We start from the raw sequence: 57,671 nt of genomic DNA, 5'->3' as shown, positions 1-57,671 counted from the left end.
TGAGAAAGAAGTTATTTTTTCCAACGCATCGTATGCACCTACTCCTATAACCTCTTCGGCTGAATTAGAAGGTTATTTTTTAGTTTACTAGGAACGGCATATAGATTCCTTTTTTAAGCGTTTTTCCTGACAAGGCAGCTGTATCTTTTTCAATTACTACATAATACTTTTCACCCTTCGTGAAGGTTCCGCTATTTTTTAAACGGATGTAATTTCCGTTTTCGATTACTGCTTGAATAAATGAAACCTTTCCACCGTTTTTGTCTACGATATAAACATTTTCATTATTAACGAATTTACTGTTAAGCGGCATGTTAAATTGTATTTTCCATTCTTTATTAGCTAATATGGTTTCTTTTTGGGCCCAAAGTGAATACTTTGCTTCATCAACGATGAGTTCATTGCTAATTTTTATATTCTTTTGCGTTCCATCCTGCAATGAATAATACAAGTATTGACCATTTATATAAAGATTCATGGAATACTCTTTATTTAATTCCGTTTGCCCACTTCCATCTGTTTGGATCTTCGTCAAACGAGCGCCATTGGAGAAATTGCTGAAATAAACTGTATCTTTCAGAGCAGTGATAAAATAAGCATGGCTATCTGATAGTTTTTTCTTGGCGCGCGATTCCACATTCATCTTATATAATTTATTATTATCATTTTTGTTATTGTAATAAACTTCTCCATTAGCTGTGTATGCTTCTGTCATTTCATGCATAAACGAAAAGTCTGTGCTTGTTGCTGCTGGAAGCCCTGCTTGTTCCCATTCGTGGTCTTTTGCCAATTGGTCAGCTGTTACAAGAAAATAATTATATTGAACCTGGCTTGGACGGTTTGGTGTCGGATCGTTCCATGTTGTATCAAGGTAGTACCATTGTCCACCTATATTTACAATATTCCAGGCGTGCCCAATCCCGCCAGCTGTACCGGTTATATATTGATTTTCAATTCCTAGTTCATTTAAAAGGCGGTAAGCAAGAAGTGCGTATCCTTGGCATACTGCTTTTTGTTCTTTTAAAATGGCGTATACTGTATGGGGACTAGCAACTGTATCATTGCTATATGCTGTATTTAAAACAACATAGTCATTAACCGCTTTTACTTTTTCCTCTTCTGTGAAGGCAGCCTGTTTTATTGTATCCGCAATCCTCTTTACCTCTTTGTCTACGTATAATTCCTGTTCCGCATTCGTCAAATAGGTCATATTAAATGTAATTGTTACATTATTGGTATACCCGTAAGAACTGTATCCGTATTTTGAAAGGGTACCATAAGCGTATTGATCACTTTCAAATATTTCCTGAAAGGCTGATGCTATTGTTTCTGTTAACATGCTTGTATTACCTGTATAGGAAATTGAAAAAGAGGTATTGTAACTTTTCATTTCTTCATAAAGAATTGTTTTTAATTCCTCTTTCGTTTGAGCTTTACCAGCTTGATCGGAAATAGAAGCCGTACGATAAATCTGTTCCTTTTCTACTTGGACATTTTCATTTTGCCAGCTGCCATAGTCCGATATTCTCATAGTTTCAGCAACTGCCGGTTCAATAAATAGAATACTACTTAATACAAACATGACAATGAACTTGAATAGTAGCATATTACTCATATCCTTTCATAAAACAAGCGATAAAAAAAGAGAGCTGATGAGCGCTCCCTCTTTCATTACTGAATGGCAAATGTCATAGAAACCGTTGTATTTAACGAATTTCCGAAAAGATCTTTAAGGTCTTCCGTCACTAATAAATGGTACGAACCTTTTGTATATCCACCAGCAGGTGCTTTAATCGTGATCGATCTTTTATCGGAAGAAACCGTCGGCGTAACGGCTATACGCGTTTCCCCATCTTTTACGATATAAATAGAGCCTTTAACCGTATCCGGATCCACTTGTTTGCTTAATTGAATGGTCCAGGCTTTTGTTGGAGCAACAGCTGCTTTTTTTATTGTTTTCCCCCACGAGCTGCTTGGGCTTGGAAAAATCGTGGCGTACGGAATGCTATACTGCTTAAAAAACTGATTATAGAAAACTTGGTATCCCGCTTCAGTTGGGTGAATATCGTTTGCGTTTAGCAAGTAAGCACGTTCATTTAGCTGGAAAATTGGCGCAACTTCCACAAAGTTGATTTGACGTGTTGTTGCAACAGACTTCAAACTGTTATTAAACAGATTAAAAGCTAATCTTAAATTGTCTTTTGTTACTCCTTCCGCATAATGAGGAAGTGGAAAATAATAACCAAATAAATAAATTTTCGCTTTTGGATTTAATGCCTGAATTTGAGAAACAGCTTGATCCACATTCGTTTTTACTTTTGTAATTAAGTTTATAGCTTCATTGCTAGAAAGAGTGCCTGGCTGCTTTGCTACTTGAATAAAATCATTAGCGCCTATAGAAATCGTCACCAGTTCGGCCTCTTTAATCGATTCTTGAACACTCGCCAGCTTCAGTTTATCCAATAATTGACCTGTCGTTTGACCGGAAGCAGCATAATTTTTATTAAAGGTATCAAGTACACCTTCTGAAGCAAGTTTTGTCCCGATCATGTCCGTATATCCATTACCAAATGTGCCATCGTGCATTTGGCCTACTGCAATTGAGTCCCCTAATGCCACATAATCCAATTTGTACTCAGCTGCTGATGCACTAGAGACAGGTCCTAGAGAAAGAGCCAGTCCTGCAGACAACAAAACAGATAATATTTTTTTCAAATCTCGTCTCCCTTTCTAATCTAAGTCTCCTATTACTATAACTTATTTTACCAATATTTTATAGAAAAAATAAAATAAAAACCGTTTCAGATTGGCTGAAACGGCTAAAAAAACTATTCGATAGAAATGACTTCTAAAGGTACAGATTCATCACCAGGGTTAGATAGAATAGGTGTATAGTCACTATTGAAACCAGTAACTTCCTGATATTGACTCACTACGCTTGAACTAAGGGCTGTGCTATTCTGAAAGGCTTTCGTAGACGGATCAGAATCATTTTTATATTTATACAGATTAGTAGCATAATCCACTAGAGAAACAAACTTTCCCCCTGAGCTGATAGAAACCAAAGCACCGGACTTTACAATAGAAGACTTCCCATAATAAAGCTGCGTAGCATAATCCACAAGTGACATATTGTAAACAGTTCCATTAGAAGAAACAGCTACTTTTTCTATGCTTATAGCCGCATAGCTATTACTAGGAATAGCAACCGTAATTGAAGCAACAGTCAATGCAAAGGCACTAGATGCTGCAAGCTTTCGGGATACTCTATTCATGATATACCCTCCTAAAATACTACTAGTAAGCCGCTTTACAAGCGGCTTACTAGTTTTAGTTTAAATTTAGTTTGCAGATTTCAATGAAGCAACTGCATTATTAATTTCAGCTTTTGTGTAGCCTTGAACTGCGATTGCTGCAAACTCGTTGTTTTCAGCTTGATACGTCAATTCAATGTTATCTTTGTTTGGTACAGCTAAAACAATTGTTGAAGAAGTTGTAGCTTTCAATTTCTGTTGTGCGTTAGAAAAAGGAATCGTTACATTGAAAACTGTGTTTGGCACCACGTCTTGATATTGAACACCCAAATCACTTGCAGTAACTGGTTCCGGGTTTTGTACCGGCGGCTGGTTTTCAGCAGGTGCATCTACTTGCACGTTAGCTGCAAATTCAGTTTGGCCAGTAATCGTAAGACCCGTTGCAGATTTAAGATCTTTAGAGATATTAAGAACGTTAGAACCATTTACTAGGTTATCGCCAGCAAGCGTAATGCGAACTTTTTCATAACCATTTGTAGTATTAGCGTCAGCATCTTCAAGAGTTGCTACTGAACCTTTTGGAAGTGCTTGACCATTCAACGTGTAGTTAGAAAGGTTCAATGCATTCGCAGTATTTCCAGTATATTGAACACCAGAAGTGAATTCGACGATAACTTGGTCTTTCTCTGTACCATTTGTATAGAAATCTACAGCCGGAGTTCCGTTAGCTTTTGTATCAACTTTAAAGTCAACTACTGCCGCTGGAGATTTTTCAACTGTAAAGTTTTGTGTCAATGTTGAAGCCGCGTTACCCACATCATCTGTTACGTTACGAACAACTAGCTGCCATGAAGTAGCATAATCGCTAGTGTCTACAAGAGTTTGCAACGTTTGAGACGCATTTACAACAAGAGAAGACTCTTTCTTATCTCCATATGCTGTAACAGTTCCAGGAACAGTAACTTTTTTGCCGTCTTTGTCTGTTCCAATAAACTCAACAACGATATTTGGAATATCTTTAGTTGCATTGTTTTGTTCTTGAAGAACAGAAGGAGTTGTTGGCTCTCCAGTAATGTTTGCACCTTTTACAGGCTCACTGAACGGCACCAACCATTGACCTTTGTAGTCTCCAGACGCAATTACAGATGGCTGACCAGTTAGCGTAGGGCTTACTGTATCAGGCGTTGTTAATGGTGAACCAGAGTATGACAAGTCAATTTCTTGTTTCACGTTTTTCTTATCATTTGCCGGATTATTGACTACATCTTTCTCAATTACAGCACGGAATTTGTGATTATAATAGTTGTCGTTTAGAGCACTGTTGTCTGCAAGCGCTGCTGCTGCAAAGATTTTCGTCCAGTCTTGTTTTAATTCATACAAGTATTCAACACCTGGAACAACTTCTGTAACAGTGATTACATCGGAAACCGATACACCCGCTGGTAGAAGTGTTTTAAGTGAAACCCAATCTTCTACGCCTTCACGAGGGTCATATACTTGGAAATCAACTTCTTCTAGTGGTTTATCGAAGTTTTCAACCATTGTATTGAATTGTAAACGCATTTGCTCTGGAGATTCAACTGTAATGTTTGCTGCAGGAATAACATTGTTTGCTGCTACAGTAAAGTCGAAAATCTGGTTTGTTGAAATGTTAGCCGGATCAGTCAAGCCAGCGAAATCTTTGATCCCAGAAAGCTGGATAGAGTGATCGCCTGGTTTGATGAAGCTGTTAGTTGTAACAGTTAATACGTTGCGCTTATCTGCACCTGTTACAGCATTATAATCACCTGTTGAAACAGATTTGATTCCAACTAGTCCACCATCGATTTTAACCTGTGAAGGATCAACGTTTGCAATTGATTCAGAGAATGTTACTTCAAGTTGGTTGTAAGCCACTTGTTGTACAGATGTTGCTTCAGGCTGACGCGCATCTGTCAAGATGAATGACTTTTCAATTGTTTGACCTTTTGAAGTTAACTGAGTTACATCTACTTCTTTGTTATCTGTCAAGTAGTCTGATTTCGCAAGCAATACTTGAATTGCTTTTGAGTTTCCTTCTACTGGAAGGTAACCAACGATTGCTTTATCTTCATTGTTTTGAGTCACTTCCACTTTGTTATAAAGCGGGCTTGTTGTATCAAGGAATGATGCAGGTGTTACGTTTTCATTAAAGTAAACTGTTACACGGTCCGCTTGGTTAGACTCTGCACCAGTGATTTCTACTTGGCTTGTTACTGAACCCGATACAGGAACAAATTTCACTGTCTGAGCAGCGATCAGCTTACCGATTTGGTCAGCCCACTCTGAATCTGGAGCAGTTTCAATTAGTTTTGCTGTAACAACAGAAGTCAATTCTTTTTGACTGAATTCTGAAGTTAAAAGAACAGTTGCAACACCGTCTTTTACAGTTACACGTGTGTTTGCAAGTGAACCGTGTGAAGCGTCGAATTGAAGAACGATGTCATCTGCATCAACGTCAACTTGACCTGTTTCGTTATCAATGATTTTAGCTGTGATAACTGTGTTATCCGCGCCATTTGCATCAAGAGACGCATCTTTAGAAGACAATTGAAGAGTGTAACCAGGAACTTGTCCTTCTCCTGGACCTTCAAGTTTTTCTAATTTATAAAGAAAGAGTGCAAGCTCACCACGAGTGATCGGGTCTGCTGTACCGAAAGATGTAGTTGTTTTACCGTTTGTAATGTTGTTGTCAACAAGCTTTTCAACTGCTTCAGCATAACGGGAAGACACATCGGTGAATTTTGATTGAGTCTCGCCTTTTGTTTTAAGACCGTATGCATTTGCAAGCATGATTGCCGCTTCACCACGAGTGATGCTGTCAGCAGCACCGAAGTTTGTAGTCGTTTTACCGTTGATGACGCCTGCATGTTTCAATGCATCAACATAAAGACGCGCACGGTCAGGTACATCTGTGAAAGAAGAAAGTGGTGCATTTTCAATCACTTCTGGATCCAATGTTGCACGTGCTACCATTACAGCAACGTCAACACGCTTGATGTTGTTTTGTGTGCCGTATTTTGTAGGCGTTTCACCGATTGTAATTTTTTGACCCACAAGGTAGTCAACTGCTTCTTTATAACGTTCAGGTACATCTGTAAAGTTTTCAGAAGCACCTTGTGTTGGAGCTGCTAATGCAGGTGTTACTGCAGTGGCAACAAGAGTAGCTGTTGCAGCTGTCGCAACAAATTTGCGATGAGACTTTGGTTGGTAAGCCATGTAATAAGTTCCTCCCGTTTTGTGTGGTTGTGGTTTTTTTATGAAATCAAACAGCTTGAAGCTGATTGTTCCGTATAATATCGCTTGGAGTTTTTTCCTGTTTTTCTCACAGAATGAAACGTTATGTATCGCAAGGAGAATTTAACAGGTTTGTAACTCAAGTAACATTCTATCAAACAAGAAAGTTTTTTCAAGCCGTTTTTCATTATTTCCATAATTTATTCAAAAAGTAATATTTGATAAACTTTTGTAAAAACAATGAAAATATATTGTCGAATAAACCCAAATTGTTTCATAGCTTATTCATTATATACCATATGCTAGGTAAAATTAAAGTTTTTTCCCCGAGAGGATTTGTCATTTTTGTTGCATATCTCCTGCAAAGCTAGGCAGGATATGGGCTGAGAGATTACAGCGATATTACATTTCTCTTGGGCTTTTGCATATGGTTTCTTCGTTATTATCGGCTCGTTTTTATTATTGTTTAGTTATATTTTGAAACATAGGAAAAAAGCTGTTCCGCTCGGCTCATGCCTTGCAAACGCAGTTTTTTTCCATAAATAAGCCCACGAGTTAATATTTACATATAGGGGACTTCCCCTCCCTGTAACCACGTCAAGCAGGCTATCCATTAATTACCCATCAACCCGGGCAAACTGCCGCTCAGCAGACCATCCAGCAGGTGCCAACGCCAATAAGCAAGTCTTCTGTTACTAAAATCGTTTCCAGCTTACCCGTAGATACCTTGATCACCCGATGTGTCTTTGGCGTAATAGTAATGGTGCTGCCCGCCGTTAAACCGCCCAACAGACGGCTAATAAACACTTCATATCCAAAGGCAGGGATATTTACAAAGAAATAACCTGAGCATTACGTAAAGATGACAATTGCCTAACAGTATATTACCTTCTGTTATGGAATAATTAACCTCCATTATACAAAATAATCCATTATTACCTGTTTATTGAGAAGTTTTATCCGTTATTTTGCTGGAATTCTGGTTTTTATCTCTACAAATCCAGTAAACATCACCATTTGTTTAGTTAATACGCTAACAAGAAAAAGCTTCCTTTTTTCTGTTTTTTTAGGTTTTCGCTAAACACTTCATAAATATTGTCTCTATATTATTGTTCCATTTTGTCCGCACAAAAAAACCTTTATCCGGCCTTCCGGATAAAGGTTTTTATAATTGATTAAAAATAGAAATCAGCTTTGGCTGAACAGCCAATTCTTCGTATTCGAGCGCCGTCTGATACGCAGCTTCAGCGACCCGGTCGCGCTCCGCCTGCTGCAGGTCGTCAAACGCGAGAAGGGCTTCTTTCAGCTCTTCCGGGTTGCCGGGCTCGAACAGCCAGCTGTTTTCACCCGGCTTTACGTAATCTAAAATGCCGCCGATCGCGCTGGCGATAATCGGCGTGCGGCACGCCATCGCCTCCAGGCCGACAAGGCCGAGGCTTTCACCTTTACGCGTGGTCGGAAACACAAAGGCTTCCACGGCATTGTACACATTGGCAAGGCCGGATTGCTTCATTAATGGGTAGTGGATGACCACATCCCCAATGCCAAGCTCGGCCACAAGCTCTTTAAAAGCCGCTTCGTCCTTACCGGAGCCGACTGCGATAAATTTCGTTCCGTGATCCGGCTTTTCATCTACATACCGCTTAATGGCATGCAAGTAGTGATCCCAGCCTTTGCCGACGTCCAAACGGCCGACATAGCCGATGTAGCGGTAAGACGGATCTAGTTCAAGCTCAGCCAATGCCTGTGCCCGCTCCTTCGGATGAAACACGTCTTTGTTCACGCCGCCGGACGGGAAAACAGCCACCGGTGTCTGCACGCCGTACTTTTCTTTTACAAGTGACTCATAATAGTGGGACGGCGTAATGATCAGCGCAGACTGCTCAAGCAGCTGCTTCACGTACGGCTGGTATTTTTCCTGGGACGGCACTTCCGGCACCACGTCGCTTCCGTGCACGTTCGTCACAATGCGGATCGACGGCTTTAACCGCTTTAAAAGCAGTAGCGGCAGCGCATTGTGCGACGCATAGTGCACGTAGATAGCATCATAGCGGCCGGACATACCCTGACGTACGAGGTTCGCATAATACGATGCGTAGCCAATAGCTTTTGCCGCTTTTGATGTCTTTTTTTCAAGCACAACCCGGTCAACTTCAAAGCCGCCGTTTTTCAGGATGCGCTCGGTGTTTTGCACGAACACGCCGTAGCTTGGAAACTGGGCATTCGGGTACATGTTCGCGGCCAGCAAAATACGCTTCATTTCCGGTACTCCCGCAGTTTTTGTTCCATATAATCAAGCAGTCCTTCCCGAAGGTCCGGACGCTGGAGGGCGAATTCAATCGTCGTTTCCACAAAGCCCTGCTTTTCACCGACATCATAGCGGTTACCATCAATTTCATAGCCGTATACAGACTGGATCGTATTCAGCTTTTCGATTGCGTCCGTCAGCTGGATTTCTCCGCCTGCACCGATTTCAAGCTCGCTCAAGTAATTGAAAATTTCCGGCGTAAACACGTAGCGGCCGATAATTGCCATATTAGACGGTGCTGTGCCCTGCTTCGGCTTTTCCACAAACTTGTTTACTTTGTAGCGGCGGCCGGCCTGTTCAGACGGGTCGATAATGCCGTAGCGGTGCGTCTCAGACGGCGGCACTTCCATCACGCCGATCACAGATGATCCGGTTTCTTCGTACTGCTCGATCATCTGCCCGAGGCACGGTTTGTCCGCCTGGACGATATCGTCCCCTAACAGCACGGCAAACGGCTCGTCACCGATAAACTTGCGTGCCGTCCAGACGGCATGGCCAAGGCCAAGCGGCGCTTTTTGGCGGATGTAGTGAATATCGACTTTGCCAGAGTCCTTTACTTCCTGCAGCAGCTCGAACTTTTGCTTTTCTTCCAGCGTGTGCTCGAGAAGCGGCGCGGAGTCGAAATGATCCTCGATGGCACGCTTGTCTTTGCCGGTTACGATAATAATATCTTCAATGCCGGATGCGATTGCTTCATCAACGATATATTGAATGGTCGGCTTGTCGACAATCGGCAGCATTTCTTTCGGCATCGCTTTAGTTGCCGGCAGGAAGCGGGTGCCGAGTCCCGCTGCCGGAATAATGGCTTTGCGTACTTTTTTCATGACGAACTCTCCCTTTAGTTTTTCGAATCGCCGAGCACGTACACGTCAAAGCCAGCCGATTCCCACGTCGCGCGGTCAATGCAGTTTTTCGTGTCGATGACGATTTTGTTTTTCATATTCGAAAGTGTTGTCGGGTAAATCTCTTTAAATTTATTATGGTTGGTCAGGATCAGGATCGCCGATGCATCCTGCAGTGCTTCTTCCTGCGACTGCACCTGCTCCGGAATGTTGTTTTCTTTAATATGCGGGTCATATGCGCTCAGCTCGATGCCGCGTTCGCGCAGTGCTTCAATCACATCCATTGACGGGCTTTCGCGCATATCATCAATGTTGCCTTTGAAGGCAAGGCCAAATACTGCCACTTTCGGATCTTTAATGCCTTTTGCGTCCAAAATACTCGCTGTCATTTGAGCTGTGTAGCCTGGCATGCCGTCATTTGTCTTACGCGCAAGGTGAATCATTTGAGCAGTTTCCGGCGCAAGCTCGACTAAGAACCACGGATCAACCGCGATGCAGTGGCCGCCGACACCCGGTCCCGGCTCATGCACGTTTACGCGCGGATGGTAGTTGGCCAGCTTAATCGCTTCCCAAATGTTAACGCCGAGCGTCTCTGCCAGTTTTGCCAGCTCGTTCGCAAAGGCAATGTTAATGTCACGGTATGTGTTTTCCATGACTTTTACAAGTTCTGCCGTTGTGGCATCGGTTTCGTGCATCTGCCCTTTTACAAACGATTTGTACAGCTCTTTTGTCTGGCGGGCTGATTCCGGCGTGTAGCCGCCGATGATCCGGTCGTTTGACACAAGCTCTTCAAACACGCGGCCAGGGATAACGCGTTCCGGTGAGTGAGAAACAAACAATTCTGTGCCGATCTCAAAGCCTGACTTCACAAGCTCCGGTATCATCACATCCTGCACTGTACGAGGCGGAACCGTTGATTCTAAAATCACCAGGTTGCCTTTTTCAAGGTATGGCACAACAGAAGCGGTCGCTTCACGTACATATTCCAGGTTCGCCGTTTTGTCCGGCATAATCGGAGATGGTACGGCAATGATAAAGACGTCTGCTTTGCGCGGCTTTGTAGAAGCCGAGAACAAACCTGCATCGATCGCTTTTTCCAGGCGCTCCTGCAAGCCGTTTTCTTCAATATGCAATTGCTTTTCGTTAATCATATTGACTGCTTTTTCATTTACATCTACGCCATAAACCGTATGGCCGTGGTTCGCAAACATAACCGCTGTCGGAAGCCCAATATAGCCTAGGCCGACAACACAGATTGATTTTTTCATGACTTATCTCCCTTTAGTTATTAACACGCGCACTAAAAAGCGCGGTAAATTCATTTGGCGTTTGATTCGTTTCGGATCAGATCCAAGACGGTACAGCCATTCAAGCCCGACTCTGCGGAATGCGGCAGGTGCGCGCTTGACCATTCCCGAGAACACGTCAAAGCTTCCGCCGACGCCTTGAAACACAAGAACATTCGGCAGGTTCGGCATATTGCGCTGAATCCACAGCTCCTGCTTCGGGCTGCCAAGAGCCACAAATAGCAGGCGCGCACCGCTTTCGCGAATGCGGCGCACTAGGGCTTCTTCATCTTTTTCGTAGCCGTTCGTGTATCCCGCAACGACAATTCCCGGGTTTGTTTTCTTTATATTTTCGATCGCTTTTGTGACGACTTCTTCCTTCGCTCCATAAAAATAAACCGGATGTCCTTCTTCTGCGGCAAAGCGAAGCAGGCGGGCCATCATGTCCACACCGGTTACACGCGATGAGATGCGTCCTCCCTTTAATTTAGACGCAAGGAGAATGCCGACGCCGTCCGCGATTTGAAACGTGGACGAATTGATCAGCTGCTTTACCTGATCATTTTGATTTGCGGCAATCACTTTTTCCGGATTGACCGCGATAATCGTCGACTGCTGCTGCTTCTCCATACGCTCGCGGAGGGATGCGATAATTTGGTCATATGTTAAAGGCGAGACATCCACGCCAAGATATGTTTCCTTCATTCTCTTACCAGCCTCTATTCCGTTTGCTTTCAATTTTCTTAGTATAGCAGATTTTCGGAAAGGGTGCATCCCGTTGAATGAACCGGTTTTTTGTCGAATAAAGGGCATCCCTTCTTTTTCTGGCAGGGAATTAGGACTTTTCGGTCGATTTTCGATTCAGCCCGCGCCGCTTCAAGAAACATTTTACTCTACACGTTACAAGTGATAGAATTTTACAAGATATATTCTCGAGGAGGAAGAACCTTTGAAAATTGTGATTTCCGGCTTCTACGGCCTTGGCAACACAGGCGATGAAGCGATTTTAAAGTCGATTGTCGATAATCTTCGTACAGAGCTCGACAATCCCGATATTACGGTGTTTTCTCTGTCACCTGACAAAACAGCGAAAGAGCATAACGTAAAGTCTTTTTACCGCGGCTGGCGTCATGACAACAAAGAAAAAGTCAAAGCGCTCCGTAAAGCCGATCTGCTCATTTCCGGCGGCGGCGGTCTGCTTCAGGATTCGTATCCGACGAAGTTTTTATTCGGCCCGCTTCCTTATTATTTGCTTATTGTCTTTTTGGCTAAACTCTGCGGGGCAAAAGTCATGTTTTTCTCCCAGGGTATTGGACCGGTTACTTCAACATGGGGCAAAATTTTAATGAAGGTATTCGCAAACATGGCGGACTTTGTAACGGTGCGCGACCGGTATTCAAAAGATTATCTTCATTCATTAGGCGTTAACCGCCCGGAATCTGTTGTGACGGCTGATATCGTATTTGCGTTTCAGTCGGAGGAAGAAGATATTGCGTACAACACTCTTCCATTAAAAGGCGATGAGAAAATTGTAGCCGTAACGGTGCGTCCTTGGTTTGACCATCCAGACTATATTGAAAAAATGGCTTATGTGCTTGATGAGCTGATTGAACGCCGCGGCGTTACACCAGTATTCGTGCCGATGGAAGGAAAATACGATGTGCCGGCTTCTGAAGATGTAATGTCTAAAATGAAGCATGCGGACAAAACGATGATGCTTGGTTCCCATTTTTCACCGGAGGAATTTTTAAACTTTATCCGCCGTTCGGATTTAACGTTCGGCCTGCGTTTGCACGCGCTTATTTTCGCTGCGCTGTCAAACGTGCCGCATCTTGGCCTCAGCTACGATAAAAAAGTGGAAAGCTTCCTGAAGCGCTCCGGCATGTGGGATTACTCATTCCGCCTTGGCGAAATCGACCAGGAAAAAATGCTCGAAAACGCGCTGTACCTGCTTGACCATAAAGAAGAGGCACAGGCGCTTATCGCGCCAAACGTAGTCGAGCTTCGCCGCGAAGCGTTACGGAATTTAGACTTGTTAAAAGAAAAGTTCGGATCTAAAAGGAGATCATAAACGTGAAAATTTTACTTGCTACTTCGTATGATTACCCGCACCTTGGCGGATTGTCGACGCATATGGCGACATTGAAAATCGGCCTTGAAGCACGCGGCCATGAGGTTGATACACTGTCTTTCAGCGATGTGCCGAAATGGAAGCGTGACTTTATCGCACGCGGCCCGTCATTTCTTTTAAATAAAGTGTCTCTTGGCGCCGGCTACGTGTGGACGTTAGAGCGCCGCCAGGCTTTTTTAGAAGAAATGCTGAAGCGCCCGGACTGCCCGAAGTATGATATTGTCAATGCGCAGGATGTATTCGCGACACGCGCTTCTATTCATGCAGGCTTGCCGACTGTTACAACCGTTCACGGCTACTTAACGTATGAAGGGATTTCCAAAGGCTCGGTCGCAGAGGGCTCGAAGCACGCGGACAAGCTGATGGAAGTTGAGCGCGAAGGCTACCGGAAAACACGCGCAGTCATTACGGTAGATACCCGTATTAAAAATTACGTAAAAAAAGAAGCCGGCATTGATGGAACGGCGATCCGCAACTTCATTAACGTCGATGACTTTAAGCCGGATTCCGAGAACAAAGCGGCTTACCGCCAGAAACACGGCGTGGATGCAACAGCGCCTGTTTTCTTCGTACCGCGCCGTTTAACAAAGAAAAACGGTGTTATTTATCCGATTCTTTCGTTCCCGCCGGTACTGGAGAAATACCCGAACGCTCAGCTTATTTTTGCCGGGACCGGTGAAGCGATGGACGAAATGAAGCGCCTGATCGCAGAGCGCGGCATTGAGAAAAACGTGCACTTGCTCGGTGCCGTCGATCACAGTGTCATTAAAGAATATTACGCATTGGCTGACGTGGTGCTTGTACCGAGCGTATTCTCGGCCGGTGTAGAAGAAGCCACTTCGATTTCGGCTCTTGAAGCGATGGGCTCCGGCTCACCGTTGATCGCCTGCGCGGTCGGCGGATTAAAAGAAATCGTGAACCACGGTGTCGATGGACTTCTCGTTGAAGAGAAAAACGTTGAAGAACTATCCGATGCCATGATTGAATTGCTGGATCATCCGGAAAAAGGCGCCCGGTACGCGGCGGCTGCCCGGAAAAAAATTGAAGATGAGTACTCACATACGGCAGCTGCCGAGAAATATGAGTCGATTTATAAAGCTTCCCTTTAATAGGGGAGCTTTTTTTGTGTCTGGGCCTGAAAAATTTTTTTCTGGGCCGGATTTTCATCGTCCATGGGCCGGAATCCTTCTTTTCCGGCCCAAATGTTTATTTTCCGGCCCAAGCGCCGCCAACCCACAAAAAAACAGCCAGGGAGGAGTCCCTGGCTGTACGATCATTCTTATTTCATCCACTCAGTGTGGAATGTACCTTCTTTGTCAATACGCTTGTACGTGTGGGCACCGAAGTAGTCACGCTGCGCTTGAATCAAGTTCGCAGGCAGTGTTTCTGTGCGGTAGCTGTCGTAGTATGCTACAGCGCTCGCGAAAGATGGAACCGGGATACCGGCTTCGATCGCAAGAGACACGACTTTACGAAGCGACGTCTGGTAATTTTGAACAATATCTTTGAAGTATTCGTCGAGCAGCAGGTTTGGAAGCTCTGCGTTGCGGTCGAATGCTTCTTTGATTTTTTGAAGGAACTGCGCACGGATGATGCAGCCGCCGCGGAAAATCATCGCGATGTCGCCGTAGCGAAGGTTCCATTCGTATTCTTCTGATGCAGCTTTCATTTGGGCAAAGCCCTGTGCGTAAGAACAGATTTTGCTCATGTAAAGCGCCTGGCGGACCGCTTCGATCAATTCTTTCTTTTGATCTGAATCCACTTCTTTTGGAGAAGGACCGCTCAGCTGCTTGCTTGCTTCTACGCGCTCTTCTTTAAGGGCAGAAATAAAGCGTGCGAAAACAGATTCTGTGATGATTGGAAGCGGAACGCCAAGGTCAAGCGCGTTTTGGCTCGTCCATTTGCCTGTTCCTTTTTGGCCGGCTGCGTCTAAAATCACGTCTACAAGCGCCTTGCCTGTTTCGTCATCTTTCTTCGTGAAGATATCCGCTGTGATTTCGATCAGGTAGCTGTCAAGCTCGCCTTTGTTCCACTCAGCAAATGTGTCAGCCAGTTCTTCTGTTGACAGGCCGATTACATGCTTCAAGATAAAGTATGCTTCTGAGATCAGCTGCATATCGCCGTACTCGATGCCGTTGTGCACCATTTTTACATAATGGCCGGCACCGTCTGGACCGATGTATGTAGTACATGCTTCACCGTCTACTTTTGCTGCGATCGCTTCAAAGATTGGGCGGACAAGCTCAAATGCTTCACGCTGGCCGCCTGGCATGATAGAAGGCCCTTTTAGCGCTCCTTCTTCACCGCCGGATACGCCTGTGCCGACAAAGTTAAAGCCAAGGCCGGCAAGCTCTTTGTTGCGGCGTACCGTGTCCTGGAAGAACGTGTTTCCGCCATCGATGATGATATCGCCTTTGTCCAGGTATGGCTTCAAAGAATCAATCGTTGCATCTGTTGCTGCACCTGCTTTTACCATAAGCAAAATTTTGCGCGGTTTTTCAAGTGAGTTGACAAATTCTTCTACGCTGTATGCGCCTTTGAAGTTTTTGCCCTGCGCTTCTTCCTGAAGGAAAGCGGTCGTTTTATCTGCAGAACGGTTAAATACTGCTACTGAGTAGCCTCTGCTTTCGATATTAAGCGCCAGGTTTTTACCCATTACGGCAAGACCGATCACGCCAATTTGCTGTTTTGTCATAAAGAAATCCATCCTTTCTTTTTTCCCCTTAATTAAGCATTATAGCGAAAGTTATTTTGAATTTAAATACTGTTCTTTACTTTCAATCAATTTCTGCAAAATAGGACTCGGTTTTCCACCCAACTCTTTCCAATTTTTCTCGTGGCGGCGCAGGTCGTAAAGCGTCAGCAATTCATAGTCGCCGCCGTCGAATGTGCCGTCTCTGTTAATCTGATACCAAAGGTCGCCATTCGGCCGAATCCATTTTCCGCCGGTTGACTCGACTGCCTGGCGAATATTGCGGGCTGCCAATAAATACTTTTTTTCTTTCGTTTCTTTGTATGCTTTGATAAACATATTCGCTTCGCCGAGTGAGTGGTTGAGCGAAGCATGGATAAACTGTTTACCCTGCTGCGGCGAGTAGTAATCAGCCGGATAGTAGCCCTTCTCCGCAGGCACTATGTTATCAATACTGATTAATTTGAGCAAATAATCGCTATAATCCGTGAGTGCAGCTTCGAGCTCAGGCACCCCGAGCTCCTTGCCGATCCGGTGCAGATAAAGCGCGATCAGCTCATTATGGCGGGTATCAACATAGGGCGCGGTAATATTATACTTCTGCTTCAGCCACGTGCTTGTAAATTCGGTTTTCCAGATGACGTCATTACGCGATGCACGGTACGTCCACAGATTTGCCGCAGACTGCACGGTTAAATCGTAAAAATAACGGTCCTGGTCTCTAAAAAAACGGTCAATTGCTTCTTTTTCGACCATTGTGCCTAAATAAAGACCGTAGCCGTCTTTTGTAAAAGGTTCAACAGACCAGGGCAGCTTTTTCATCGGCCCGTCTACCGCAAACCAGTTGTTTACTTCTTTATAGTGTTCTTTTTGAAACGTAATCCAGTCATTTAAATGGCTGCTTTCGTCAAAAAGCGGATGTTCGGCCAGCAAAAACCACTGGTCGGCCATTTGGTCCCGTTCCGACGTTAATTCAAACTGAACCCCTTTTTTGGAATAAGTGACGGTGTTTTTTTCGGCAAGCAGCTCGTGCAGCCGGCTTTCCCGTCCGCTCCCGTACAATTCTGTCAATTCTTTTGATGTAAACGAGTGGCTCATCACAAGCTCGTTCATAAACTCGTGATCCTTCGTGTAGCGGAGAAGCCCTACAGGCGGCTTGGTCGGATCGACACCGGTGACTTTATTATGCTCACGCACCGGCATGTCCTTCGTCCAGTCTACCATATAATAATCGTCCGCACCCGGAATCGAGATTGTTGCTTTTATCGTCCCTTTCCCGCTTAGCCGTGTCATTACAAAACGGTCGCCGTTATTCAGCTTGCGCACCCGGACGGTAATATTCGCCGACTGAGCGTCCAATTTATAAACCGTGTCTTTGTAAAGCGAGTCAAGTCCCTCTGGCTGAAATTCCTGCTCTAGCTGAAGCCCTTCTGCTTCCAATACGAGCATCCGGCTGCCGAGCGGAATTTCCGCCCTGTCTGCCGGCTCTTCTTCCTTCGTTTCTGTACAGCCAGCCATAATGATCACAGCCAGCAAAAGAAGTAGCGCCTTTCTCACGACAACGCTCCTTTATTTCGCTTCACCAGGCTAAGCAGCTTGCGGAATCCTTCCTTATAAAAAAGGAACAGCCCGGCCACATAAAGGACAGCACCGATTGGGACAAGAATCACCAGCTGCCAGAGAGAGTACAAATCCTCCATAAACGGGCGAACGAAATAAAGCGGTACCGCCATAAACGCTGTTACAAGGGCTGTCCGGATTAACAGCCCGATCAGGCGGGCAGGCTCTGACTTGTCAAAGTCTTTGTATACAAATACAGTACAGGTTGTTAAGTAATAAAGAGACACAATAGAGGTGGTCAGTGCCAGACCCGGGTAACCGAACGGTCCGATAAACAGCCAGTTCAGCAGGGCGTTAATCGCGATGGTAAATACACTGATACGGAAAACGGTTTTTGTTTTCCCCTGTGCATACAACGCTTTGGCGACAATATACTGCATCCCCTGCGTCACAATCGTCGGCAAATAATACACAAGCGCCACGTATGTACGATGTGTATCTGCTGAGGTGAATTTCCCCCGTTCAAAAATAAAAGACAAAACCTGCTCCCCTGCAACCCAAAGACCAGCCGCAATCGGCGCCAGCGTGAGCAGTGAAATTTGCATGCCGCTGAAAAATGTGTTTTGAAACCGCGGACGGTCATCGATCTGTTCAGCCAGCAGCGTAAAGATAATCACCGCAATCGTTGTGGCATAAATCGTATGCGGAATCGAAGAAAGTAGCTGGGCATTGTTTAAATATGTAACTGGTCCTTCCCCAATGCCGGAAGCAAAGCTTTTATTCACAAATACGTTAATCTGTCCGACAACCGAGCTGAGAATGGCCGGTGCCAGCAGCACAAGAAAGGAATGCTGAAATTCTTTGTCTCCGGACAGTACCGGCCTCCATCGATAATCGGTTCGTAACAAATAATAAAATTGAACGAAAATACCCAAAATGGTTCCGGCCATAAAGCCGTATGCAAGACTGGCAATACCCCACTGATCGGCAAAAAGCAGTGCGAATGAAACGCCAAACACGGTCTGCAGAAGCTTTGCCACCTGTGAGGGAACAAAAATACGCCGTCCCTGTAAATAGGAGTCTAAGATACTCGTTAACGCGATAAAAGACATAAATACAAAGAAAAACCGCGTGATCGAAATGGCTGTTTCCGCCGTTGCTTCGGTCATGTTTCCGTAAATAAGCGGCACGAACCAGGGCGCGAACAGGTAGCCCAGAATAGAGATCAATATAAATAGAAGAAACGTGACATTCATAATAGCACTGGCCGTCCGGTCCGTACGTTCTGGATTGGCCTGCCTGTTTTTCACATACATCGGCAGGAACACGTTATTAAACCCTCCGGCAATCATGGCAATTGCCAGTGTAATAAAAGAGAATGCAAGCAAGTATCCATCGGTTTGGCTGCTGACACCGAATTTGTACGCCATAATACTTTCACGCACAAATCCGGACAGCTTGACAATAAGCGCAAAAAGGGCAAGCCACAGCGCTGTTTTTTTCAAAGACATAGTCGTCGTACACCCCAGTTTTCTATTAAATTTCCCCGTTTATTTTACCCCATTTCCTTGCTTTATGCGACAATCTGCCAAAACGTCCCAGAAAGAAACAGTGTAAGATAAACTAACAAAAAGCGAGATTGTTCCTTATTCATGCTTTATATTTAAGATACATTCTTCATACATCTTATTTCGAAAGGAGTTTTCTAGATGAAAATGATCACTTTCTTATACGGATTTTTAGCCCATGGAGACGCAGACAAAGAGGTGGCCCATCACTTGACGGATTCCTTTACTGGAATTGAATCCTACTGGATGCCCCCTTCTCAATAACGGACTGATAAGGAAAGCCCGCTTCAGGCAATGGCCTGAGCGGGCTTTTTCATTTTGCAATCGGCAGTATATTCACTTCGCTTCGCTGAAGATATCCGAATGTACGGGTTGGAACATCAGAGATTACCTGCATCCAGTCGCTTGTCTGGGTAATCGTAACAGGCATTCTCGTTAAATTATAAGTGTACACCGCACTTCCGCCCGCACTGATGCGTACAGGAACGCCCGCTTTGTTTGTAAAAGCGAGAGTGTAACGGCCGAAGTCTTTGCCGCCCATTTCCTTGTCAACGCTGTACATATGTCCTGCCAGCTTCGCCCCCCAGTATGGATCGGACGCATACTTGACGTTTATACCATTTGATTTGTTACCTGGTGCTGCGCCGTATGCACGCCAGTCATTTGGCGTAAAGTAGCCGCCGCGCCAGTCACCGGCCGTACCTTTAAAGTAGGCGTCAACAAGGTGGACAACGCCTTCTTCCACCGTCCGGAACGCTTTTCCTCCGCTTGGATCAGCGTCATACACGGCAATACCGAAAAGATTGTTTAAGCGTTGTGCTTTGTCGCTCATTCCGTAGTCACTTTCATGAATCGCCATGCTGACAATTAAAAGCGCATTTACATGGTACTGGCTTTCTATCTTTTTAGCGATCGTGCCAAGGCCAATCAGCTTGCTTTTCGTTGTGGCATTCTGGTATTTTGCAAGACCGGTAGCCTGACGCTCCGCGAGCGCTTTTTTAATATAGCTGTCCAGCTGTGCGGCCGTGTAGCTCGTTGCAGAGCGGCCGGATAAGAACTGGAAGTATTGATAAGCTCGTCCGACAGACGTTCCGCTGGCATTATAAAACGAAATGCCATCCCAGCTGTAATACTTTGAGCCTGCCTGCATAAAAGAAGGAGCCGGCCCGGCCGTATAGTAAACGGTATTGTTTGTATCGATATTATAAATATGATGAACAAGCATACCGCCGGAAACAGCATAATAGCCTCTTCCCTTCGCACCTTCATATGGCACAAGGCGGGCATCTGCTTGTTTCATATAATAATATTCTCCGCCGAGATACACTTTTACATAGGAATCGGTTGATGTAATATATTGCAGCTCAGTGGAAATCCCGCTGCTTCCGATCGCCGAGGCGGTTACATATGTTTTAGCGTTTGTGAGTGCCGGGTCTGTGTACAGGGAAACCGTTGTTGCATTGCTTGCAGGCTTGGCAAAAACAAGACCCGCATAGTTCTTCATGTAAATAATTTTCCCGTCCTTTAGGACAAGCTCAGAACTGCTTTTGGTCATCGCCTGTTTAGCGAGGTCAAACGATTCGTATGGCATCGGAGCGCGTGTAATCGTTCCGCTGCTGTCAATATTGGCTGTTTGATAATTTTTTGCAGGCGGCTCCGGCAAGTCGCCTGCAAGCAGGCGGTAAATAAACGCAGCGGCCTGGTCACGGCGTGCGTTATCTTCCGGGCCAAAGCGGCCGTCTCCATAACCGGAAATAATGCCGAGGTTGACGCTTTTCCCGATTGCAATCCGGTGTGCGGAGCTTAAGTTATCGATGTCGGTGAAATCAGGCTGCACATACACGGCTTCTTTTTTCAAATAATCGAGGGCATTGCTGATCATCAGTGCCATGTCTTTACGGGTAATCGTCATCTTCGGAGAGAAGCTGCCATTCGACCCGCCATTGACAATGCCAGCCGCTGCTGCAGCGTAAATGTAAGGAGCCAGCTTTGAAGATGGCGCAACGTCATTAAACATAGCCGGTCCAGCTGGCAATTCGAGGGCACGGGCTAAAAATGTGGCAAACTCCTCACGTGTTACGCTGTTTGCAGGCTTGTATGTACCATCTTCATATCCGCTCATCACGCCAGCAGCAATGACCGCGCGGATTTCTTTTTCAAGAGTAATGCCGGTTACATCATCCGCAGCCTGCACCCCACTGTTTAAGAATGGCAAAAGTGGGAATATTAATACAAGTGCCATCACAATTGAAACTGCTTTTTTCATCCTAGATTGAAACTCCCTTCAATAGTTGGTGGCCTTTTATTGCCTATCTTTCTATTATATAGAAAAACAGCCCCGGCGTAAGGGTCCGGGGCTGTTGATTTGCTTTCTTATTGAGCGTTCGTTGCATTATAGATTGCAACGGTAAACGCTTCGCGTGTTGCAAGATGTGTTCCGTAAAACTTATCGCCTTGGAAAAGGCCTGTTTTATCGATTGAAGCCATTGTTACAATGCCCTCGTACGCCCAGTGATCGGCACGAATATCAGAATATCTAACGCTTGCAGCTGCCGTTTGTGACATTTGCAAGTCGAATGCGCGCTGGATAATAGCGGCCATTTCGTTACGTGTCATTTCCGCTTCCGGACGGAACGTTTTATCGTCAAATCCAGTGATGATGCCTGCTTCACGAATTGCGGCAATATCATAAGCGAAACGATATGTTTTCGGTACATCTGTAAAGTGGCTCATGACCTCTGGCTTCAAGCCAAGTATGCGGTTCATGATCGCCGCTGCCTGTCCGCGTGTTACTTTTGCGTCCGGGCGGAATGTGTAATCTTCAAATCCGTTGATGACTTCTTTATCTGTCAGCGTTTTGATCGCTGTGTATGTTGCATCTGTTGTTGGTACATCTGTAAACCAAGATGGAACAACTGGTTCTTTCACGACGCGTTTTGCACCTGCGTATTTTGGTCCCCAGTATGTGTTGCTCAGGGAAACAAGCGCAATTCCCTGGCTTGATGTTGCATTCAATACCATATTTCCGCCGGCATACACACCTACGTGTGAAATCCCTGCTTTATATGTGTTAGCGAAGAATACAAGATCGCCTACCTGCAAATCGCTTTTTGAAACTGCTGTGCCAACGTTGTATTGCTGTTCTGCCGTTCTTGGCAGTGAAATGTTTGCTGCGTTGCGATAAATATATTGAGTAAAGCCGGAACAATCAAATCCACTTGGTGTTGTTCCTCCAAAGACGTAAGGGACACCCATAAACTTTTTACCATAAGCCACGATCGATTCTCCAACAGACGCCGCTTCCGTTTTAAACGATGTCAGCGGTGAAAGAGTCAAAAGCATGACCGCGGCAAGTAAAGCCGTTATTGCTTTTTTACACCTGTTCACTTCAAACCTCCAGTTTTTCTCTTTCTATCATTTCTCTCTCGTGTTTTTCTCACTGAAGCTATTGTAGCAAATTTAAACCCAAAAATAGGTTACGTTTCTATTACATTCAAATATCATTTCATTACATTGCTAGAACGGGGTTTTTGTTGGTTTTTAACCATAAAATAGGACAATAAACGTTATTTATCCTGTATTTATTTTGTTCTTTTTGTGATTGTGTAATATTGAAATGATTCTGAAATAAAACTGAAAATTCAGCGAAAAAAACAGCATCCGTCGTAAAATGATGGATGCTGTTTCGTTTATCGCAATTCATTGTTGATTGCACGTGCTAGAAATGTCGCAAACTGCGCACGGTTCATATGGGTATGCGGACGGAATGTACCGTCTTCATAACCGCCGGCAATGCCTGCTGCCGCTACCCCGTTAATATATTGATAGCCGGTAATGCTTGCCGTAATATCTTTTAACGTACCCGTCGAAGCCGGGTTGATCTGATAGGCTTTTGAAATCAAGATGGCCATTTCAGCCCGTGTGACCAGCTGGCCCGGACGGAAAGATCCATCTCCAAAGCCCGTTGTAATACCTGCGTCTGCTAAGCTTTGAATATAGCCAGATGAGCTCACATTTGCTGTTACATCTTTAAACGATGTCTCACGCTGGGTGCCGTTTAAACCAAGGGATTTCCCGATTAGAATTGCTGCTTCCCCGCGTGTAATATTGGATTCCGGCTTAATAGTGCCATCCGTAAAGCCTGTCATAATTCCTTCGTGGTTCAAGTACGTTACGTAACGGTCATACCATTTAGAAGAAAGCAAATCTTGAATTTTCGGAGACGCAATCGCTGCCTTTAATGTTATAAACGATGTTTCGTCTTCCGCTCCGTTTACAACCGGATGGAAATAGTAGCTGACTGTGCCTGCTGAAGCGTAGTCTGTCCACTCTGCTGCCGTTTTGTTTTTGCCGACTAGCTGGTCACCGCGGTATACATTGTACGTACCGAAACGGGCAACAAGGCCGCTTGTATCAACAGTCAGCTTTCCTTTACTATCCGTTGTATAAGGAAGTTCAATACCGTGATTAATTGGATTCTTATCCGCCTGTACAAGACCGAAGCCGAAATAACGGTCGCGGCCGGCTGCTCCTAAGTCCTTCGCGTTTTTCTGCAGCAGGAGGCGAAGCTGTTTGTTTGTCATTTCAGGATACTTTTCTTTGTATAAAGCGGCCATGCCGGATACGTACGGAGCCGCCATAGAGGTACCGCTGGATGTTGTGTAATCGGAATCCGGATACGTGCTGTAAATTTTCACGCCAGGTGCGGTTAACTCAATTTCTTTACCAAGCGAAGACCGGCTGTCTATTTTGTCATACTCATCAATCGATGATACCGCAATAACACTATCAAACTTCGCTGGATACTCAACCGATGAATCATTTCCTGAAACAGGCGGCCCGGTATTTCCGGCTGCTCCTACAATTAAAATGCCGGCATTATATGCTTTTTGCATTACTTCTTCCATCGCCAATTCATAAACAGGTGACGTAATACTGATATTTAAAATATTCAGCTTCTGCTTAATCGCCCATTCTACTCCGGCAATCAATGTGCTTGTGGACCCTTCGCCGCGCTCATCGAGCACTTTAATGGCATACAGGCTCGCCGCCGGGGCCACCCCGATTGTGCCGAACGTATTATTATTGGCTGCAATAATACCCGCTACATGTGTGCCATGCCCGGCATTGTCATTATAAGAGTCCGGACATCCGGCGGGATCCACAATGGTCATTGTACATGTGCCGCCGACCACTCTTTTCTGCAAATCCGGGTGGCGTGTGTCAATACCTGAATCCAATACGCCAATTTTTACACCGGCTCCTTTTAGCGTAGAAGGCACCATATTTTTCACGCCTACTTTTTCGTAACCGTAAGAAATTGTTTGTGCAGATGACTGAACCGGCATATCATAAGAAACCGATTCAACCTCCGGTGACATTTGGAGTGCTTTTCTCTGCGCCTCGCTTATAGTAATTGATGCGGCCGGGATTTCTTGAAATATGTAGTCAACCGATTCAGAGAATTGTTCCAAAAGCTCTTTATCTACCTGGCTTTTAAATAGAATAACGGCCTGCCTGCCGTCCTGGACCGCCGCTTTAGGAGCGGATGGTGTGTGAAAAAATAAAAATAAAGCTGTAAAAATCAGAGCAGGTAGTTTTATAGCCTTCATATTGGTCACCTCTTTCTTCAAAACTAAAATAAAAAGAGAGGCCCTGTTTGGGATCCCCTCTTTATTGTACACGGCGTGTATCGAATATTCTATTTATACATTGGCCTATTTTATTACTTATAAAGCGACGTTACATTGTAACCTTTTGCTTTGTAATAGTCCAAAATACCGTTATAAATTGCTTTAGACATCACGTTCAGCCAGTAATCTGACTTCAGTTTGTCGTTGTCGGTTTTGTTTGTAATAAAACCAAGCTCAAGCAATGCAGCCGGTACTGTGTTATTTTTCAACACATAGTAGCTCGCTGTTTTCACGCCGCGGTTGTTTAAATTCCACGCAGCGATCATGCGGCTTTGGATTTTTGTCGCAAGCAGCTTGCTGTCCGCTGCGTTTTGGCTGTTTGATGCAGCCGAGTAAAAGGTTTCTGTACCAGATGCGCTTGGAGAAGCGGCATTGGCATGAATGCTGACGAAAATATCGCCATTATTTTTGTTTGCAAATGCGGCACGGTTCGCCAGTGTGATAAATGTATCTGTCGAACGCGTCATTTTCACATTAAATGGTGTGTCTTTAAGCAGGTTGTTTACTTTCAAGCCTGTTGTAAGCACTACGTCTGCTTCATGCAGGCCAAATCCAATGGCACCAGGATCACTGCCGCCGTGGCCCGGATCCAAGATGATCGTTTGTTCAGCCAGACGCGGGTCGGCTGTCGTAGCACTTGTTGTTTCTGTGCTACGCAGATAATAAGAGTTTACAAAACCAACAATGGTGCCGGAGCGGACGTACGTCCAGTTTCCGACTGAATGAGCTGCTGATACACGTGCATCTTTCGCCAGTTTTCCAACTGATGCGTATGCTGTTGATGGACCTGAACGAACATTAAGATCGCCCGTGTTTGTCCACATCGTTGTTTTAAATTCGTCTGTTTGAACAGTACGGAAAGTTGGGGCGATGGCCCGTGCAAGAAATACTGCAAAGTCCACCCGTTTAATTTCATAAGACGCACCAAACGAACCGTCTGCCGTTCCATCTGCAATACCACGGGACATCAAGGCTTGTGCCGCACCGGATAAAGTACCGCCGAATGAATAGCCGAATGCTTTCGAAAGCATAACCGCCATTTCACCGCGTGTTACTTGTTTATATGGTAAAAACCGTCCCCCGTCATAACCGGACAGAATGCCTTTTTCCACAGCTGACTGAATATAACCTGAAGCGAAATTGCCTGAACCGACATCAACAAATTTTGTTTCACGTTTTGTGCCATTAAGCTGAAGTGCCCGCCCGATAAAAGCAGCTGCTTCGGCCCGTGTGACCGTTTTTTCTGAATCAAAAGTTGTTGCAGACGACCCGTTGGCAATTCCCCCTTCCGCCAGATAATTGACTTCTTTTGACGCCCGGTATGGAACATCCACGAAGCCTGCTGCGCTGGCATTTTTTCCAAAATCAAACAGAGGAACCGTCAAAATAAACGCTAATACGACAAAGAAAAACCTTTTCTTCACCTTTCTGCCTCCTTTCTTAAAATTTACCACCTAAGTCTAGCACAGAAAATATAATCTAAAAACATCTCTTTTTTAATATTTCGTGACGAATCGCTATTTTATTAGTTTTATCCTAAAAATGTAATTTTTCTGTAATAGTTGTTACATTGAGGAAACACTAGAACCTATGTTCCTTATCCTTGCCTAACCAGGACGGTTTCGTGCTATAATGAAGGAATCTTACAGAATCGAAAGGGTGCCATCTATTTTGACGAAGGCGAAATCGCTGTTTACTGATTCATCTTCCCCAAAGCGGGCAGATTTGCTTTCCATTCCGGGTGTGATGCGGGCTTCCGATTTAAAGCCGGCTCCTTCAAGCGGAACCTCTGCCGGCGAATGGAAGGAATTTGTGCTGTCTGCTTTTCGGACCCGTCTTTCAGCCCAAACAATAAAGGCCGAGCCGTACCAGACAGAGTATGCGGCAAAGGAGCTTTACCAGGCGCTTCTCAAAAAAACACCCTCAGATCGGGAATGGGCTGTTCTTTTTCGTTTGTTTGCGGCGTTTTATTCCTTCTCGGCGCTGGCGGACCAGCTGGACGAAGCGTCCCTCGCACTGGAAGTGGCAGAACGGGCTGCTTATGATGTGCTGTTTTATTTTGTCGATGAAGCCTATGACGCTGCAAAAATGACCGGCAGTGCCCTGCCGTTTGCTTTTGAATCGTATATTGAACAGCTGCGCCAGGATGCAGGGCGTCTGCTCGGTTTTCCTTTTGAGCAGTTTCCGGCAGCACGGCTTGATATTTACCGCTTGTTATGGGAATCCCTTTTTACGAGAACCGAGTGGCGGACGGCAGAGCTTGAGCGGATCGCTCCGGCACCCGGCAGCAGTACGGTACAGCATGCCGCTTATTTGCATCAGCTGTATCTGCTTGGTGACATGGAGCAGTTTATCGCCCAATCGGCTTCTGCCCCGGCAGACATTTTCCCATATTTTCTCCACTGGCTGCAGGCGTCAAAAAGATCCAGCCGTTTTATAGCTGTTCTTCGTGGTGCCGCTTCCCTTGCGCGGGACGGCCTGCTTACGATTGAAAATGAATACAGCCGGCGCTTGTTTGTCCGGCAGCTGATCCGCCTTGTCGAGGAGGATGAGGCGTCCGAGCTTTCCCCTCTTTTAGTAAAGGAGCTGTACACCTCTTTGCTGCCGTTTAGCTACGTGTCGCTCAGCTACTTTTTGATTGGCCGCGGCGACTATGCCGAATGGGTGGACTTGCAGCTGCTCATTGCTGCCGATATTACAGATCTTGACCGGGCCGGCTTAAAAAGCGTCGTAAAAGAAGCGCCCGAGCTGGCACTTCCTCTTCTTCATCATGGAATTAGAGGTTTTATTGCTGAAAGAAACCGGTCTTCTTATAAAAAAGCCGTCCGGTTTATGAAACGGATGCGCACGATTTATAAAAAACTAAAACAAACGGACGAATTTGACCGCTGGCTGGATTGGATCCTTGGTGAAACAAAGCGGCTGCGGGCGTTTCAGGAAGAATGCAGAAAAGGCGGGCTGTTGGATGATTAATCTTAAAACGGTTCATCTTGTTACACAATTTGAACAAGGCTTTTTTTATTTGCGGGCAATGGATGCGAACGGTGCGCCATTGCCTTTTGATTCTTGGACGCGTCTCCTGTTCGGCGGACACGCGGAAAGCTTTTACGGAACAAAACTGACCATTGGCCAACAAGACGGAGAGCCGGCTGTCCGGCTGACGCCGTTTGAATGGGCGTCTCTTTTTAAAGCGGAGCATTTCAACCGGTTTGCCCGCTTTGAGTGGGATGAAGCAGGCCATTTCAGCCTTGCATGCGCCCCCATTCTTTATGAAGCCGTTTTTGACGTGATGCCTTCTTTTCAGGAGGATGGCGTGCAATGGACTGTGCCGGAAGAGGTATACGATGAATTTGCCGAATCGTTTTGGCGGGAACCCATTTATGGCGAAAGCCGCCAGTCGTTTGTAGAGCGGATTTTCCCCGATCTTGCCTCGGAGGCACACCCGAATATAACAGCGGTAACCGATGCGGTCGGCACCCGGCTGACGATGGATGAACTGAACCGTTATTTTGACGCGGAACGGCTGAAGGAGTACCTGGCCGACGGAGAGCCGGCTGCCTTCGAACCGGGACTGCGATTATCCGAGCCGCAGTCCGATGACGGAAGCTGGACGCTTGAGATGATCTTACTGCGCAGGAAGCCATCTGAAAAAGTGTATGAGCTAAACAAAAAATTGCCTAAATCAGCAGAACCGTTTTTGGAAGCTGCGCAGGAAGAGCTTCGACGCTGGCTTCGTCTGTTTCCGGAGCTTGATGATGAGGGTGAATTAAAACATTTCTTATCCGAGGAAGAAGCGATCACTTTTTTAACCGACCGTGGTGAAAAACTCACTGCCCTCGGTATACCGGTGCTGCTGCCTCCCTGGTGGGAATCTGTACGCTCGGCGGCTGTTTCCGTTGCCGCCGACGTGCGGGACAGTAATAAGCAGTCCTTTGTCGGCATGAACGCTATTTTGGATTTTGATTTTAAAGTGGCGCTTGGCGGCGCAGAAATGACAGAAGAAGAATTTTTAGCACTTGCTGAAGCCGGCTCGCGCCTTGTGAAAGCGAACGGCCGCTGGGTTCATCTGGATCCGGATGTGATCCGAAAAATTAAAACACTGATGGAACGCGCCAAACAGGAAGGCTTAACTGTGGTGGATGTGCTGAATCAGGAATTTGCGGATCCGGATGATGCAGCGCGTGTGCACATTCGCCTTAACCGATCGCTTCAAGCGATGGTAGACCGGCTTAAAAGCGGTGCGGATATCCCTCTCCTTTCGCCGCCGAAAAAGCTGCATGGAGAATTACGTCCGTATCAGCTGGCTGGTATGAGCTGGCTGCTTTTCCTGAGGGAATGCGGTTTTGGTGCCTGCCTTGCAGATGATATGGGACTCGGGAAAACGGTTCAGCTTATTTCCTATTTGCTGCATGTGGAAAAAAGAGAGCGCCCGGAAACACCTGCCCTGATTATTTGCCCGACATCTGTTCTGGGCAACTGGCAGCGTGAGCTTGACGCCTTCGCACCCGATTTATCGGTGATGCTTTACTATGGAAAAGACAGGCCGCGCGGTGAAGCATTTTCGGAAAGCATCGCAAATGCGGACGTTGTCCTGACCACGTACGGACTTGTTCACTCTGATTTTGACACACTGGAAAAAATAGAATGGAATACGGTGGCACTGGATGAAGCGCAAAACATTAAAAATGCCGGCACCAAACAGTCACGTGCTGTCCGGAAGCTGAGAAGCCGCCACGCCATAGCCCTGACCGGCACACCAATGGAAAACCGCTTATCTGAGCTATGGACGATTTTTGACTTTACAAACCGGGGCTGGCTCGGCACTCTGGCACAGTTTCAAAAAACATACATGGCACCGATTGAAAAAGAACATGATGCCGGGCGGGTGGCCGCTTTACAAGCAAAAATCCGGCCGTTTCTGCTGCGGCGGACGAAAACAGATCCGGAAGCGGCACTGGGCCTGCCGGACAAAGTCGAGCAAAAAGAATACTGCCCTCTTTCAAAAGAGCAGGCTGTTTTATATGAACAAGCTGTTCGTGAAACGATGGATCAAATCGGCCAGCTGACCGCTTTTGAACGCCGGGGCCTGATTCTCCGTCTGCTTAATCAATTAAAACAGCTGTGCAGCCATCCGGCTCTTTACTTAAAAGAAGACGACCCGAAAGATGTGCAGGAACGCGCTTCGAAAATGGAGAAGCTGATGGAGCTTGCCGGTAATATTCATGAACAAGGAGAAGCCTGCCTGATTTTCACGCAGTATATCGGAATGGGGGAAATGATTCAGCGGGAGCTGTCCGGGGCATTTGGCATTCATGTTCCATTCTTAAACGGAGCTACGCCAAAGCAGGAGCGGGATAAGCTTGTGACACAGTTTCAAAACGGAGAATTTCCTTTCTTCCTTCTTTCTTTAAAAGCTGGAGGCACAGGATTGAATTTAACAGCGGCCAATCATGTGATTCATTACGACCGCTGGTGGAATCCGGCTGTTGAAAACCAGGCAACCGACCGGGCTTACCGAATTGGGCAAAGCCGGTTTGTCCACGTTCATAAATTTATCACGACCGGCACGATTGAAGAAAAAATTGACGCCATGATTGAATCAAAGCAGGCGGCAAGCAGCGAAATTATTCAAAGCGGTGCTTTTATTGCCAGCATGACCGATCGGGAGCTTGCGGAATTGTTTACTTTAGATAAGAACCCCGCCCTGCGCTAGAGGAATGGCAGGCGGGGTACGCGGCGGGCGCCGTTATGGGGATGTGAGGGATCTGGGGCAGCCAAGACGGGCTGCCCTTTACTTTTGCTGCTGCTGTTCTAATCTTTGAATTCGTTCTTCAAGCTGATAAATAATGGCTTTTGCTTTGCCCAGCTGAAAAATCACATCTTCGATTACACGTTCAACTTGTTCGGTCATGGTTCACCTCTAAATTAACGGTACAGTTTGAATAACGCCGGGCGATTCACCCGTCTGCGTGTCAGCCTGCTTTTTACTGAGAAAACGAATCGCCTGGACAATTACTTCCGTTACATAAATGGTTTTACCGCTTGAGTCTTTATAGCTGCGTGTTTGAATCGAACCGAGTACAGCAACCAAAGAACCTTTTTCACTGTATTTGGCTGCCGTTTGGGCCAGGCGCCCCCAGACTGTGCAGTAAATAAAATCGGTGTCTGTTTCGCCTTTTGCATTTCGATATGGCCGGTTGACTGCAATCGTTGTCTGTAAAAGCGGTGTGCCATCTGTTGTATGTTTCACCTCTGGATGCTTTGTCAGCCTGCCGACAAGCGTCACTTGATTTATCAGCTCGCTCCCCTCCTTCCATTGGGCTGGCTTTAGCATAAAGGAAAAACATGGGTTTTAACAAAGGTTGTTTCCTTTATGTTCTTCCCATTTTCAGGTTAATTATGGGAATTATTTTCTTTCCTGTTTGATTGAAGGCGATCCCTTTTGGTCAAAAAATGATTTTTCGTTTAATTCTTGTTATACTTTCTTTAATAAATCGCTTTCTTGAGAGGAGCGTGAACGACTTGAAAACCTTTAAAGTAGCAGCCTTTTTTTTCGAAAAAAAGGGAGAGCTGACTCCAGTCCCGCTTCAGGATGGCCTCATTATTAACCGTGAAGATGAACAGCGCTCATGGCTGATTGAGCTGTTTTTACAAGAAGAAGATGTACAGCTGGTCCGTACTTTCGAACAGGATGAGCAGCTGACAGCACGTGTCGCCATTTCACATCGCGGCAATGACCCGGCGATGTTTACCGTATCGATCCGTTCCTTCGAGCTTTTAAAGGACGGTACAAGTATTTTATTTGATGCACAGCTGCGCCAGATGCGAAACGAATACGCCAAGCAGGTTCTTCGTTCTCTTGTAGAAGAAGGCCTTTCCGGAGAAAAGCTGCTTGAGGCGTTTACAGAAGCTCTCCACAGCCGTCCTAAAGTAGAGCAATAAAAAAACGCCTCCCTTTTAAGGGAAAGCGTTCAATCAATGAATAATATCCGACCGGAGTCCGTCCTGGCCAGTTTGAAGCGTCTGCTGAAGCAGCTGGATAATATAAGAGATATCCTGTTTTGTGTATGACTGCACCGGCAGATTTTCATCATACACCTCGGCATACAGCAGCGAAGCCAGTGCTAAGTCCTGCTCATCGGCCGGGCTTAGCCCTTCGGCTTTTTTTTTTCGTATTCATTTAAAAAATCAATATAAAAACGGGCTTCCGCTTTACATGAGAAATCGTAATCGGTTCCAAGCTTTTCCTGCTGTGCATTCAATGTCTCAATTTGCTCGGCTGTTGGTTCTTCCGAGAAAATTTTTGCCACGACTTGATTGATTTTACCAGCCAGCTCTTCATGAAACCGCGGATCGTTTTTCACATCGTCCGGCACATCATGATACCAGGAAGCATGCTTATGAATATAGCTCTGCCATTCCTTCATGAAATCAGCGGGGCTATAGGCTTCTTCCTCCCACATGATATTGGCCATATATTGTTCAAACGCCGTTGTAATGGAACGGGTAATGCTAATTTTAATACCGTGTGATAAACCACTTAAGATGGACATTGCCAATAGGTACCTCCTAGAAATAGCCTCATTGACTTCTTTAGAATAATAACTCTTATACTCTATCATACTTTTGAACCGGTGACAAAATTTTTTGTTCATAAAAGAAGCATCGGAGACGCTGGCACCCGATGCTTCCCTTTAATTATTGGTTGTTGTTGCCTTCTCCGTTATCTTCCAGTTGATCCTGGCCTTCATCAATGTTTTCTTGCAGCTCCTGCTCGCCTTGATCCACACCTTCTTCTACGTCCTGTTCACCTTGATCTACGCCTTCTTCTACATCCTGCTCGCCTTCATTCACATCTTCCTCTATATCCTGTTCGCCATCCATCACGTCATTTTGCGTATCGGTGCCATTATCCTGCTGTTCCTGCTGATCTTCCTGCTGCTCTTCCTCATCCTGGCCGCCGCCGCACCCAGCTAAAATCATCGTCGCAAGCAAAGAACTGCCCACCAATTTAAATAACTTTGCATTCATGTAAAAAAGCCCCTTTCATTCCTGTAGAATTGATCCACTTACGTGACGTATTGTTTCCCGCAATTGGTCAAAATATCCGTTTTTTTATAAAAGGGACGCAAGTATAAAATAAAAAACGGTGCTGCCATATATAAAATGGCAGCACCGCTCAGTTGGTAGACAAAGTAAAAAAGCAGGCTGAATGAAAACGCCTGCTCTTCTAGGAACGAAGCCGACTTGGAAGCGGAGTGACCTTTTTCGGGTCATGAGCATTCACAGCCGGCAAGTGACACCGAAATCGGGCGTTTGCCATTAGCCTGGGCACCGCTTTCTTCTATTCCAAAGCAAACATTAAGTCTGCTTCACAAACAAGCTCGCCGTCTACTGTCGCTGTGGCTTTTGCTTTTCCAATCGAGCCGCGCAGGCGTGTCATCTCCACCTCAAGGCGAAGCTGATCGCCCGGTACAACCTGCCGTTTAAACCGGCAGTTGTCGATGCCGGCGAAAAAAGCAAGACGGCCTTTGTTTTCTTCTTTTTTCAGCATCGCGACTGCACCTACCTGCGCCAGTGCTTCTACGATTAATACGCCCGGCATAACCGGATAGTCCGGAAAATGACCATTAAAAAATTCTTCATTAGCAGTCACGTTTTTAATGCCGACCGCACGCTTTCCTTCCTCGACCTCAAGGATCCGGTCTACAAGCAGAAACGGATAGCGATGCGGAATTATTTCTTTAATTTCACGAATATCCATACTAGCACCCACCTTAAAAAAGACTGTTTACGACTACGTCATATAAATTCATCCACGTGTCCCATTTAAATACGTCGATCGGGTTTCCACTCCCGATAATACTGTATCCAATCAGCGCACCGATAATGGCAGTCAGGACAATGAAAAACAATGACAAAACAAATCTGCCAAGGGGGGTGAGGCGGGTTTGTTTCTTCCGCTTCAATCCATTTGTCACAATTAATCCTTCCCCTTTATCTGACCCCATTAATTAAGCCAAGCATTTGATCAGCGATTGAAATCGCCTTTGACTGGAATTGATAAGAGCGCTGGGAAATCATCAGGTCGCTCATTTCCTTTGAAAAGTCAACATTGGACATTTCAAGGGCCCCTGTTTGAATACCCGCCTGCTGGCGCTCAGCCGCATTCAAATTACGCAGAATTTGATTTTCGGCTGTGGCCGGGTTCTCCGGCAGCACAAGCAGATTTTGGGACGCCCTCTCTAAAAATTGCGGCTTGTCTACTTGAACGAGCCCAACCAGGGCCCCTGCCTGGTTTTCCATTTCATCCTCAGGCAGCACAATCGGGTTATCCCGTTCATCAAGCACGGGATATCCTTCCGAGGTAACGAGCATCACATTGCCTCCGCCAGCCGGGGTCACAGAAAGCGAGCCGTCTCGTGTGTAATGTACGCGGTTGTTGCCCTGCTCATCCTCTACCAGCACTTTAAAAAACTGATTCGGCTTGGATAGGGCCATATCCAATGTGCGCCCTGTCTGCTGCAGCGTGCCCTGCGTTCCAACCATCTGCGCCTGCGCCATCCGGGCACCGACCCCAAGACGGAGGCCAGGTGGCGTCAGTCTTCCTGCGTCTTCGCTTTGAGGTTCCATATTATTGGCCTGCTGATGAATCAAATCGGCAAACGTGGCTTCGCTTCGTTTGTATCCTGCTGTATTGATGTTCGCGATGTTATTGCTCGTTACGTCCATCTTTTTTTGAAGCTGTGACATCGTATTCACCGCATTGATCATAGTTCTGTTCATTCTGCGTTCTCCTTTACGTTACGCGCCCGATTTCGTTCGCCGCTTTTTCCATGCTGCGGTCGTAAGCAGCCAGCACCTTCTGGTTTGCTTCAAATGAACGGTAAGCTGTCATCATATCGGTCATCGTTCGAGCTGTATCCGTATTTGATCCTTCTAGAGCCGCCTGCTGAATAGAAAACACGGCATCCTCGTTCTCGAACGCATTTGGAAGAGCTGCTCCGTCAATCCGGTACAGGCCGTCTCCCTCTTTCATTAAATCATTTGGGTTTTCGGCATAGGCAACACCGATTTGTGCTACCCGCTGTCCATTTTCCGTGATTCGGCCTGAGCTGTCTACCTCAAATTGATCAGAAGACAGCTGAATACGGCGTCCTTCTGTATCTTGTACGTAGAACCCGGAGGCTGTTGTTAAGTATCCTTCCAAATCCAGTGTGAAGTTTCCATTTCTTGTATAGCGCGGTTCACCGGCCCCGTTTTGGACGGCAAAGAAAACAGACTCTCCCTGCAAAGCAAGATCTGTTTTCAGTCCTGTTTCCCGAACGTCACCCTGACGGAAATTTGGCATTGTTTCTTGTAAGTAGACGCCAGTATTGAGCGCGCCAATTTGCGGCTCAAGCGGCACATTTAATTTATTTTCGACCGGTATAGATGTTTTATCCATCCGCTTTAAAAGCATTTCCGGAAAAGCTCTTACACTCGTCTGGTCTGCTTTGTAGCCCGGTGTGTTCGCATTTGACATGTTGTTCGTTAAAATTTCAGTGCGCCGCTGCTGGGCAATCATGCCTGAGGCAGCAGTGTAAAACCCTTTAAACAACTTTTTCACCTCAATTTTTTTAGCAATAGATGCCGTCTTCATTATACAATGGCACCTCCTGCATTAACAGAAAATAATAAGAAAAATAGACAGTTTGAGGGAAAATAAATAAAGCTGCTTATAAAAAGCAGCTTTATTTGTTCATATTTTTCTTTTTTTGGAAGAAATCCGGTCCATGCTCTCAAGCATAACACCTGTGCCGATGGCTACACAGTCCATTGGATTCTCAGCCACAAATACTGGTACCTTTAATTCGTCCGCCATTAATTGGTCGATGCCGTGCAAAAGGGCTCCGCCGCCTGTCAGCATCACACCGCGGTCGATAATATCAGCAGACAATTCAGGAGGTGTCTGCTCAAGCACATTTTTAGAGGCCTGGACAATTTGCGTAACAGATTCACGCAATGCCCCTTCAATTTCTGTAGAAGTAATCGTTAAAATTTTCGGCAGTCCTGTCATAATGTCACGCCCGCGAATTTCCATTTCTTCACTACGCGAACCTGGATATACCGTTCCGACGTTGATTTTAATCGCTTCTGCTGTCCGCTCACCAATCAAGAGCTTGTACTGCTTTTTCACATAGTTCATAATGTCAGCGTCAAATGTGTTGCCAGCCACTTTAATCGATTCAGCTGTAACGATCGCACCCAGCGACAAAACTGCTACGTCCGTCGTACCGCCGCCGATATCGATTACCATGTTCCCGCTCGGCTCAAAAATATCCATGCCGGCGCCAACAGCCGCCACCTTCGGTTCTTCTTCCAGATAAACAGTTTTTCCCCCGCTTTTTTCTGCTGCTTCACGAATGGCTTTTTGCTCTACTGCCGTAATTTGCGTCGGGCAGCAAATTAAAATACGCGGCTTTGATAGAAAGCCTTTTACATTTAGTTTATTAATAAAGTGCTTCAGCATCGATTCCGTTACATCAAAATCGGCAATGACTCCATCGCGAAGCGGACGAATCGCTACGATATTGCCCGGTGTCCGGCCGACCATTTGATAAGCTTCTTCTCCTACTGCAAGCACTTTATTTGTGCTTCGGTCCAGTGCGACAACAGATGGCTCGTTTAGGACGATCCCTTGTCCTTTTACGTGAATCAAAACGTTAGCTGTGCCAAGATCAATTCCGATATCCCTTGATAACATGCTTTATTCCCCCTGAATATGCTTTATCTATGCTTATATGAAAGTAGCTTTTTTGCTCCAAATATCTATTTTACCATATATTTAGGAAAGTATGGGCAATGAATATCCGTTTTTGACCATGAAAAAAGGACGCTCTTTTGAAATAGAGACGTCCTTTTTAGTATTAGGTTTCAACAATCAGAACATTTGAATGTCAGTTCCCAATTTGTGCTGTGTGAGCCCAGACAGGCCAGTTCCACTTTTGCTTCATCTTGACTCCAGCAGCCAGTCTCGAAGTCATAAGTATCATCAGCTGTGCGTTCAAGAATACCGCTGCTGATGCCGCTGATGTCCGTCGAGCTTGCATGGACTGCTTTCGCTTTTGCTTCATCTTAGCTTCAGCAGCCAGCTCCCAAAGTCATATTGACATTGAGTGTTAAACAGACCGCTTCCACTTTTGTTTAGTCGCTTCTCCTCCCCGCAGGTGCCGGACAGATTTATGATAGTGCAAAATATGCTCGACACGAGCGGACAGCTCCGGGTTTACATTCGGCAGCCGTTCCGTTAGATCTTTATGGACGGTGCTTTTTGAAATGCCGAATTCCTTTGCAATGTCCCGGACCGTTTTGTTTGTTTCCACGATATATTTCCCGGCCTTCAGCGCTCTTTCTTTGATGTATTCGCGCACGCACACGCCTCCTTCAGCGGAAACGGGATGAGTGGTGTCGAATGGTTCGGCCATAGGTTTCATCGAATGAAAGTAGACCCATTTCTTTTTACTAACAGTATGCGCATTCCCTGGGAAATATTCATTTCCATTCACTGACGGCCTTTCCATAGAGCGCGGATGGATTTATCAGGTCGCCATCTTTGGTCATTTCAAAGTGAACGTGAATACCCGCTGATTCGTTGAGAATGCTGCGTCCGGCCTCGCCAATTTTTTGTCCCTGGCTGACCTTGTCATCTTTTTTCACTTGAATATCCTTGATCGATTGGAATGTGCTAACTGCTCCATTGCCATGGTCAATTTCAATGTAATTCCCAAGGAATGCATCTTCCCGTACATCCGTAACTGTTCCGGAAAGCGGTGCGGATACGGCAAAGGTTTTTCCATTTTCAAGCGCATAGTCTACACCCGTACTTTCGTAGTAGGTGTCGTTAAATACAACAAGCGCTTCTTCCTGCTGGGCTGCTTTTGCTTTTGAATCATAAAAAGCGGTTTTCGCAATCGCTCCTTCCACAACCGGCATGATCATTTGTTCCGTCTCGACAGTGCCATTTACGCTTTCTGCCGGCTGATCAAACACGGCCGCATCCTCTTTCTTTTCAGGCTTCATTACTTCGTAAAACATAAGACTTGAAATCAATAAAATAGCACAAGCAAGATAAATCACAGGCAGTGCCCGCCGCTTCATAAAGAAGTCTTTTAATTTTGGGGGGAGTGTTTTTTTGCCGCCCTCTTTCATAGTTATCACCTCGACAACCATTTTGGACAGGCAGATGTTTTTTTATACACTTATGCCATAAAATTCCCTAAATCGTACGAAAAACGCCACAATCATAAAGGTTCTCACTGCGTTGGAATGGTAAAATCAAAGAGGGGGATGGAGGTGTGGAAGTGAAAAAAGGAATTCGGTTTTTAATCACGGGACTGCCTGTTTTATATATGATTGCGATTTGGATCATGTCAGGGCTTCCGCACGATACAATTATGGATTTACCGAATAATAAAGTAGACTTATTTATAAAAGAATCACTTCACCTTGTTGAATTTGCCATTTTGTACGGCCTGATTGTGCTTGCTCTTTTAGCAAATGGAAAGCTGACGCCGCTTACGAGCCTGGCTGCAGCCATGTTTGCTTCTTTTTACGGACTGACTGACGAAATTCATCAAGCATTCGTACCATACCGGTCGGCTACGCTTATTGATGCAGTCAAAGACGTAATCGGTGTTACGATTGCGTTTTTAGCCGTTAATTATTTTTATTTCGAGCGCAAATCACGTATCGGCCGCTGGCTGGCTGGCTTCGGTGAATGGACACGTCCGCAGTAAATGCGGACGTGTTTTTTCGTTTATTTTAAGAAAGATTGAATATCTGTTATTTGAGCACCCGGATAATAATGGGCCGTAATGTCCTTGTACTTTTTCCCTTCTTTTGCCATTCCGTTAGCTCCGTATTGGCTCATCCCCACTCCGTGTCCATATCCTTTCGTTGCTACGATCACATCGCTCCCTTTAACCGTCATGTTAAAGTCCGCAGAAGGCAGGCCAAGGGCTTCTCTTATTTCCCGGCCTGTAAATGATTGGCCGTCAATCAAAATGCTGCCGATACGCCCGCCAGTTGTTTTATCCATTACCGTACCGACTTCCCCCGATGAAGGCAGAGACACATCCAGCTTTTCCTCTACTTCTTGTTTGGTCAGAACGAGTTCTTGTTCAAAATTAGGGGCAGATTCATCCCATGGACTCGCGACACTGATTAAATAGGGGGCTGCTGACTGCCAGTATTCTTCAGCGTTTTCCGTCTGTCCATTGCCAGAGGAAAAAAACGCGGCTGTAATTGGTTGTCCATCATAAACGAGTACTTCCCCTTTTGTTTCATCTGCAGCCTCTTCAATCTTCGCTTTGTTTTTCTTAAAATCGGCTCCCCACATTTTTTTCTGGTCATCTTCATCTTTAAATACCTGGTCATCTACGGTATCCGTTACGTCCTGCCCTTTCAGCGTTTCCGTTAAAATAAAGGTACGCGCAGCGACAGCCTGGGCTTTTAACGCTTCTTTCTCAAAAGAAGCCGGCATTTCTGCTGCTACTACTCCTGCCACATACTCCTCAAGCGGAACAGATTCAGTTTTTTGCGTGTCGGACCGAATAACCTCTACAGTCGGTTCTTTCTCCTCCTTCTTTGGCGCCGTCTTTTGTCCGTCCGTCAGCCACAGGCCGGCAGCCGGAATCGCAATAGCTGTAATGACGATCAGTAAAAAAGCGAAAAACGGCTTTTTCAACAAATTTCCCTCCTTGCTGTATAAAAAGGGATATGCACGACTATAATGATTAATGACCGAACATAAAAAACCGCCTGCATCTGCAGACGGTTTTCATAAAAGTAGGAATAAAGATAAATTCAGCTTTTCACCGCGACTGGTGTTTCTGCTGCTTCTGATACGCGCTCGATATCCGCACCAAGCGCCGCAAGCTTGCCATGGAAATTCACATATCCACGATCAAGATGCTTTAGTTCTGTAACGCGTGTATAGCCGTCAGCCACAAGACCTGCGATAATCAATGCCGCCGCAGCACGTAAGTCTGTTGCAGCTACTTCCGCTCCCTGTAAATCAGATGGACCGTCAATGATAACGGAACGGCCTTCAATTTTTGCATTTGCATTCATACGGCGGAATTCTTCCACATGCATAAAGCGATTTTCAAAGACTGTTTCGGTAATGACGCCTGTTCCTTCTGCTTTCAGCATAAGAGCCATCATTTGAGATTGCATGTCTGTTGGGAAGCCAGGATGCGGCATCGTTTTAATATCGACCGATTTCATTTTTTCAGGACCGATTACACGAATGCCATTGCTTTCTTCAATAACTTGGACGCCCATCTCACGCATTTTAGCAATCAATGAAGACATATGCTCTGCCACAGCACCTTCAATCAGCACGTTTCCGCCTGTGATCGCTGCCGCTGTCATAAAAGTACCTGCCTCAATACGGTCTGGAATGATGGCGTGGTCTGCACCAGTCAAGACATCAACGCCTTCAATCCGAATGGTTTCTGTACCGGCACCGATTACTTTGCCGCCCATTTTGTTGATCAAGTTTGCAAGATCCACGATTTCCGGCTCTTTCGCCGCGTTCTCAAGGATCGTTGTCCCTTCTGCCAGCGCAGCAGCTGTCATAATGTTTTCAGTTGCGCCAACGCTTGGGAAATCCAAATAGATTTTTGCGCCTTTTAAGCGTCCATCTGTTTCAGCATCGATAAAACCGTTTTCTACCTTAACACGGGCGCCCATTGCTTCAAACCCTTTTAAGTGCTGATCGATGGGACGCGAACCAATGGCACAGCCGCCCGGCAGTGCCACACGTGCTTTCCCATTTCGTGCTAAAAGTGCGCCCATCACTAGGACAGAGGCACGCATTTTACGAACGTATTCGAATGGCGCTTCAATAAGAAGTTCTTTTGTCGCATCAACGGTTACGGTATTGTTTTCAAACGTGACTTCGCAATTTAAATGGCGTAGTACTTCATTAATTGTATATACATCGGATAAAGTAGGTACGTCACGAATGACACACTTTCCTTCTCCTGCAAGCATAGTTGCTGCGATGACCGGCAGCACCGAATTTTTTGCTCCTTCAACTTTGACGGTACCGTTCAACTGACGGCCGCCGCGGACGATAATTTTGTCCAAACTGTTCCCCTCCGCGTCCTTTTCTATTATACATATTCAAATCAGTGGACTGACGTGCCAGTCCTGTCCAATGTCTTTTCGTAACTTCGACAAAACTTCTTAAAGTTTACCATTCAAATTGTTTGTTTAACAAGGGAAATTCCTCACAATTTGTAGAGACTTTGTGAAAAATTTCAAAAGAGGCGCCTTTTTTTGTTTTCCCGCCTAATGAGAGAACAAACCTAAATTGCTTGTTTTTTCACAAATTGCCTTCATCCAATTTAAATGATTTTCCCCAAAAAGGCAAGTATCCTACGTATACCCGGGCTTAAAACAGTAAAGGAAGCTGGCGGGCCCATTGCAGGTAGTTTAAAAAGAAGCTGCTGACGGCAGATCCGATCGCAATGGAAAGCAGCAAATACAGCATTCGTGCCCTTGCCACCTGGTTTTTGCGAAAAAGCTGGTCAAGCCGGAGCGACTGCAGCGCCCAAAATGACAAGCCGATGCAAAAAAGGCTGAGAAACATACTGAACAGTGCTTCCTGTCCAAATGATTCAATCATATGATTTCTCCTTAATTTAATATATTGTGATTGTATATAAGAGGTGATAGAAGCCTGCAACGCGAATGATTCGCCATCATTTGAAAGCTGCTCTAACGAGGTATGTGCTGCGTAATGCAGGCGCAGCTCAAAAAGCCGTAACACTTTTCTTTCCTATAATAAGAAAAAAGCTGTCACAATCGCCAGGCGACGGACAGCTTTTTTCTTATAAATTACCTTGAGAAGCGTTGATGCGGTTTATCGCACGTCTCAATGCCAATTCGGCACGTTTAAAATCGACGTTATCCTGGTTGTCTTGAAGCCGCTGCTCAGCACGACGCTGGGCTTCTTGTGCACGGGAAAGGTCGATATTTTCCGCTTTTTCAGCAGCCTGCGCTAATATCGTTACCTGATCCGGACGAACTTCGAGAAAGCCGCCGCTGATAGCGACCAATTCCGATTGCTTGCCGCCTGTTACTAACCGGACTACACCGATTTGTAAGGGAGCGACCATCGGGACGTGGCCGGCCATGATACCGAGGTCACCGCTTTGTGCTCTTGCACTAAGGAGTTCAACCGTTGTATCGAGGACCGGACCGTCAGGAGTGACGATATTGACGTTAAATGTCTTCATAACTTAACCTCCTGATCCCTATATTAAACGTTTGCACCCATTTCTTGTGCTTTTGCCACTACTTCTTCAATGCCGCCGACTAAACGGAACGCATCTTCAGGAAGATTATCATGTTTACCATCTAGAATTTCACGGAATCCACGTACTGTATCTTTTACTTGTACGTAAGAACCTTTTTGTCCTGTAAACTGCTCTGCCACGTGGAAGTTTTGAGAAAGGAAGAATTGAATACGGCGCGCACGCGCAACAGTCAATTTATCATCCTCTGACAACTCATCCATACCGAGGATTGCAATGATATCCTGTAATTCTCTGTAGCGCTGCAATGTTTGCTGTACAGCACGAGCTACTGAGTAGTGCTCTTCACCAACGATTTCCGGTGAAAGGGCGCGTGATGTAGAAGCAAGCGGATCTACCGCAGGGTAAATACCCATCTCAGAAAGTTTACGCTCAAGGTTTGTTGTTGCATCCAAGTGAGCGAATGTTGTTGCCGGAGCCGGATCCGTGTAGTCATCGGCTGGGACATAAATCGCCTGGATAGACGTAACGGAACCAACGTTTGTTGATGTAATACGCTCTTGAAGCTGACCCATTTCTGTTGCCAGTGTTGGCTGGTAACCTACCGCAGATGGAAGGCGTCCAAGAAGGGCTGATACTTCAGAGCCTGCTTGAGTGAAACGGAAAATGTTATCGATGAAGAACAGTACGTCCTGTCCTTGTTCGTCACGGAAATGTTCCGCCATTGTCAGACCCGTCAAAGCTACACGCATACGTGCGCCCGGCGGCTCGTTCATTTGGCCGAAAACCATCGCTGTTTTTGAAATAACGCCTGAATCGCTCATTTCGTGGAAAAGGTCATTTCCTTCACGTGTACGCTCACCAACACCGGCGAATACGGAAATACCGCCGTGCTCTTGAGCGATGTTGTTGATCAGTTCCTGAATAAGTACCGTTTTACCTACACCGGCACCACCGAACAAACCGATTTTACCACCTTTGATGTAAGGCGCAAGAAGGTCAACAACTTTAATTCCTGTTTCTAGAATCTCAACTTCTGTTGAAAGCTGGTCAAAAGTAGGCGCCTGGCGGTGAATCGCATCGCGGCGTGCTCCTTCTTCGACTGGCTTCTCATCGATTGGTTCACCAAGGACGTTGAATACACGTCCAAGCGTCACATCTCCAACCGGTACCGAAATCGCGCTTCCTGTATCAATTACTTCCTGGTTACGCTGAAGGCCATCTGTTGATGCCATCGCGATCGCACGAACAGAATCGTCGCCAAGATGCGTAGCGACTTCTAACGTAAGCTCCGTACCGGCTTCAGAACCGATTTGAACTTTTAAGGCGTTATAAATGGCAGGAAGTTGACCGTTTTCGAATTTAACGTCAACAACCGGACCCATAACTTGAAGAACGCGTCCTTTGTTCATCTTTTTCCCTCCTGTTTGGTTAGCTTCATTCTATATCGGGACGTAAACCGCCCGTTTTTAATCTACTCGAGTGCTGCTGCCCCGCCGACAATTTCCGTAATTTCCTGGGTAATAGCGGCTTGACGCGCACGGTTGTATTGAAGTGTCAATGTGCGGATGAGCTCTTTCGCATTATCGGTTGCATTCTGCATGGCCGTCATACGCGCTGCGTGCTCACTCGCTTTTCCGTCAAGAAGTGCTCCATAAATCAAGCTTTCTGCATACTGAGGAAGCAAGACTTCAAGAATCTCTTCTGCGGAAGGTTCAAATTCATATGAAGAAAGACGTCCGCCAGATGCTTGAATATCTGTCAGCGGCAATACTTTCTTAGCCGTTACATCCTGCTGGATTGCATTGACGAAATGGCTGTAGTACATATAAAGCTCGTCATAAGCTCCCTCTGAGAAAAGATCGACTGTTTTTCGGACGATCTCTTTTACATCCGCAAAAGACGGCTGATCTGGAAGACCCGTAACGCTTTCAATGGCGTCGATGCCCCGGATGCGGAAGAAATCCCGTCCGACACGCCCGATCGCAATGACTACGTACTCGTCTTTTGATGTATGACGTTCTTGAATACGTTTATAAACAGAACGCAAAATACTGCTGTTATAAGCTCCCGCCAAACCACGGTCCGATGTAATAACAAGGTACCCGGTTTTTTTAACGGGGCGGGAGACAAGCATCGGATGTTTTACATCTTTACTGCCGAGCGCAATTGACGCAACCACTTCCTGAATTTTATCCATATACGGAACAAATGACTTCGCATTCATTTCTGCACGGTTTAATTTAGAAGCAGATACCATTTGCATGGCTTTCGTAATCTGACTCGTCTTTTTTGTCGATGTAATACGTGTTTGTATATCGCGTAACGATGCCACTTTCTCTCACCACCCTTTTGTGTTTGATAACGCAGGAAGGGGCGGACGTCCGATGAGACGGTACCGCCCTTCTTCTGCTCTTATTCGGATTTCACAAACGATTTTTTAAACTCGTTGATTGCTGCTTTCAACTCGTCATCAGACGGAAGTTCTTTCGTTGTGCGAATATGATCATACACATTCGTGTGGTTTTTATCGAGCCAGTGCAGTAATTCGTCTTCGAAACGAGTGATATCAGAAACCGGAATATCATCAAGATGGCCGCGTGTTAATGCATAAAGAATAACAACCTGGCGCTCAACTTTAAGCGGTTTGTTCAAATCCTGTTTCAATACTTCAACTGTACGTGCACCGCGGTTTAGTTTTGATTGCGTAATCGCATCAAGATCTGAACCAAACTGGGCAAATGCTTCAAGCTCACGGTACGCAGCAAGGTCTAGACGCAGTGTACCTGCTACCTTTTTCATTGCCTTGATCTGCGCTGAACCACCAACACGTGATACAGAAAGACCCGCGTTAATCGCCGGACGAACACCCGAGAAGAACAAGTCAGACTGCAGGAAGATCTGTCCGTCTGTGATAGAGATAACGTTCGTTGGAATGTAAGCAGAAATATCTCCCGCCTGTGTTTCAACGAATGGAAGTGCTGTAATAGAACCTGCACCAAGTTCATCATTCAACTTCGCTGCACGCTCAAGCAGGCGTGAATGCAAGTAGAATACGTCACCAGGATATGCTTCGCGGCCTGGAGGACGGCGAAGAAGAAGGGAAAGTTCACGGTATGCAGCCGCTTGTTTTGAAAGATCATCATATACGATCAAAACGTGCTTGCCGTTGAACATAAAGTCTTCTGCCATAGAAACGCCTGTGTATGGCGCAAGGAACAACATCGGAGCTGGTGAAGACGCAGATGCCGTTACAACGATTGTGTAATCAAGTGCACCATGTTTGCGAAGAGTTTCCACCGCATTACGAACTGTTGATTCTTTTTGACCAATCGCAACATAGATACAAACCATATCCTGGTCACGCTGGTTTAAGATTGTATCGATCGCAACCGTTGTTTTACCTGTTTGACGGTCACCGATGATTAATTCACGCTGTCCGCGGCCGATTGGTACAAGCGCATCAATCGCTTTGATACCTGTTTGAAGCGGCTCATGAACAGATTTACGAGCCATAACGCCTGTTGCCGGGCTTTCGATTGGACGTGTTTTTGTTGTGTTGATTGGACCAAGACCGTCGACTGGCTGGCCAAGGGAGTTTACAACGCGGCCGATTAGCTCTTCGCCAACCGGAACTTCCATGATGCGGCCTGTGCGGCGCACTTCATCGCCTTCTTTGATGCCTGTGTAAGGACCAAGAATAATAATACCTACGTTGTTTTCTTCCAGGTTTTGAGCCATACCCATAACGCCGTTTGAGAACTCAAGAAGCTCCCCTGCCATAACGTTGTCGAGGCCATGAGCACGTGCGATACCGTCCCCAACCTGGATGACAGTACCGACGTCGCTAACTGTAATATCGGTCTGGAAGTTTTCAATTTGCTTTTTTATCAGCGCACTGATTTCTTCAGCTTTGATGCTCATGCATGTCACCCCTCAATTTCTTTTTGTAAAATGTATTTTGCTTCTGATTTCGTTTATAAATTCGTCGTTAATTGCTTTTGAAGACGATCTAGCTTGCCTTGCAGTGTTCCATCAAAAATACGGTTCCCAATTCGAACTTTTAATCCGCCCAAAACATTGGAATCAACAATATTTTCAATCGTTAACGTTTGTTTGCCAACTTTACGGGCAAACGTTTGAGACACACTTGCTGCCTCTGCTTCTGTTAACGGCCGTGCCGAGTACACAGTGGCCTCTGCCATGCCGCGTTCTTCATTAGAAAGCTGAATAAACTCTTCACATACTGTCCCAATCTCATCGGCGCGACGGCGCTCAACAAGGAGCTTCAGTGTGTTCAAAACCGCTGTTGATGCGTGAGCGGCCAGTGTGTTTACAAGTGCCTGCTTGTCTGCCAGCGATAAATTCGGTGACTCGAGTGCTTTGGCAACCTCACCGTTTTCTTCGATGACTTCTTTTACAATGCGCACTTCCTGATCAAATTTTGCTACCTGATTGTTTTCTTTTGCCAGTTCAAAAAGCGCGATCGCGTAGCGTTTTGCCGCTCCGGATTTACTCATCGCTCTTCGCCTGCCTCTTTAATAAGATAGTCGTTGATCATTTTTTCCTGATCTGCTTCTGAAAGATCTTTTTCAATCACTTTCGATGCGATCATTACTGAAAGTGAAGCTACTTGCTCACGAAGCGTGCTCATTGCTTTGTCACGCTCCTGTGCGATTTCAAGCTTCGCCATTTCTTTTAAGCGTTCAGATTCAGCACGAGCTGCAGCCAAAATGTCGGCTTTTTGTTCTTCTGCTAATTTCTTGGCGTTTTCAATCGTGTTTTGTGCTTCAAGGCGGGCTGATTTAGCTTCCGCACGTGTTTGTTCTAATAATTGATTCGCTTCTGTACGGCTTTTTTCTGCTGCATCAATTTCAGATGAGATTAAGTCCGCACGCTCCTGCATAATGCCCATTAACGGAGCCCATGCAAATTTTTTCAGCAATGCGAGCAAGATAATGAACATGATTAACTGGAAAAAGATATCACCAGTGTTTAATCCGCCACCTGCTCCAAGTACAAATGAATTTGTCGTCACGATTTTCACTCCCTTCAACAGCTTCATCCCCGAATGGGAAAAATATGTTCCTTTTTTACATAAAGGAATGGCGAAGGCTCGCATTTAGAATGTGATCTTCGCCATTCAAAAGGCCAGCCGGAATTCATGCCGGGGCTTTTCATATCCTTTATCTGCCTAACTTTAGGTGAATGACTGTCCTCTCTGCCGGAAGCCGGATCACGATCCGGGCAGAAAATCATTCACCAATGTTTAATTGTCGTTATAAAACCGGCTTCTTGGGTATAACTAGATAAAGGCATGTGCGTCCATTTGTCAAAACCGCTTCGAAAGCGTGTTTATTACTGAGCGCTTGCCATGAATGCAATAACAACGGCGATGATAGGAATCGCCTCAACAAGGGCAATACCGATGAACATGATTGTTTGAAGAGTGCTGCGCGCTTCTGGCTGACGAGCTACCCCTTCAATTGTTTTTGATACGATAAGACCGTTACCTACACCGGCTCCAACGGCCGCTAAACCAACTGCAATTGCTGCTGCTAAAAAACCCATTGTAATGTTTCCTCCTTATTATTAAAAGCTTGATTTACCTGGAAAAGATTTATTTCCAAGCAGCTAGATATATTAATGGTCATGACTCACTTTGTGCGAGATGTAAACCATCGTTAACATAGTAAAGATAAATGCCTGGATTGAGCCAACGAAAAGCGAGAAGCCCTGCCATGCAAGTGTTGGCAGAATGGCTGCTAAATGGCCTCCAACTCCAACCGCCAGGGAAGCTGACAGTAATGAAAGAAGGATTTCACCAGCGTAAATATTTCCGTAAAGCCGCAGACCCAATGTCAGCGTGTTTGCAAATTCTTCAATCAACTTCAGCGGAAGCATAAACCACATTGGACGGAAAAAGTCCTTGCCGTATTCAGAGATTCCTTTCATACGGACTGCATAATAATGTGTAAGTGCGACCACCATAACTGCAAGTGTCATCGTCACGGCCGGATCGGCTGTTGGCGACTTCCACCATAAGTGATTGTCATAAACGATTGAAAATGGAAGACCGAGCATATTGGAAACAAAGATATACATAATCAATGTAATTCCAAGAACGTGAAACCGGCCGCCTGTTTTCCAATCCATATTGCTTTTGATGATTCCTTTAACAAAATCCATAACCCACTCGATAAAGTTTTGCATTCCTGCCGGCCTTAGGGCCAACGTGCGAGTTGAGATCACCGCGAGCAAAAACACTATCACACTGGCAATTGTAATCATTAATACGTTCGCCAGATTGAAGGTCATTGTCAATCCACCAAATAAAGGAAGATCGTATAATGGAGCTTCGTGATGCAAATTATTTCACCTCTTTCCGGATCATACGTTTTATAAAGTGCTGGATTACAAAATCTATCATAATCACTGCATAAGCAGTCATTAATCCCACAATAGTACTGATCATATGAAACTGTTCGGGGTTTCGGAGGGCAATAATCGCGGCTAATGCAGCGGTGGCGATTCGTGTTGACGTGCCAAGCCGCGGCGGTTTTAAGTCGTTATCGACTGCTTTGTTAAAGCGCAGCATCCGCCTGGAGATGAGCCAGTGATTGCACATACTGAGTATCGTGCCGAGAATCAAACCGGCAAAAACACTTTGTGCTGATGTAAAGCCCCATCCGAGAACAAAAATAGACAAAAGGTAAAACAGATACATTCTTTGTCTTCTAATAGATTGCTGGAGTTCGGACATAAATGGCTAGTCTCCTGAATTGAAATAATGAAGGGTACGGAACATTGCATAAACGCCTGCAAAAAGGCCTGCCAGCAGTCCGACAATTAAAAAGAGGGGCATAGTACTCAACCGTTTATCAAGAGCAAGGCCCCCGAAAATGCCAATTAGCATAGAGCCAGCAAGCTGGGTAAGTATGGTGGTGTAAATGGCTATGGATCGGAATGGCGTTTTGTTGTTCATCCCGCACCTCGCTGATTCGGTAAATTGGCGAAAAAAGAACCAGAAAAAAAACGGTTACACTATGTATAAAACCCATTGTCCTTACCCTTTGTTAGCATACAATAGGGCTTTTTCAATGTCAATGTGTTGGGAACGAAAACTCAAGTTATCATGTACATATTTCACAAAATGCTCATACTTTTTTCATTTTTTTCCGAACGTTTATATAGAATAGAAAAAAGTCGTCCGCTATTTGCGACGACTTTTCTCTTCTTATTTTACTTCAAACCGTTCCGGCTTGTTTGGATCCACTCCAAAATAATAGCGAATTGCATCACAAATGCGCCGTGATGCTTCCCCGTCTCCATATGGATTAGAAGCTTTGGACATTTTGTCGTATGCTTGCTGATCCGTTAACAGCTCGGAAGCAAGAGAGTAAATCGTTTCTTCTTCTGTGCCGGCAAGTTTCAGCGTTCCCGCTTCAATCCCTTCCGGACGCTCTGTTGTATCACGCAGTACAAGAACCGGTACACCAAGTGAAGGGGCTTCTTCCTGCACGCCGCCCGAATCTGTCAGGATGATATGGGCGCGTTCAGCAAAGTTGTGGAAATCAATCACATCAAGCGGTTCAATCAAGTGAATGCGCGGATCATTTCCTAAAATAGAATCCGCTGTTTCACGCACAACCGGATTTAAATGAACCGGATAAACAACTTGAATGCCTTCGTGATCCTCTACAAGACGCTTGATGGCACGGAACATGTTTTTCATCGGTTCGCCCAGATTTTCGCGGCGGTGCGCTGTCATTAACACAAGCCGGTCATCGCCCAGCTTCTCAAGCACCTCATGCGTATACTCTTCTTTAACCGTTGTTTTCAGCGCATCGATTGCTGTATTGCCTGTTACGAAAATAGACTCCGGCTTTTTATTTTCATTTAATAAGTTTTGTTCAGACTGTGCCGTCGGTGAAAAATGAAGATCCGCCATTACACCTGTCAGCTGGCGATTCATTTCTTCAGGGAACGGTGAATACTTATTCCATGTACGAAGACCCGCTTCCACATGACCCACTGCAATTTGATTGTAAAAAGCAGCAAGTCCGGCTACAAACGTGGTCGTTGTATCACCGTGAACGAGTACGATATCCGGCTGGACTTCTTTCATGACTCCATCAAGTCCTTCAAGTCCGCGCGTCGTTACATCGATCAGCGTCTGGCGGTCTTTCATAATATTCAAATCGTAATCCGGTGTAATATTGAAAATGTTCAGCACCTGATCGAGCATTTGGCGGTGCTGGGCTGTTACCGTAACAATGGCTTCAAATTCGTCTGGACGCTTTTTCAGTTCCAAAACGAGCGGGGCCATTTTGATCGCTTCCGGCCGCGTGCCGAAAATCGTCATTACTTTAATTGGGCGATCCATTCTCTCCACCTGCTTTTCTTTATTTTGTTCCGAATAAACGGTCACCGGCATCGCCGAGACCCGGCACAATGTAGCCTTTTTCGTTCAATTTTTCATCCAGTGATGCAATGTAAATGTCTACGTCCGGGTGTGCTTCTTTTAAAAGCTCTACCCCTTCCGGAGCGGCAATCAGGCACATAAATTTAATATTTTTTGCGCCGCGCTTTTTCAAGGAACGAATGGCTTCAATAGCAGAGCCGCCTGTTGCAAGCATCGGATCTACCACGATAAAATCGCGATCCTCTACATCAGATGGCAGCTTTACATAATATTCAACCGGCTGAAGCGTTTCCGGATCACGGTATAAACCGACATGGCCTACTTTTGCAGCAGGGATCAGCTTAAGTACACCGTCTACCATTCCAATACCTGCACGCAAAATCGGCACAATACCAAGCTTTTTACCGGCAAGCACCATCGCTTTTGCATCACAAACCGGTGTTTGCACCGTTACTTCTTCAAGCGGCAGATCCCGTGTAATTTCAAATGCCATCAGTGTGGCCACTTCATCTGTTAGTTCACGAAAATCTTTCGTGCCCGTGTTTTTATCACGAATCATTGTCAGCTTATGTTGAATAAGCGGATGATCGAATACATAAACTTTTCCCATCAAGTTCACTCCTCGTTTATACGGTCATACAAAATCATTCCTATTTTACTTCAAAAGTAAAGGGCGGGCAACCGAGGGGACAGGGCGCTTCTTTGAAACATAAAAAACTGCCGGCATCTGCCGGCAGTTTTTGTTTGATTATGCTTCTTGGTAAAGTGAGTATTTTGATGTTAAATCAGCAACGCGTTCTGCTGACTCTTTCAACACTGCTTCATCTTCATGATTTTTCAATGTTTTTGCAATGATTGAAGCCACTTCATCCATTGCAGCAAGATCGAATCCACGTGATGTAACCGCTGCTGTACCGATACGGATACCACTTGTTACAAATGGGCTTTCCGGATCGTATGGAATCGTGTTTTTGTTTACCGTAATGCCCACTTCATCAAGCACTGCTTCTGCTACTTTTCCTGTTAAGCCAAGGGAACGAAGATCGATCAAAAGAAGGTGGTTATCTGTTCCGCCTGACACGATATCGATTCCTTCTGCTTTCAAGCCTTCTGCAAGACGGCTTGCGTTGTCAATGATGTTTTGCGCATACGTTTTGAAATCATCCTGAAGTGCTTCTTTAAATGCAACAGCTTTTGCAGCGATGACGTGCATAAGCGGGCCGCCTTGAATACCAGGGAAGATTGATTTATCAAACTTTTTACCAAACTCTTCTGTTGACAAAATCATACCGCCGCGTGGACCGCGAAGCGTTTTGTGTGTTGTCGTCGTTACAAAGTGAGCGTAAGGAACTGGGTTTTGGTGAAGGCCTGCTGCCACAAGGCCGGCAATGTGTGCCATATCGACCATTAAGTAAGCGCCCACTTCATCTGCGATTTCACGGAATTTAGCAAAGTCAATTGCACGCGGGTACGCACTTGCACCAGCAACAATCAATTTCGGCTTGTGCTCAAGTGCTTTTTGGCGAACATCTTCATAATCGATTACTTGCTCTTCTTTTGTTACGCCGTATTCAATGAAGTTGTACTGAACGCCGCTGAAGTTAACCGGGCTTCCGTGTGTTAAGTGGCCGCCATGAGATAAATTCATGCCAAGAACCGTATCGCCTGCTTCTAATACTGCAAAGTAAACACCCATGTTTGCCTGTGCACCTGAATGCGGCTGAACGTTTACATATTCTGCACCAAAAAGTTCTTTTGCACGATCACGTGCCAAGTCTTCTACCACATCCACGTGCTCGCAGCCGCCATAGTAGCGTTTGCCTGGGTAGCCTTCTGCGTATTTATTCGTTAAAACCGAACCTTGTGCTTCCATTACTGCTTCTGATACAAAGTTTTCTGAAGCAATCAGTTCAATCTTTGTCTGCTGGCGTTTCAGTTCATCCTGAATTGCTGCAAATACAGCCGGGTCCTGCGCTTGAATTTTGCTCATCGTTGTTCCCCTTCCCAATCTATAAAATAGTTCATGCGAGTTGTCCTTAAAATCCTCTTTCATAATAACATGTTTCCCGAATCTTTCAACCGCATTTTTTGTTTTTTTACGCTTTTTCGTTTAAAAATGAGCTTTTTCTTTTTGAAAACGAGCTCATTTCTTAACATTCTGTTCCGTCGAAATCATTTACATTCGTTTTTTCATATACCGCTCTCGGCCCGCCGATCAATTTAGGACGTGTTCTGGCCATGGTGACATGCGCAGCGCCGACTGAATTTCCCGACGTCCGGACCGGCACGGCTACATGTTTTAAGTGCATGCCGATCAATGTATCGCCAATATCAATTCCACCGTCCGCTTTAACGAATTCAACGAGTACACAGTTTTTTTGCCGGTAGGCATAAGCAGCCATGGCTCCGCCCGCAGTCCGTACCGGTACAGCTGCTACTTCTTCATAGCCGAATCGCTGTGCCGCTTCCCATTCCATTACGACTGCTCTATTTAAATGCTCACAGCATTGAAAAGCTAAATGAACACCTGTTTTTTCCGCGAAGGCCTGCAGCACCTCATAAAGAGCAGCTGCCGTCTCATCTGTACCGGCTGTACCGATCCGGCCGCCGGCTACTTCCGATGTAGAACAGCCTACAATAAACAGCTGTCCTTTTTGAAATTGAGCTTGTTCCTGCAGCTCTGAAAGAAGGGACTCGAGTTCCTGTTTCCAAACCGTAAGCCGATCCATTACTGTCCGCTTCTTTCTTCATATTCGGCAATTTTGCCGATCCGCGTGGCATGGCGTCCGGCTTCAAAATCAGTTGTCAGCCACATTTGGGCAATTTCCCGTGCAAGCCCCGGTCCAATCACACGCTCGCCCATTGCAATTAAATTTGTATCGTTATGCTGGCGTGTCAGCTTAGCGCTGTATACATCATGCACAAGCGCGCAGCGGGCCCCTTTTACTTTATTGGCTGCAATGGACATCCCAATGCCTGTTCCGCAAATTAAAATGCCGCGGTCAAATTCACCTGCGGCGACTTTTTCCGCTACTGGAAGAGCGTAGTCTGGATAATCAACGGATGTGGCACACTCACAGCCAAAATCCTCATATTCAATGCCGAGTTCTTCCATTAGTGTTTTGATTTCTTCGCGAATATTGATTCCGCCATGATCTGATGCGATGGCTACCTTCATATCCAAGACTCCTCTCAAGCTTTTTTGTTTTATTTTCTCATACTTCGCAGGGAAACTACAGTTTAAAACGTGTAATGACAGACTTAAGCGCAGCCGCCTGCTCCTCCAGCTTTTGGCTGATGCTGCCGATTTCATGAATCAAATCTGACTGCATTTGTGCCGCATGGGTCACTTCATTTGCTCCGGCAGAGGTTTCTTCAGCAATGACAGCCACCTCTTGGGACTGGTGCGCAGTTTGTTCAATTTTGCCCATCTGCCGATCGACAAGCGCAGAAATTCCCTCGACTTCGGCAGCCATACTCATAATCGCTGCGCCAATTTGGCCAACCGCTTCCTGAGCCGACGCCCCTTTTTGAACCCCTTCTTCTGCCGCCTTCGCCTGATCCGTAATTTTCTGAACAACATGATCGACTTCAAGCTGAATCTGCTTTACAAGGTCAGAAATGCTTTTGACCGCTGTGGCACTTTCATCTGCAAGCTTGCGGACTTCGTCTGCTACTACAGCAAATCCTTTTCCATGTTCCCCGGCGCGTGCCGCTTCAATGGACGCATTGAGTGCCAATAGATTGGTTTGAGCAGCAATATCTCCTACCAGGCCGATCACGCTGCCGACCTTGCGGGCATTTTCTTCGAGCGACCGGACCGCTTCCAGCGATTCCATGTTGTTAGCCGCAAGCCCGTCCATTCCGGAGATAAGCAATTGAAATGTTTCTCTGCTTTTGTCCAGCCCGCCAACCATACTCTCCGCTTTTTGGGCGGACTCTCTCGCTTTCCTTTGTACATTTCCAGCAATTTCGGCTACTTCTTCCATTGCTTCTGCTGTTGCCTGTACAGCAAGAGCGGAACTTTCGGCACCGCTGGCAATTTCCTCTGCTGTTTGTGCCATGCTCCCAGCCTGATGCACCGCCTGGCCGCTGATCTGTGCGATATGGCCGACGCTTTCATCTGTAATAGCAAAGTTGCTTTCGATGCTTTGTACCATCATTCGTAAATTTGTAAGCATCTCGTTAAATGCTGAAGCGAGTGCACGAATTTCATCATCACTATTTGGAAGAGCGACTTTTTGTTCGATTCTTCCTGAAGCCGCCTCCCGAGCGGCTGCTTCAAGCCGGATAATCGGCTTTACAAAATAAGCCGCGGCAAAATAAGCTAACACAGCTGACCAAAAAATACCGAACGCAAGTGTAGCAATCGTAAAAGCCATTTCGTTTATATGCGAAAAGTAAGTCGGATAAATAAAATACATAAATAATGCACTGAAGGTATACGTAATAAGGGCAAGCAGCGTCACAAGCAGAACCAGTTTTTTTCGAACGCTGAATGAATACGCCTTTTTTTCTCTCATTTTTCGGATTCTCTCTCCAGCCATCTGCTTATGTAGTAATCAAGCTCTTCAAATGTTTTCCGGTACTCCGCGTCTGGACCGCCAAATGGATCGACTACGTCTCCGTCCGCTTCCTTCAGCGGTCTTACTTTATCCCGAAACTGCGGGAAATGAACGTCAATCAGCTGTTTATGTGACGATGTCATCGTCATGACAAGATCTGCCCATTTGAGCAGTTCTTCTGTGACTTGGGCGGCGGCGTGGTTGTGTGGAATCCCTTTTTCATTTAAAACAACAGTCGTTCCCCTTGAAGCAGGTGCGCCTGGACTCGCGTACAATCCAGCTGATTTCACTTCCCAGTCTGGCTTCTTTTGGCGTAAAATGGCTTCCGCCATTGGACTGCGGCATGTATTGCCTGTGCATACGAATAAAATTTTCATGGTGACCACCTTTGCATACGTTTTCTTTCATTATAATGGATTAAATTACAGTAAAATAGTCCTTTTCTATTTGAAAAGGACTTCATCATGTAAATATCCATTTTAACCCAATCAATAACAAAAACACACCTCCTGCTGCTTCTCCAACCTTTCCCGCTGCTGTACTAATCCGGCTGCTGAGCAGCAGGCCGGCCATAGTCATGACACCTGAGAATACACCAAAGCTCATCACCGCTATGGACTTATCCATCCCAAGCACACCAAGCGACAATCCCGTTGAAAAGCTGTCCATACTTACTCCGAAGGCAAACAGCATTATACCGATACCGGCCGGCTTTTCTTGTTCTTCCTGCCTGAAAAAGGAAAGCACCATCTGCAGACCGGTAATGACAAGAACCAGCCCGCCCGCTGAAAACAGAATATCCCCAAATCTTCCGTGCAGGAAGTTACCTGCTGTCATGCTGGCAGCAGGAAGGATCACATGCATAATACCGACTGCAGCACTCAGCTTGAGTTTGTCCCATAATCCCATACGTCTCATTCCAATAGCCAGGGCTGCACCAAATGCGTCTGCCGACAGTGCTAATGATAAAATAAAAATATCCATGCTTATCTATATGCCGGGCGGTGTTTTCTATAACCGGCGCCAGGGAGGAATCATAATGATAAACAAGCTCTCAGATTTACTTTTTTTGTATGCCAAACAATCTTTTAGCTGCTGTTGTATAGAACGCTGCTGCCCATGGTTATGCTCAAGGATAGAAAAACCTGATGTTGATTCCATTTTATTTGATGTATACTTCTCACACAGCAGACCGCTGAACAAGGCCTGCGCACCAAATGAAAAAAGCAGGCTGTCTGGTCAGCCTGCTTTTTTCATTTGATCCATTTATGTCCCGCTGCTTTTTCAAGCCTGTTCATAATGGCTGCACCGACGCCTTCTGTCGGAAACGCTTCGGCAATGATTATATCAACCGGCTTTTCATTAAATGCCCGGAGTGCCCCGTACAATTCCCTGGCAACCGAAGATAAGTCACCTCTGCTTCCACACGCAATAACAGCCTCCGCTTTGTACGAGGCTGCGTTTTCTGATGCGGCCAGCACGCCGACTTTTTTGCCTTCTTCCTTCCATTCATCTACTTTTTTCTGAATAGCTTGAGCCGTCCCTTCCATTATGTAAAGAGGTGCTTCAGGCGCATAATGTGTATATTTCATTCCCGGCGCCTTCGGGGCGTCTTCCTGTTTCTTTAAAACGGTATTTGTCTCCGCTTTTCCAGCTACTGCTTTAATATCCGCTTCGGTTACGCCGCCCGGCCGCAGAACAATCGGATAATCACCTGTGCAGTCAACGACAGTAGATTCCAATCCGACTCCTGTTTCACCTGCATCTACCACTCCGGCAATCCGTCCCTTTAAGTCATCGAGCACATGCTGAGCCGTGGTCGGGCTCGGTTTTCCTGAACGATTCGCGCTCGGCGCCGCCACTGGCACTCCTGCTTCTTTAATTAAAGCAAGCGCTGCTGGATGATTGGGCATTCGAAGAGCTACCGTATCGAGACCGGCTGTGACCCATTCAGACAGAACACCATCTTTTTTTGGAACAATTACTGTCAGTGGACCTGGCCAAAACGCCTCCATCAGCTTGCGTGCATAGGATGGAATAGAATGAGCTAGTTCGTCTACATCTTTTTTGGCCGCAATGTGGACAATAAGCGGATTATCAGATGGCCGCCCTTTTGCTTTAAAAATTTTTTCCACAGCGTTATCCAGTTTTACCTGTCCCCCCAGGCCATACACGGTTTCTGTAGGAAACGCGACTACCTCTCCTCTTCGGATAAGCTCGGCTGCTTCTTTTATTTGTGGATAATGTTGATGAATTTCCTCAAAGTTATCCACAAACCAGTATTTCGTCTCCATATTCGTCACCTTTGCTTTTTTTATTTACAAAATCTAAGAATACCCTACTTAATTCTATATATAAATCGACTTTCAGCTTTGTTATAAACAAAGTTATTCACAATATGTGTGTAACTTATCCCCGGTTGTGTATAACTGTGTGGATGACTGTGGATTTTCTTTTACTTTCTCACATAATAAATCCAGATCTTCTTGCATCGCAAGGGCTTTTTCTTTTTCTTTTGAGTTATCATCTTCTTTTAAATGATCCCATAACTCAATAACCGCCCATTTATATCCCGGATCTTCTTCTTTTTCTTCTGGAAAACAAAACGATGGATACAGTAAGCACCACCAGTTATCCCCACGTCCATCCCCAATGGTGACAACAAGCGATTCATAATCGCCCGGCGGATATACATAACGGCCATACTGCTTGGCAGGAAATGCTTCCTTGCCCAGCGAAACATCAACAGGTGCACCGCCCGCCGTCTTTACGGCGATTTCTTT

The 57,671-nt window shown here is 45.7% G+C and carries 57 protein-coding genes and 1 pseudogene (2 of these 58 cut by a window edge); 7 read left to right on the top strand and 51 right to left on the bottom strand.

Going from position 1 to position 57,671, the window contains the following annotated elements; all coding sequences use genetic code 11:
- The 10 genes and pseudogenes from L2D08_RS05825 to L2D08_RS05780 form a co-directional block, all read right to left on the bottom strand.
- Positions 1-51, bottom strand: a pseudogene (locus L2D08_RS05825) (S8 family serine peptidase) (its annotated part extends 579 nt beyond the left edge of the window); the annotation flags it as partial.
- Between the two features lie 28 nt (positions 52-79).
- Positions 80-1,606, bottom strand: coding sequence for a DUF5050 domain-containing protein (locus tag L2D08_RS05820; protein ID WP_242232800.1), 1,527 nt, complete (start codon positions 1,604-1,606; stop codon positions 80-82).
- A gap of 65 nt (positions 1,607-1,671) precedes the next feature.
- Entirely contained in the window at positions 1,672-2,715 is a 1,044-nt protein-coding gene (locus tag L2D08_RS05815) for a GDSL-type esterase/lipase family protein (RefSeq protein ID WP_242232799.1), read from the bottom strand.
- 113 nt (positions 2,716-2,828) lie between these two features.
- Entirely contained in the window at positions 2,829-3,275 is a 447-nt protein-coding gene (locus tag L2D08_RS05810; protein ID WP_242232798.1) for a hypothetical protein, read from the bottom strand.
- A 66-nt stretch (positions 3,276-3,341) separates the two neighbouring features.
- Positions 3,342-6,491: an S-layer homology domain-containing protein gene (locus L2D08_RS05805; protein ID WP_242232797.1), complete on the bottom strand. Its 3,150-nt coding sequence runs from the start codon at positions 6,489-6,491 to the stop codon at positions 3,342-3,344.
- Positions 6,492-7,154: 663 nt separating this feature from the next.
- Positions 7,155-7,316 (bottom strand): hypothetical protein, encoded by a 162-nt coding sequence (locus L2D08_RS05800; protein ID WP_242232796.1) that lies wholly within the window; start codon positions 7,314-7,316, stop codon positions 7,155-7,157.
- A 358-nt stretch (positions 7,317-7,674) separates the two neighbouring features.
- The gene (locus tag L2D08_RS05795) at positions 7,675-8,769 is read right to left on the bottom strand and encodes a glycosyltransferase (RefSeq protein WP_242232795.1); all 1,095 of its coding nucleotides are present in this window, start codon (positions 8,767-8,769) and stop codon (positions 7,675-7,677) included.
- Entirely contained in the window at positions 8,766-9,641 is an 876-nt protein-coding gene (gene galU, locus L2D08_RS05790) for a UTP--glucose-1-phosphate uridylyltransferase GalU (RefSeq protein WP_242232794.1), read from the bottom strand. Before galU ends, L2D08_RS05795 begins: the two co-directional genes overlap by 4 nt.
- 14 nt (positions 9,642-9,655) lie before the next feature.
- Positions 9,656-10,927, bottom strand: a complete 1,272-nt coding sequence (locus L2D08_RS05785; protein WP_242232793.1) for a nucleotide sugar dehydrogenase — start codon at positions 10,925-10,927, stop codon at positions 9,656-9,658.
- Positions 10,928-10,930: 3 nt separating this feature from the next.
- Positions 10,931-11,650, bottom strand: a complete 720-nt coding sequence (locus L2D08_RS05780) for a WecB/TagA/CpsF family glycosyltransferase (protein ID WP_242232792.1) — start codon at positions 11,648-11,650, stop codon at positions 10,931-10,933.
- A 244-nt stretch (positions 11,651-11,894) separates the two neighbouring features.
- On the opposite strand from L2D08_RS05780, the gene csaB reads away from it, so the two are divergent.
- Together csaB and L2D08_RS05770 are read left to right on the top strand one after the other, a co-directional pair.
- Positions 11,895-13,016 carry a polysaccharide pyruvyl transferase CsaB gene (gene csaB / locus L2D08_RS05775; RefSeq protein WP_242232791.1) on the top strand — a complete coding sequence of 374 codons (1,122 nt, stop codon included), beginning with the start codon at positions 11,895-11,897 and terminating at the stop codon, positions 13,014-13,016.
- Between the two features lie 2 nt (positions 13,017-13,018).
- Positions 13,019-14,185, top strand: a complete 1,167-nt coding sequence (locus L2D08_RS05770) for a glycosyltransferase family 4 protein (RefSeq protein WP_242232790.1) — start codon at positions 13,019-13,021, stop codon at positions 14,183-14,185.
- A 170-nt stretch (positions 14,186-14,355) separates the two neighbouring features.
- On the opposite strand, the gene gndA is transcribed toward L2D08_RS05770, so the two are convergent.
- Genes gndA through murJ form a run of 3 tightly spaced genes read right to left on the bottom strand, consistent with a single transcriptional unit; the run spans position 14,356 to position 18,839 of the window.
- Positions 14,356-15,771, bottom strand: coding sequence for an NADP-dependent phosphogluconate dehydrogenase (gndA, locus tag L2D08_RS05765; protein WP_242232789.1), 1,416 nt, complete (start codon positions 15,769-15,771; stop codon positions 14,356-14,358).
- Between the two features lie 51 nt (positions 15,772-15,822).
- On the bottom strand, positions 15,823-17,325 hold the full coding sequence (locus L2D08_RS05760; RefSeq protein WP_242232788.1) for a hypothetical protein: 1,503 nt from the start codon (positions 17,323-17,325) through the stop codon (positions 15,823-15,825).
- Entirely contained in the window at positions 17,322-18,839 is a 1,518-nt protein-coding gene (gene murJ, locus L2D08_RS05755) for a murein biosynthesis integral membrane protein MurJ (RefSeq protein WP_242232787.1), read from the bottom strand. Before murJ ends, L2D08_RS05760 begins: the two co-directional genes overlap by 4 nt.
- Positions 18,840-19,037: 198 nt before the next feature.
- Between murJ and L2D08_RS24015 the strand changes: the two genes are divergently transcribed.
- A complete protein-coding gene (locus L2D08_RS24015) occupies positions 19,038-19,160 on the top strand; it encodes a hypothetical protein (RefSeq protein WP_255821829.1) in 123 nt (40 codons plus the stop codon).
- A gap of 49 nt (positions 19,161-19,209) precedes the next feature.
- Here the strand turns inward: L2D08_RS24015 and L2D08_RS05750 are convergent, their stop codons facing one another.
- From L2D08_RS05750 to L2D08_RS05735, 4 genes are all read right to left on the bottom strand, one after another.
- Positions 19,210-21,162, bottom strand: coding sequence for an S-layer homology domain-containing protein (locus L2D08_RS05750; protein WP_242232786.1), 1,953 nt, complete (start codon positions 21,160-21,162; stop codon positions 19,210-19,212).
- A 107-nt stretch (positions 21,163-21,269) separates the two neighbouring features.
- Complete coding sequence (locus L2D08_RS05745; RefSeq protein ID WP_242232785.1) at positions 21,270-22,283, bottom strand: C40 family peptidase; 1,014 nt, start codon at positions 22,281-22,283, stop codon at positions 21,270-21,272.
- A gap of 302 nt (positions 22,284-22,585) precedes the next feature.
- Positions 22,586-24,508, bottom strand: a complete 1,923-nt coding sequence (locus L2D08_RS05740; RefSeq protein ID WP_242232784.1) for a S8 family peptidase — start codon at positions 24,506-24,508, stop codon at positions 22,586-22,588.
- Between the two features lie 113 nt (positions 24,509-24,621).
- Entirely contained in the window at positions 24,622-26,013 is a 1,392-nt protein-coding gene (locus L2D08_RS05735) for an N-acetylmuramoyl-L-alanine amidase (protein WP_242232783.1), read from the bottom strand.
- A 208-nt stretch (positions 26,014-26,221) separates the two neighbouring features.
- Between L2D08_RS05735 and L2D08_RS05730 the strand changes: the two genes are divergently transcribed.
- Both L2D08_RS05730 and L2D08_RS05725 read left to right on the top strand, forming a co-directional pair.
- Positions 26,222-27,562 carry a hypothetical protein gene (locus L2D08_RS05730; protein ID WP_242232782.1) on the top strand — a complete coding sequence of 447 codons (1,341 nt, stop codon included), beginning with the start codon at positions 26,222-26,224 and terminating at the stop codon, positions 27,560-27,562.
- Positions 27,555-30,302, top strand: coding sequence for a DEAD/DEAH box helicase (locus tag L2D08_RS05725; protein WP_242232781.1), 2,748 nt, complete (start codon positions 27,555-27,557; stop codon positions 30,300-30,302). Before L2D08_RS05730 ends, L2D08_RS05725 begins: the two co-directional genes overlap by 8 nt.
- Positions 30,303-30,509: 207 nt before the next feature.
- On the opposite strand, the gene L2D08_RS05720 is transcribed toward L2D08_RS05725, so the two are convergent.
- Complete coding sequence (locus L2D08_RS05720) at positions 30,510-30,923, bottom strand: single-stranded DNA-binding protein (protein WP_242232780.1); 414 nt, start codon at positions 30,921-30,923, stop codon at positions 30,510-30,512.
- 188 nt (positions 30,924-31,111) lie between these two features.
- Here L2D08_RS05720 and L2D08_RS05715 point away from each other — a divergent pair, with 188 nt between their 5' ends.
- Positions 31,112-31,531: a YwpF family protein gene (locus tag L2D08_RS05715; RefSeq protein ID WP_242232779.1), complete on the top strand. Its 420-nt coding sequence runs from the start codon at positions 31,112-31,114 to the stop codon at positions 31,529-31,531.
- 33 nt (positions 31,532-31,564) lie between these two features.
- Here the strand turns inward: L2D08_RS05715 and L2D08_RS24010 are convergent, their stop codons facing one another.
- The 10 genes from L2D08_RS24010 to L2D08_RS05670 all read right to left on the bottom strand — a co-directional run bounded on the left by L2D08_RS24010 (position 31,565) and on the right by L2D08_RS05670 (position 37,780).
- Positions 31,565-31,687: a hypothetical protein gene (locus tag L2D08_RS24010; RefSeq protein ID WP_255821828.1), complete on the bottom strand. Its 123-nt coding sequence runs from the start codon at positions 31,685-31,687 to the stop codon at positions 31,565-31,567.
- 50 nt (positions 31,688-31,737) lie between these two features.
- Positions 31,738-32,142 carry a hypothetical protein gene (locus L2D08_RS05710; protein ID WP_242232829.1) on the bottom strand — a complete coding sequence of 135 codons (405 nt, stop codon included), beginning with the start codon at positions 32,140-32,142 and terminating at the stop codon, positions 31,738-31,740.
- 145 nt (positions 32,143-32,287) lie between these two features.
- The gene (locus tag L2D08_RS05705; protein ID WP_242232778.1) at positions 32,288-32,620 is read right to left on the bottom strand and encodes a hypothetical protein; all 333 of its coding nucleotides are present in this window, start codon (positions 32,618-32,620) and stop codon (positions 32,288-32,290) included.
- Between the two features lie 313 nt (positions 32,621-32,933).
- Positions 32,934-33,353 (bottom strand): 3-hydroxyacyl-ACP dehydratase FabZ, encoded by a 420-nt coding sequence (gene fabZ / locus L2D08_RS05700; protein ID WP_242232777.1) that lies wholly within the window; start codon positions 33,351-33,353, stop codon positions 32,934-32,936.
- Between the two features lie 13 nt (positions 33,354-33,366).
- Positions 33,367-33,570 (bottom strand): DNA-directed RNA polymerase subunit beta, encoded by a 204-nt coding sequence (locus L2D08_RS05695; protein ID WP_242232776.1) that lies wholly within the window; start codon positions 33,568-33,570, stop codon positions 33,367-33,369.
- 16 nt (positions 33,571-33,586) lie between these two features.
- A complete protein-coding gene (locus L2D08_RS05690; RefSeq protein WP_242232775.1) occupies positions 33,587-34,375 on the bottom strand; it encodes a flagellar hook-basal body protein in 789 nt (262 codons plus the stop codon).
- A gap of 13 nt (positions 34,376-34,388) precedes the next feature.
- A complete protein-coding gene (locus tag L2D08_RS05685; protein WP_242232828.1) occupies positions 34,389-35,189 on the bottom strand; it encodes a flagellar hook-basal body protein in 801 nt (266 codons plus the stop codon).
- Between the two features lie 141 nt (positions 35,190-35,330).
- On the bottom strand, positions 35,331-36,335 hold the full coding sequence (gene mreB, locus L2D08_RS05680) for a rod shape-determining protein (protein WP_242232774.1): 1,005 nt from the start codon (positions 36,333-36,335) through the stop codon (positions 35,331-35,333).
- Positions 36,336-36,750: 415 nt separating this feature from the next.
- Positions 36,751-37,002 (bottom strand): sporulation transcriptional regulator SpoIIID, encoded by a 252-nt coding sequence (gene spoIIID / locus L2D08_RS05675; protein ID WP_251271617.1) that lies wholly within the window; start codon positions 37,000-37,002, stop codon positions 36,751-36,753.
- A 121-nt stretch (positions 37,003-37,123) separates the two neighbouring features.
- Entirely contained in the window at positions 37,124-37,780 is a 657-nt protein-coding gene (locus L2D08_RS05670) for a M23 family metallopeptidase (protein ID WP_242232773.1), read from the bottom strand.
- 152 nt (positions 37,781-37,932) lie between these two features.
- Here L2D08_RS05670 and L2D08_RS05665 point away from each other — a divergent pair, with 152 nt between their 5' ends.
- A complete protein-coding gene (locus tag L2D08_RS05665) occupies positions 37,933-38,367 on the top strand; it encodes a VanZ family protein (protein ID WP_242232772.1) in 435 nt (144 codons plus the stop codon).
- A gap of 20 nt (positions 38,368-38,387) precedes the next feature.
- Here the strand turns inward: L2D08_RS05665 and spoIID are convergent, their stop codons facing one another.
- From spoIID to L2D08_RS05550, 23 genes are all read right to left on the bottom strand, one after another.
- Positions 38,388-39,317, bottom strand: a complete 930-nt coding sequence (spoIID, locus tag L2D08_RS05660; protein WP_242232771.1) for a stage II sporulation protein D — start codon at positions 39,315-39,317, stop codon at positions 38,388-38,390.
- A gap of 119 nt (positions 39,318-39,436) precedes the next feature.
- Complete coding sequence (gene murA / locus L2D08_RS05655; RefSeq protein WP_242232770.1) at positions 39,437-40,726, bottom strand: UDP-N-acetylglucosamine 1-carboxyvinyltransferase; 1,290 nt, start codon at positions 40,724-40,726, stop codon at positions 39,437-39,439.
- Between the two features lie 307 nt (positions 40,727-41,033).
- Entirely contained in the window at positions 41,034-41,267 is a 234-nt protein-coding gene (locus L2D08_RS05650) for a DUF1146 family protein (RefSeq protein WP_242232769.1), read from the bottom strand.
- Between the two features lie 205 nt (positions 41,268-41,472).
- Positions 41,473-41,880, bottom strand: a complete 408-nt coding sequence (locus tag L2D08_RS05645; protein ID WP_242232768.1) for a F0F1 ATP synthase subunit epsilon — start codon at positions 41,878-41,880, stop codon at positions 41,473-41,475.
- A 23-nt stretch (positions 41,881-41,903) separates the two neighbouring features.
- Entirely contained in the window at positions 41,904-43,310 is a 1,407-nt protein-coding gene (gene atpD, locus L2D08_RS05640) for a F0F1 ATP synthase subunit beta (protein ID WP_242232767.1), read from the bottom strand.
- 62 nt (positions 43,311-43,372) lie between these two features.
- Entirely contained in the window at positions 43,373-44,233 is an 861-nt protein-coding gene (locus L2D08_RS05635; RefSeq protein ID WP_242232766.1) for a F0F1 ATP synthase subunit gamma, read from the bottom strand.
- Between the two features lie 80 nt (positions 44,234-44,313).
- A complete protein-coding gene (gene atpA, locus L2D08_RS05630) occupies positions 44,314-45,822 on the bottom strand; it encodes a F0F1 ATP synthase subunit alpha (protein WP_242232765.1) in 1,509 nt (502 codons plus the stop codon).
- A gap of 53 nt (positions 45,823-45,875) precedes the next feature.
- Entirely contained in the window at positions 45,876-46,418 is a 543-nt protein-coding gene (locus L2D08_RS05625; RefSeq protein ID WP_242232764.1) for a F0F1 ATP synthase subunit delta, read from the bottom strand.
- The gene (gene atpF / locus L2D08_RS05620; protein WP_242232763.1) at positions 46,415-46,936 is read right to left on the bottom strand and encodes a F0F1 ATP synthase subunit B; all 522 of its coding nucleotides are present in this window, start codon (positions 46,934-46,936) and stop codon (positions 46,415-46,417) included. The genes L2D08_RS05625 and atpF overlap by 4 nt, the downstream gene beginning before the upstream one ends.
- Before the next feature lie 320 nt (positions 46,937-47,256).
- Positions 47,257-47,469: a F0F1 ATP synthase subunit C gene (atpE, locus tag L2D08_RS05615; RefSeq protein ID WP_255821825.1), complete on the bottom strand. Its 213-nt coding sequence runs from the start codon at positions 47,467-47,469 to the stop codon at positions 47,257-47,259.
- 72 nt (positions 47,470-47,541) lie between these two features.
- Entirely contained in the window at positions 47,542-48,267 is a 726-nt protein-coding gene (gene atpB / locus L2D08_RS05610; RefSeq protein ID WP_242232762.1) for a F0F1 ATP synthase subunit A, read from the bottom strand.
- Between the two features lies 1 nt (position 48,268).
- Positions 48,269-48,661, bottom strand: a complete 393-nt coding sequence (locus L2D08_RS05605; RefSeq protein ID WP_242232761.1) for an ATP synthase subunit I — start codon at positions 48,659-48,661, stop codon at positions 48,269-48,271.
- Positions 48,662-48,667: 6 nt separating this feature from the next.
- Complete coding sequence (locus L2D08_RS05600; RefSeq protein ID WP_242232760.1) at positions 48,668-48,883, bottom strand: AtpZ/AtpI family protein; 216 nt, start codon at positions 48,881-48,883, stop codon at positions 48,668-48,670.
- A gap of 252 nt (positions 48,884-49,135) precedes the next feature.
- Positions 49,136-50,284 (bottom strand): non-hydrolyzing UDP-N-acetylglucosamine 2-epimerase, encoded by a 1,149-nt coding sequence (wecB, locus tag L2D08_RS05595; protein ID WP_242232759.1) that lies wholly within the window; start codon positions 50,282-50,284, stop codon positions 49,136-49,138.
- Positions 50,285-50,303: 19 nt separating this feature from the next.
- Positions 50,304-50,933: a uracil phosphoribosyltransferase gene (gene upp / locus L2D08_RS05590; RefSeq protein WP_242232758.1), complete on the bottom strand. Its 630-nt coding sequence runs from the start codon at positions 50,931-50,933 to the stop codon at positions 50,304-50,306.
- Between the two features lie 138 nt (positions 50,934-51,071).
- Positions 51,072-52,313, bottom strand: coding sequence for a serine hydroxymethyltransferase (gene glyA, locus L2D08_RS05585; protein WP_242232757.1), 1,242 nt, complete (start codon positions 52,311-52,313; stop codon positions 51,072-51,074).
- Positions 52,314-52,473: 160 nt separating this feature from the next.
- The gene (locus tag L2D08_RS05580; protein WP_242232756.1) at positions 52,474-53,052 is read right to left on the bottom strand and encodes a TIGR01440 family protein; all 579 of its coding nucleotides are present in this window, start codon (positions 53,050-53,052) and stop codon (positions 52,474-52,476) included.
- Entirely contained in the window at positions 53,052-53,501 is a 450-nt protein-coding gene (gene rpiB / locus L2D08_RS05575) for a ribose 5-phosphate isomerase B (RefSeq protein WP_242232755.1), read from the bottom strand. The genes L2D08_RS05580 and rpiB overlap by 1 nt, the downstream gene beginning before the upstream one ends.
- Before the next feature lie 55 nt (positions 53,502-53,556).
- Entirely contained in the window at positions 53,557-54,846 is a 1,290-nt protein-coding gene (locus L2D08_RS05570) for a methyl-accepting chemotaxis protein (protein WP_242232754.1), read from the bottom strand.
- A complete protein-coding gene (locus L2D08_RS05565) occupies positions 54,843-55,265 on the bottom strand; it encodes a low molecular weight protein arginine phosphatase (RefSeq protein WP_242232753.1) in 423 nt (140 codons plus the stop codon). The genes L2D08_RS05570 and L2D08_RS05565 overlap by 4 nt, the downstream gene beginning before the upstream one ends.
- 85 nt (positions 55,266-55,350) lie before the next feature.
- The gene (locus L2D08_RS05560; RefSeq protein WP_242232752.1) at positions 55,351-55,872 is read right to left on the bottom strand and encodes a manganese efflux pump MntP; all 522 of its coding nucleotides are present in this window, start codon (positions 55,870-55,872) and stop codon (positions 55,351-55,353) included.
- A gap of 269 nt (positions 55,873-56,141) precedes the next feature.
- Positions 56,142-57,182, bottom strand: coding sequence for an L-threonylcarbamoyladenylate synthase (locus L2D08_RS05555; RefSeq protein ID WP_242232751.1), 1,041 nt, complete (start codon positions 57,180-57,182; stop codon positions 56,142-56,144).
- 93 nt (positions 57,183-57,275) lie between these two features.
- Positions 57,276-57,671, bottom strand: partial view of a stage II sporulation protein R gene (locus L2D08_RS05550; protein ID WP_242232750.1) — the 3' portion only. It continues 270 nt past the right edge of the window; the window shows 396 of its 666 coding nt (coding positions 271-666); its start codon lies off the right edge, out of view — the gene reads right to left on this strand; the stop codon is at positions 57,276-57,278.

The organism is Domibacillus sp. PGB-M46 (assembly GCF_022668875.1).
Lineage (GTDB): Bacteria > Bacillota > Bacilli > Bacillales > Domibacillaceae > Domibacillus.
Note: the sequence above shows the minus strand (reverse complement) of the source record. Positions and strands in the feature narration are given on the sequence as shown.

Excerpts from the sequence above, each read along its gene's own strand:
- fabZ (WP_242232777.1), bottom strand. The coding sequence starts at position 33,353 with ATGGATATTCGTGAAATTAAAGAAATAATTCCGCATCGCTATCCGTTT.
- L2D08_RS05740 (WP_242232784.1), bottom strand. The coding sequence starts at position 24,508 with ATGAAGGCTATAAAACTACCTGCTCTGATTTTTACAGCTTTATTTTTA.
- L2D08_RS05780 (WP_242232792.1), bottom strand. The coding sequence starts at position 11,650 with ATGAAGGAAACATATCTTGGCGTGGATGTCTCGCCTTTAACATATGAC.
- L2D08_RS05805 (WP_242232797.1), bottom strand. The coding sequence starts at position 6,491 with ATGGCTTACCAACCAAAGTCTCATCGCAAATTTGTTGCGACAGCTGCA.
- L2D08_RS05625 (WP_242232764.1), bottom strand. The coding sequence starts at position 46,418 with ATGAGTAAATCCGGAGCGGCAAAACGCTACGCGATCGCGCTTTTTGAA.
- upp (WP_242232758.1), bottom strand. The coding sequence starts at position 50,933 with ATGGGAAAAGTTTATGTATTCGATCATCCGCTTATTCAACATAAGCTG.
- murJ (WP_242232787.1), bottom strand. The coding sequence starts at position 18,839 with ATGTCTTTGAAAAAAACAGCGCTGTGGCTTGCCCTTTTTGCGCTTATT.
- L2D08_RS05730 (WP_242232782.1), top strand. The coding sequence starts at position 26,222 with ATGAAGGAATCTTACAGAATCGAAAGGGTGCCATCTATTTTGACGAAG.
- L2D08_RS05645 (WP_242232768.1), bottom strand. The coding sequence starts at position 41,880 with ATGAAGACATTTAACGTCAATATCGTCACTCCTGACGGTCCGGTCCTC.
- L2D08_RS05785 (WP_242232793.1), bottom strand. The coding sequence starts at position 10,927 with ATGAAAAAATCAATCTGTGTTGTCGGCCTAGGCTATATTGGGCTTCCG.
- L2D08_RS05555 (WP_242232751.1), bottom strand. The coding sequence starts at position 57,182 with ATGGAGACGAAATACTGGTTTGTGGATAACTTTGAGGAAATTCATCAA.
- L2D08_RS05570 (WP_242232754.1), bottom strand. The coding sequence starts at position 54,846 with ATGAGAGAAAAAAAGGCGTATTCATTCAGCGTTCGAAAAAAACTGGTT.
- L2D08_RS05580 (WP_242232756.1), bottom strand. The coding sequence starts at position 53,052 with ATGGATCGGCTTACGGTTTGGAAACAGGAACTCGAGTCCCTTCTTTCA.
- L2D08_RS05725 (WP_242232781.1), top strand. The coding sequence starts at position 27,555 with ATGATTAATCTTAAAACGGTTCATCTTGTTACACAATTTGAACAAGGC.
- L2D08_RS05710 (WP_242232829.1), bottom strand. The coding sequence starts at position 32,142 with ATGTCCATCTTAAGTGGTTTATCACACGGTATTAAAATTAGCATTACC.
- L2D08_RS05690 (WP_242232775.1), bottom strand. The coding sequence starts at position 34,375 with ATGAACAGAACTATGATCAATGCGGTGAATACGATGTCACAGCTTCAA.
- L2D08_RS05560 (WP_242232752.1), bottom strand. The coding sequence starts at position 55,872 with ATGGATATTTTTATTTTATCATTAGCACTGTCGGCAGACGCATTTGGT.
- L2D08_RS05600 (WP_242232760.1), bottom strand. The coding sequence starts at position 48,883 with ATGAACAACAAAACGCCATTCCGATCCATAGCCATTTACACCACCATA.
- gndA (WP_242232789.1), bottom strand. The coding sequence starts at position 15,771 with ATGACAAAACAGCAAATTGGCGTGATCGGTCTTGCCGTAATGGGTAAA.
- rpiB (WP_242232755.1), bottom strand. The coding sequence starts at position 53,501 with ATGAAGGTAGCCATCGCATCAGATCATGGCGGAATCAATATTCGCGAA.
- L2D08_RS05565 (WP_242232753.1), bottom strand. The coding sequence starts at position 55,265 with ATGAAAATTTTATTCGTATGCACAGGCAATACATGCCGCAGTCCAATG.
- L2D08_RS05720 (WP_242232780.1), bottom strand. The coding sequence starts at position 30,923 with ATGCTAAAGCCAGCCCAATGGAAGGAGGGGAGCGAGCTGATAAATCAA.
- L2D08_RS05650 (WP_242232769.1), bottom strand. The coding sequence starts at position 41,267 with ATGATTGAATCATTTGGACAGGAAGCACTGTTCAGTATGTTTCTCAGC.
- L2D08_RS05820 (WP_242232800.1), bottom strand. The coding sequence starts at position 1,606 with ATGCTACTATTCAAGTTCATTGTCATGTTTGTATTAAGTAGTATTCTA.
- L2D08_RS24015 (WP_255821829.1), top strand. The coding sequence starts at position 19,038 with ATGAAAATGATCACTTTCTTATACGGATTTTTAGCCCATGGAGACGCA.
- L2D08_RS05750 (WP_242232786.1), bottom strand. The coding sequence starts at position 21,162 with ATGAAAAAAGCAGTTTCAATTGTGATGGCACTTGTATTAATATTCCCA.
- L2D08_RS05705 (WP_242232778.1), bottom strand. The coding sequence starts at position 32,620 with ATGAATGCAAAGTTATTTAAATTGGTGGGCAGTTCTTTGCTTGCGACG.
- glyA (WP_242232757.1), bottom strand. The coding sequence starts at position 52,313 with ATGAGCAAAATTCAAGCGCAGGACCCGGCTGTATTTGCAGCAATTCAG.
- atpD (WP_242232767.1), bottom strand. The coding sequence starts at position 43,310 with ATGAACAAAGGACGCGTTCTTCAAGTTATGGGTCCGGTTGTTGACGTT.
- L2D08_RS05810 (WP_242232798.1), bottom strand. The coding sequence starts at position 3,275 with ATGAATAGAGTATCCCGAAAGCTTGCAGCATCTAGTGCCTTTGCATTG.
- galU (WP_242232794.1), bottom strand. The coding sequence starts at position 9,641 with ATGAAAAAAGTACGCAAAGCCATTATTCCGGCAGCGGGACTCGGCACC.
- wecB (WP_242232759.1), bottom strand. The coding sequence starts at position 50,284 with ATGGATCGCCCAATTAAAGTAATGACGATTTTCGGCACGCGGCCGGAA.
- L2D08_RS05670 (WP_242232773.1), bottom strand. The coding sequence starts at position 37,780 with ATGAAAGAGGGCGGCAAAAAAACACTCCCCCCAAAATTAAAAGACTTC.
- atpE (WP_255821825.1), bottom strand. The coding sequence starts at position 47,469 with ATGGGTTTTTTAGCAGCAGCAATTGCAGTTGGTTTAGCGGCCGTTGGA.
- atpA (WP_242232765.1), bottom strand. The coding sequence starts at position 45,822 with ATGAGCATCAAAGCTGAAGAAATCAGTGCGCTGATAAAAAAGCAAATT.
- L2D08_RS05795 (WP_242232795.1), bottom strand. The coding sequence starts at position 8,769 with ATGAAGCGTATTTTGCTGGCCGCGAACATGTACCCGAATGCCCAGTTT.
- mreB (WP_242232774.1), bottom strand. The coding sequence starts at position 36,335 with ATGTTATCAAGGGATATCGGAATTGATCTTGGCACAGCTAACGTTTTG.
- L2D08_RS05605 (WP_242232761.1), bottom strand. The coding sequence starts at position 48,661 with ATGTCCGAACTCCAGCAATCTATTAGAAGACAAAGAATGTATCTGTTT.